We start from the raw sequence: 57671 nt of genomic DNA on the forward strand, positions 1-57671 counted from the left end.
GAAAGTAAGACACCTCAGAGACGATGAGGTAGATAGGCCGGGAGTGGAAGAGCCGTGAGGCTTGGAGCGGACCGGTACTAATCAGTCGAGGACTTGACCAAAGCGAGGCAATCCGGTTTTGTCTTGGATGAGAGTATTCAGTTTTGAGCGTGCAAGCTCAAAGAAGATAGTGCGGTGGCAGTGGCAAGAAGGATACACCTGTTCCCATGCCGAACACAGAAGTTAAGCTTCTTCGCGCCGAAAGTAGTTGGTGGGAAACTGCCTGCGAGGATAGGGCGCTGCCGCGCGAAGCAAGAGTCAGACGGAAGTCTGGCTCTTTTTTTGCTCTTTCTATTTGGAAAAGATATATAATATAAATGAGGCAGAAGCAGCGTGTTGCTCTGCTGATTGTTAATCGTGCAATGACCTTTCTATAGCGTTCCCCCTGGACGCGGACAGCAGCAGGCTGACGAATTGTCAGTCTGCTGCTTTTTCTTTGCCCCTGTGTGTTTTCTTCTTTCTTTTATCTCTTTTATATTTTATATTTTCGCTCATTTCAGCCGAAGAAAAGCCCCGGTGCAGGGGGCACCAGGGCAGCAAAGCTATTGGAAATAACTGATTGAGAAATAAGTTGGAAAAATAGAGATAAGTATGGAAATGAGATTGGAATTTACATGAAAGAAATTTAGCTTATAATAGATACAAAACTAAAATTAAATAAGTAATCAAACAGCTGAATAAGATGATTACGAAGGATCAGATGGCTACCGACAATTCTGGCAGGGAAATTTCCGCGCCGTCGATGACGGTCCGCAGGCGCCGGCAGCCATCGCTGATTTGTTCGATCGTTGACCCGGTGAAGTTGACCCGCATCCCGTTCTTGATATCGCGGTTGGGGTAGAAGTTTTCAGATGGCACGTAGATCAAGTGCTGGTCTGGCACTGATTGCTCCCAAAGCATGGAAGTCGTGTCGATTTCCGGGTTGAGCTCGATCCAGAAGAAGAAGCCGCCTTCAGGGTGGCTGAGCTTGGTGCCGGCTGGCAGATTCCGCTTCAGGTCTCTGTACATGGCGTCAAGCTTGGCTCGGTAGAGGTCTTTCAGCTTTTCGATGTGTTGGTCCAAGTCATTGTTGGCAATATAGGAATCAACCGTTGCGGAAGGAATGTAAGGCACTTCCAGGTCTTCAGCCAGCTTGAGGCTGGTCAGCTGCTCCTTGATCTCAGGACTGGCTACCAGCCAGCCCAAGCGGAAGGCCGGGGTCAGGATCTTGGAGAAGCTGGACAGGAAGATTACCCGTCCTTCAGTATCCAAGCTCTTGATTGATGGCAGGCTTTGGCCGTGGTAGCGCAGATCCCGGTATGGGGTGTCCTCCAGAATGACGAAGTCGTACTTGTTGGCCAGTTCGACCAAGCGCTCCCGCTTCTTAAGCGACATGGTAATCCCGGTTGGATTGTGGAAGTCAGGCACCGTGTAGAACAGCTTGATTTCCGGGTGCTCCTTTAAGATTGCCTCGAATTGGTCAAGGTTGGCCCCGTCGCTTTCCATGCCGACTTGGTAGTAGCGCGGCTCATAGGCGTCAAAGGCTGCCAGGGCGCCGATGTATGATGGAGCTTCAACGGCCATGGCATCGCCTTTGCCGATGAATAATTTGGCTACGAGCTCGATCCCTTGCTGGCCGCCAGCGGTAAGCATGACGTCGTCAGCAGTCACATGGTCAATTCCCATCTTGTCATGGGCTCTGGCTGCCAGGTATTCGCGCAGGCGCTCGGGCCCTTTAATGTCATGATACTGGAAGGAATGATTCATTTGCCGGCAGATCGCGTCTTGGTAGGCAGCGGTCAGTTCCTTGGCTGGAAAGAGCTGCTCATCCGGGCAGCCGCCCCCAAAGGAAATAGTGTCCGTGAAATTATTGTCCGGAAAAAGTCCGACCAAACGCGACTGGCTTTTGGTATCAATCCGGCTGGCAAATAAGTTTTCTAACATGATTGTTGATTCTCCTAAATTTTATCGTTTTCGTCTTTGCTTTTCGCTGATTAGTTTGCTTGCAAATAGCTTTTTTCTTTTTCTTTTTGTGCTTGGCTATATTATAATTGCTTTGTTAGCAAGAATAAAATTCAACTTATTTCACTTTGAATGAAATCTGTTCAAGTTAGGAGAGTTAGATGCTGCCATTTCCATATTTGGTTTTCAGAACCGTCATTGAACAAGGGACTTTTTATAAGGCGTCAGTCGTCTTAAACGTGACCCCTTCGGCAATCAGCCACTCAGTCAACCAGCTGGAGACTGAGCTGGGCTTTCCGGTCTTTATCCGTTCCCGGACTGGGGTTAAGCTGACGCCTGATGGCAAGAAGATCCTGCCGCTGATTCAGGAAATCATCAACGACCAAAACCGCTTGGAGCAGGTGGCCCAGCAGATCAAGGGCCTGGACACGGGGCTGATCCGGATTGGCGCCTTCTCATCGGCCTGCATCAACTGGCTGCCGCCTTTGATTCAAAACTTTGAAAAGCAGTTTCCCAAGGTGAAGATTGCCGTCCGCCAGGCTGGCTTCAACGAGATCACCCAGGCAGTCAAGAGCGGCCAGCTGGACTTGGGTTTCACCATGATGCCTGAAAACGAGCAGGGGGTTGTCAGCGAGAAGCTGCTGGAAGACGAAATCTACTGCATCGCGCCCAAGAACTTCAAGACTGAGACCGGCATTTCCGTTGGTCACCGGGATCTGGAAAACTACAACTTTATCCTGCAGCAGGGCGACTACGACTTGGATACGAAGGCGGCGTTAGACCACTATTCCATTCAGCCAACGGCCATTCAGTTCTCCATCGACGACCAGTCGATCGTGGCGATGGTAGAAGCAGGCTTGGGCTTGGGAATTCTGCCAGCCCTGGCCTTGCAGAAAATGCAGGGGGAAGTGCAGATTCTGCCATTCAATACCCCCTTCTTTAGAAAGATCGCGCTCGTAACCTCCAGCCAGCAGCGCCTGGCACCGTCGACCAAGCAAATGATCAAGAACGTCCGCGAGTTCGTCAAAGAGAAGTATCCTAGCGGCGTTTTGACGATTGATGCCGCGCGAAGATAGCAGGCGGAAATATCTCTTCAACAGAAAAAGCAGATCGTGAGATCTGCTTTTTTCGGTATATAGATTTATTTTCCGCTTGCCCCGTAGTTGGAAAGGACGCGGGCACTTGGGTCGTTGACGCCCTTGAGGGAGTCCCATGACCGGTTTGGCATCCAGAAGTCTTTGATCCAGTCGGCTTTTCCCGGGAAATATTCCTCGAAAATGTCGCGGTAGAGCAGGGATTCCTTGGTAAACGGGGTGCAGTATGGGTACTTGTCCTTAGCACTGGCCAGGTCCGCGTCAGTGTACTTGCCGTCAGCATATTCCTTCAAGTCGTCGACCATTGAGTGGCCCACGGCGTCTGAGAAGGCGGCCTTTTCCCGCATCAGGATGTCCTCTGGCAGCCAGTCGCCCTCAGCAAAGGCCTTGCGCAAGAGGTACTTGCCCTTGTGGTAGTGGTTCATCTTGAGGTCAGGATCGATGCTCATCACGTATTCGGCAAAGTCCCGGTCAGCGAAAGGTACGCGGCCTTCCAGTGAGTTGGCGGAAATGCAGCGGTCGGCCCGGAGCACGTCGTACATGTAGAGTTCCCGCAGGCGCTTGGCCGCCTCTTTTTGAAATTCTTCGGCGCTTGGGGCGAAGTCGGTGTACTTGTAGCCAAAGAGCTCATCGGAGCATTCACCAGTCATGATGACTTTCAAGTCGGTCGCTTCGTGAATCCGCTTGCAGAGGATGTACATCCCGATTGAGGCCCGGATCGTGGTAATATCCCAGGTTTCCAAGGTGTAGATGACTTCTCTGAGGGATTTGAGCACGTCATCGCGGGTCATGATGAATTCGGTATGGTCGCTGCCGAGGTAGTCGGCCACTTCTCTGGCATATTTTAAGTCAATCGGGTTCTTGTCCATCCCGATGGCAAAAGTTCTGATTTTCGCGTCTTCTGGCAAGAGACGGTCAGCGATGGAGCAGACCAGGGAAGAGTCAAGCCCGCCGGACAAAAGGTAGCCGACTGGGGCGTCAGAAGCCAGGCGCTTGTCCACGGCCTTGATCAAGAGGTCGCGGATGGTTCTGGTGGATTGGTCAAAGTCATCGGTTGCCATCTTGGAGACCAGATCTGGGGCGTGGTACTCGACAAACTTGCCCTTGGCACCGTCGTAGTAGTGGCCTGGCAGGAAGGGGTGGATCTCATCGCAGAGGTCAAGCAGCGTCTTGCCAGTGGAGGCGAAGGCCAGCTTGCCTTCTTTCTTGGTAAAGCCGTAGAACATTGGCCGGATGCCGATGATGTCGCGGGCCGCGTAGACCTTGCCGCTCTTGTGGTCGTAGAGGACAAAAGCGAATTCCCCGTCCAGCATCTTGACCATAGTGTCAATCCCGTACTTGCGGTAAAGCGGGATCAGGACTTCACAGTCGCTGCCGCTGGTGAACTGGTAGTCGGTTTCCAGGTTTTGCTTGAGTTCAGGGTAGTTGTAGATTTCACCGTTGCAGACCAAGGTGCAGTCGAGACATTCAAACGGTTGCATCCCTGAGTCGGACAAGTCCATGATAGCCAGGCGGTTAAAGCCAAAGGTGATCCCTTTTTCGTCAAAGACCCGGGTCATGTCTGGGCCACGGTCTTCGTTTTTGGCTAAAGCTTCGTCAAAGGTCTTGAGTGAAAATTCTTTTGAATCGACTGCTAAAAATCCGCACATGGTAGTTTCCTCCGTTTGGTAGATGTGATGAGTTGAACAGCTGCATTAAATAAAAAATGAAGAAGCGGGAAAATAGAAAAGCCTTTCGCCGCCCGGTATCCTGAGATACAAGGGACGAAAGGCTTTGGTTCCGCGGTACCACCCTAATTGCTCCCTGCACGCGGGGAGCCTGCTTATCAAGTACTAACATACTCGACTGGTGGTAACGGACCAGCAGACGGCTGAGCCTACTTTGCGGAAGGCATTTGGGTCAGCAGCTCTTGGAAAAAGTGTTTTTCAGCAAAAGCAGGGTCTACCGGCTTTTCACTGCCGCCGGCTCACTGCAAGAATGCTTCAGCTTACTCGTCTTCTTCATCGCTTTTTAATTAATTACTCATATTTTAACCTGAAGGCTGAAAATTGCAAGCTTTTTTTAGAAAAATCTCTGGCTTTCCGCTGAAAACGCAATGAAAAGGTCTTGCATTAGCTTGTAACAGGCTCTTAAGTCCTGTTATAATAGATCAAGCATGATAAAAATGGCGCATAGCGTGCAAAATTGCTGGCTGCCTGCTTGTTTGGCCGGCATGGGTGCAGAGCCGCTGAGTCTTTTTATTGAATGAACACTACTAAGTACAAAGAAGGTATTATATGAACGGTAAACAATTAGTCGCTGAAGCCTTGCAGGCAGTACTGCCTGACTGGTCAATGGACGAAGTTGAAGCAAAGATCGAACGTCCAAAGGACGAAAAGCTGGGGGACTACGCCTTTCCAGCCTTCACTCTGGCCAAGACTCTGCGCAAGGCGCCGAATTTGATCGCTGCTGACCTGGCAGACCAGATCGACAAGAGCAACTTTGAAAAGGTGCAAGCCGTTGGCCCTTATGTCAACTTCTTCTTGAACAAGGGCAAGGCCGGGGCGGCAATCCTGCAGGAAATCCTGGCTGATCCGGAAAACTATGGGGCCCGCGACTTGGGGCATGGCCGCCAAGTCACGATCGACTACTCCTCTCCGAACATTGCCAAGCCAATGGGGATGGGGCACCTGCGTTCAACCGTGATTGGTGAAGCGATTGCCAGAATCTTGGAAAAGGAAGGCTTCAAGCCGGTCAGAATCGACTACTTGGGTGACTGGGGCACCCAATTCGGAAAGATGATGGCTGCCTACAAGATGTGGGGCAATGATGCCGACATCAAGCAGGACCCAATCAACACCTTGTTGTCATACTACGTCCGCATCAACCGTGAGGCGGAAGAACACCCGGAATACGACGATGCTGGCCGCGAATGGTTTGCCAAGCTGGAAAACGGGGATGCGGAAGCAACCCGCTTGTGGAAGTGGTTCAGAGAAGTTTCCTTGGAACGGTTTAAGAAGGTCTACGACATGCTGGACGTGCACTTTGACTCCTACAACGGGGAAGCCTTCAGTGCCAAGCTGATGGATGAGCCAATCCAAATCCTGCGCGACAAGAAGTTGCTGGTCAAGAGCCAGGGGGCTGAAATCGTTGACCTGGACAAGTACGACCTGCCACCGCTGCTGATCATCAAGAGCAATGGCACTACGACCTACATCACCCGGGACCTGGCAACCGCCATGTACCGGAAGCAGACTTACGACTTCTTCAAGTCAGTCTACGTGGTCGGCCAAGAACAGGAAGTCCACTTCAACCAATTGAAGGCCTGCCTGAAGGAAATGGGCTTTGACTGGTACGATGACATCGTTCACGTCAGCTTCGGGTTGATGAGCTTGAACGGGCGAAAGATGTCAACCAGAAAGGGCAACGTGGTCAACCTGGAAGACGTCTTGAACGAATCAGTCAAGCTGGCCCGCCAGCAGATCGCTGAAAAGAATGCCGGCCTGGCCAATGCTGATGAAGTAGCCAAGGAAGTCGGCATCGGCGCGGTCATCTTCCACGACTTGAAGAACTACCGCCGCAACCCAATCGACTTCAGTCTTGAAGAAGTCGTCAAGTTTGAAGGTGAGACCGGCCCTTACGTGCAATATGCTAGAGCCCGCGGCGAAAGCCTCCTGCGCAAGGGCGGGATCCGCGACTTCTCCAAGACGGATTTGTCCAAGATCGGCAGCGAGGAATGGGACCTGGTTTCCTTCATGGGCCGTTTTGGCGATGTCATCCAAAGAGCGATGGAGCAATACGATCCATCATTGATCGCCAAGTTTGCTTTGGAATTGGCTAAGCGCTTCAACAAGTACTACGCTCATACCAGAATTCTGGTCGACGACGAGGCTAAGGAAGCAAGACTGGCTGTCGTACAGGCTATGAGCAATGTCTTGAAGGCTGCCTTGCAGATGCTGGACGTCAAGGCGCCAGACGAAATGTAATGGCCGCCTGGCCCAGATGAAAAATTCCGAAGCTGGCTAGGTCTGTGCTTCGGAATTTTTTTACCTTAGTTCGTGTAAATATTATTAAATTGCTATCTTTTTCCTTTGCTTTCTTAAGAACGGATTAAGTGCTCATCGGATCTTTAAATAACAACTTTTACTTAGTTAAAAAGTGCGCTAGAATTAGAGAGACGTGTGTTTGTGCCATAATTAAATTACAAGAGAAAGGCAGAAGTTTTCTCTGGTGATGGCTGCGTGCAGCAAGTGAAAATAGAGAAAAGATAAATGAGTTTGGTAATAATCTTCAATAATGTATGAGCGAGGTTATATAAGATGAACTACAAAGAGCGCCGTCAGCTAATCTATGAACTGATCCAAAAGAACAAGGTCGAGACCCAGGAGCAGCTGCTTGGCTTGCTGAAGGATCAAGGCATTTCTGCTACCCAGGCGACGATTTCCCGGGACATCCACGCCCTGCACATTACCAAGGTGCCAGGCCAGGATGGCCGGAGCTATTATGCCAAGGCTCCAGCAGCCGTGGTTGACAAGGAGTTCCAGCTCCGCCAGGCCGTGGCTGAACGGGTGGCGACGGTTTCCTGCGTCCAGTTTATGGTTGTGATCAAGACCAGCATGAAACTGACTTACGCGCCTGTTTTGGCGGGAATGATCGATGACCTTGAAGATGAAAGCATCGTTGGTACCCTGGCTGGGACCGATACTTTGCTTGCTGTCTGCAAGGACGAGGCCAGCGCCCAGAAATTTGCCCAGTCGCTGCAGGCGGTATTGACTGGTCGCGTCTAGAACGCGATGGAATAACGGGATTGATTTGATGAGCAAGATTTCTGTGTACATGACTGGCGGAATTGCCGCTTATAAGGCCGTCATGGCCGTCAGAGGACTGCAGAAGGCCGGCCACCAGGTTCGGGTGGCGATGACCAGGAACGCGGAAGAGTTCGTAGGCGCCAGCACCCTGGCTGCCTTGACCAAGACTCCGGTCCTGGATGATCTGTTCGCGGACAGCAGGCGCGACCAGATAGCCCACATTGAGCTTGCTGACTGGAGCGATCTGGCCCTGGTATTGCCGGCTGACGCCAACGTCCTGGCTAAGATGGCCAATGGCCTGGCGGATGATGCCGTGTCAACCACGCTTTTGGCCTGCCACTGCCCAAAATTAGTGGTACCGGCAATGAACGAGCACATGTGGAAGAATCCGGCTACCCAGCGCAATCTGGCCTTGCTGAAGGGCGACGGGGTCAAGGTCTTGGAGCCAGCCAGCGGCTTTTTGGCTGAGGGCTATTCCGGCAAGGGCCGGATGCCAGAGCCAGACCAGATCGTGGCCTGGGTGCAGAGCTTTCTGACCCAAGGCCCGCTCTCTGGCAAAAAGATCGTGGTCACCGCCGGCGGTAATTTAGAGGCGATTGATCCCGTCCGCTTTATTGGCAACCATTCAAGCGGGAAGATGGGCTGCTGCTTCGCGCGAGCAGCGGCGCAGATGGGGGCGGAAGTTACCCTGATTTACGGGAATGTATCCGTCGCGCTGCCGCAAAATGATCGCATCCGCCTGGTCAAGGCCTTGTCTGCCAAAGAGATGCTCCAAGCGGTGCAGGCGGCTTTTGCCCAAAGCGATGCCTTGATCATGGCGGCCGCCGTCAGCGACTGGACTCCAAAGACTGCAGCTGACCATAAGCTGAAGAAGCAGGCCGGCGTGGATGAGTTCCACCTGACTCTGGTCAAGAATCCGGATATCTTGCAGACGGTCGCTGCCGGCAAGCGGGAAACGCAAGTGGTCATCGGCTTTGCCGCTGAAACCAATGACCTCCTGGCCAACGCCCAGCGGAAGCTAGACAGCAAGGGGGCGGACTTGATCATTGCCAACGACGTCTCAAGCAATGCTTTCGGCGCTGATAGCGACCAGGTCACGCTTTTGACCAAGGGCCAAGCGCCAGAGTCTTGGCCAAGAATGTCCAAGCAGGAAGTCGCTGAGCGGGTTTTGACCCGCCTGGCGGAGAAAATCTAAAGAGCATGAAGCAAGAGTCTTTCATCGTCTTGATGAAAGACTCTTTTGTTTTTTTCTGAAATCGGCTGCCCTAACTTAACCGCTTTCATATATAATATGAGTTGAACAACCAGTAAATTATAGAAAGAGGACACATCATGGAAGAATTCGATTTTTCATTCGTTAAGGGCAGCGACCTGCTCAAGGATTTCAGCGGGGATATCGACAAGGTGATTGACTTTTACAAGCAGGGTGAATACAACGAAATGATCTTCAACGCCCGGCGGGTGATTGAAGGCTTGGCGGCCAAGCTGGTCGAGCTTAACGGCCTGCAGAATGACAGAAATTCCGGCTATGGGCTGTCGGAAAAGCTGGCTGCCCTTAGAAGCGATGCCAAGTACCCGGCGCGGATCATGCGCTTATTTGACCGCTTGCGAACTTATGGGACCATTGCCGTGCACGCAACGGCCAAGATCGATGCCTGGAGCGCGCAAGTGGCTTTGATGAACTTCCACGACCTGCTGGCTTACATGGTCAGCTTCCATGAGCAAAAGCGCGTTAAATACGCGGATATTCTCCTGAATGGTTTCGTCAGAAAGTAATTTGGCTTAAAATAGAACGGTAATGCTCGGCAAGAGCTGAAAATAAATAAGAAAAGGGTGGCGAAGAAGCTTAATGGAAAAAATTGACGCGCACCTGCATCTGGTCCGCGATTTGGCCAGCTACAAGGGAATTGGCCGCAGCAACGCCTTAGGCAACGGGGAGGTCATCTGGGATGATGGCTTCAAGACCCGCTTGTTCCCAGCCGGCTGGGGGGCGGACTCCTTCAGGATGGACCAAGCCCTGCAAGTGCTGGCGCAAAACGACGTATCCAAGGCCGTTCTGCTCCAGGGAAGCCTGTACGGCTTTCAGAACTATTATTCCTGGCAGGCGGCCAAGAAGCATCCAGACCGCTTTATTGCTGCCTTTTCCGTTGATCCGTTTGCTGACGGGGCGATGAAGATCGTGGACCGGCACGTCCGGGACCTGGGCTTTCGGATCATGAAGCTGGAAATCAGCCAGGGCGGGGGCCTGATGGGCTATCATGAGGAATTCCGCCTGGATGCTGATCCGCGCTGGGAGGAAATCTTTGAATACATCGCCAGATATCCTGGCTTCGTCGTGGCGATCGACTACGGGGACGCGGGGCAAAAGAGCCACCAGCCCGAAGCCATCGCCCACTTGGCCCAAAGATACCCGCAGCTGGACTTCGTCGTCTGCCACCTGTCCTTCCCCAAGCCCGGCAAATTGGCTGAGCTGGCCAGCGAGCTGCGCCTTTTGAGCCGCTTTGACAATATTGCCTGTGATCTGGCGGCTTTGCAGGATATCGCCCAAGAGACCAATTATCCTTACCCCTTCTGCCAGGAAGCCGTCAGCCTGGGCAAGGACATCCTGGGCAGCCAGCGCCTGCTCTGGGGGAGCGATGCCCCTTGGTCAGCCACTTTCAACCGCTATGACCAACTGGCCAGCTGGCTGCAAGACGCGGAAATTTTTTCTGAAAGAGACCTGCACGCGGTCATGTATGCCAACGCGGAGCGGATCTACTTCAAGCCAGACAACGTAAAAGCCATGCGCGAGAGCGCGGACCCGCTGGTTGATTGATGCTAAGGAGACAAAAACAATTATGGCAATTCCAATGATTTTAGTGGCCGGGATCGCGGAAGAGCGCCTGGACGAGTTGAAAAAGTACTGCCAGGTCACGGTCGGGCCCAAGCATGCTGGGGCGGACTGGTATCAGGACCACATCCAGGGCTATGATGGGCTGCTGGCAGCCAATATCAAGGTTGACAAGGCGTTGATCGATGCCGGCAAGCAGCTGAAAATCATCACCAGCTGCGGGGTCGGCTTTGACCATATCGACGTGGACTACGCGGCTTCCCAAGGGATCGTCGTTTCCAACTGTCCGGTATCCGTCATGCAGCCAACGGCTGAGATGGCCTTTACCATGCTGCTGGGCTTGACGCGCAAGATCCATATTTATGACAGCGCCATGCGCTTTGGCAAGTTTCTGGACACCAGCCAGGTTCAAAACCAAGGGCAAAGCCCGATGGGCAAGACCTTGGGGATCTTCGGCATGGGGCGGATTGGTCAGACTTTGGCCGGCTATGCCAGGGCCTTTGGCATGAGCGTGCTCTACCACAACCGCCACCGCCTGTCTGTTGACAAGGAGCGGGAGATCGGGGCCAGCTACGTTTCTTTTGAAGATCTCCTGCGCAAGTCCGACTACTTGAGCCTGAATGCTCCAGCCACGCCAGAGACCTACCACGTGATCGACCAGGCGGCTCTGGCTTTGATGCAGCCGACCGCTTTCTTGATCAATACGGCCAGAGGCAGCTTGGTCGATGAGGCCGCCCTGCTTGCCGCCCTTAAGGAGGGGCAAATTGCCGGGGCTGGCCTTGACGTGTTTGAGAATGAGCCCTACTGCAATCCGGAATTCCGCAAGCTGGACAACGTCATTTTGACCCCGCACGCTGGCTCTGCTACCAAGGAAGCGCGCCGGAACGTCCTGAAGGAGGCGACCAACAACCTGGTCTCCTTCCTGGTGGAAGGAGTGCCGGTCAACCGGGTCAACTGATTACCTGGTCAGAGGCAAAAAAGTGATGATTGTCACTTATTTTGTTAATCTTTTTAAGAAAAAACATGCATTTTTGAGCTAATTGCTATAAAATACTAGGTAGATAATAATTAAATTTCGGTACAGGAAGACGCGGGCTGCAGTTCCGCGCCTTTTTTTGCTACTATAGAGAAGGTTATTGCTCATTTTACTTTTAAGGAGGGGTTGGCTTGCTGGATCCGCTTGCGGTGCTAAAGAAATATTTTGGCTATGACAGCTTTCGTCCGGGCCAAAGGGAAACGATTGAGATGGTGCTGAGAGGGGAAAACGTCCTGGCCGTCATGCCGACGGGGGGCGGGAAGTCCATCTGCTACCAAGTGCCTGCCTTGATGATTCCCGGCACTACGGTCGTTGTCTCGCCGTTGATCTCCCTGATGAAGGACCAGGTCGACAGCCTGCGCGAATACGGGATTCCGGCCGCGGCCTTGAACAGCACGACTCCGCAGGAAGAGGTCAACCCGATTCTGCGGGCCTGCTATGAGGGCAAGATCAAGCTCTTGTACGTGACCCCGGAAAGAATGGAGCTGGACTACTTCCGCTACCAGCTGAACTTTCTGCAAATCAACCTGGTGGCGATCGACGAGGCCCACTGCATCTCCCAGTGGGGGCATGACTTCCGTCCCGCCTACCGCAAGCTCAAGGACGGCATCAGTGCCCTGCATACCCGTCCCAACGTTCTGGCCCTGACGGCCACGGCGACTGAGGCGGTCAGACGGGACATCAGCCAGCAGCTGGACATTCCGCCGCGCAACTGCGTCATCACTTCTTTTGAGCGCAAGAACCTTTCCTTCAAGGTCGTCAACGCGCCAAAAAACACCCGGGCCTATATCGTCAGCTACCTCAAGCGCCACCAGGGCGAAGCCGGGATCATTTATGCCAATACCCGCAAGAAGGTGGAGGGGCTGACGGAATTTCTGCAAAAGCTGGGCTTTGAAGTGGCCGCTTACCACGCGGGGATGTCCAATGAGGAGCGGGCAAAGGTGCAGGATGACTTCCAGTATGACCGCGTCCCCTTGATCGTGGCCACCAATGCTTTTGGCATGGGAATCGACAAGTCCAACGTCCGCTTTGTCCTGCACGCCAATTCGGCCAAGAACCTGGAAGCCTACTACCAGGAAGCCGGCCGGGGCGGCCGGGACGGGCTGGAGAGCGAGGCCGTCATGATCTACCATCCCGCCGACCTGCGGCAGTTCCGCTGGTTTATCGACAATTCCGAGGGCAGCGACAGCTACCGGGAGGTGCAGTACCAGAAGCTGCAGACGATCGCTGACTATGCCAGCACCGACGACTGCCTGCAGCAGTTCATCGTCCGCTACTTTGGCCAGGACTGCCCGCCTTGCGGCAAGTGCAGCAACTGCTTGTCAACGGGCGACCGGGTCGACGTGACTGAAGCCGCCAAGCAGATCATTGGCATGGTTTATGACCTGGATGGCCGCTTTGGCAAAAAAGTAATTGCCCAGGCCGTGACGGGATCAAGCGTGAAAAAGATGGCTGAGATTGGGGCCGACTCCTGCGTCCACTATGGTCTGCTCAAGGGGATGAAGCAGACGGAAGTGGCCAGCTTGATTGACTTCATGGTTTCCAAGGGCTACTTGGAGCTGGCTGGGGACAAGTATCCGGTCCTGCACGTGACCAACCGCGGCTGGGACGTCTTAGACGGAAAAGCCTTGGTCAAGCGCAAGCAGGAGCCGCGGCCTGAGGCCGCTTCCGCTTTTGCGGCAAGCTCTGGCAAAGATCAGGAACTCTTTGAAAGGCTGCGCCGAAAGCGGCGCGCCCTGGCCCAGAAGAAGAACGTGCCCCCGTTCGTTATTTTTTCCGACCTGTCCCTGCGCGACATGGCTGCTAAGAAGCCGCAAACGGATGCGGACTTTCTGGACTGCAGCGGGGTCGGTAGCGCTAAGCTGCGCAACTACGGAAAGACCATGATGCGGGTCATCCGGGACTACCTGCGGGAATGAAAAAACAGCTTTTTTCAACAAAGCGTAACCTTTCCAGAAAAAAGCTGTCTATTAAGGTGAAGAGCAAAAAACTGTCAGATGAAGGCTCATCTGACAGTTTTTGTTTTACAGCAGCTTGGCATTCTCGCACAGGGCGTCGAAGTGCTTCCAGAACTTGTCGTAGTCGGCGGAAGTGACCAAGGTCATTGGCCGGCCAGCTTCGGTCTCAAAGAAGCGGGCGGCCCGGTCGCCGTCGGTGTAGACGTCGCTCTTAGTCTCGCGGGTCGTGACGATTTCCGGGAACAGGGCGCTCATGGCGGTCAGGACGTCCCACAGGTAGTAGGTGGTGTCGACTTCAAAGGAGTTGACCAAAGCGTAGACGTAGCCCAGGAAGTCAAATGCCGGGTACTTGCGGTTTGAGGCGAAGTGCTGGCGCATTTCGTCAGTCAAAGGCAGTTCTTCAGTTGATTCCAGGCCAACCTGCTGGATCTTGATCTTGGAGTCCCAAACCGTCTTGCAGGCTTCTGGATCCCACCAGGCATTCCATTCCTGGGTGCCATCAGCGCATGGCATGTAGACGTTGCCGTGGCCGTTCAGAGAGCCCCCCATCCAGTAGAGCTCTTCGATCTTGTCCTGGATGCTTGGGTCAACTTCCAAGGCTCTGGCCAGGTCGGTCAAAGGACCGGTGAAGACCAGGGTAACCGGGCCGTCAGCGGCCTTGATCTTGTCGATCATGTCCAAGTGGGCCGGCTTCTTGGCTTCTGGGGTAGTCACGGTGCCCTTCTCGTTCAAGATTGGGAAGTGGTCAACCGTGAAGGAAGAAACGCGCCAGGCTTCTGGAAACTGGTGGACGGCGCGGGAGTCTGAGCGGGCAACTTCCAGCTTGTCACCGCGTTGGTTGAAGCGGTCGATGATCTTGCGGGAAGCGGAAACGCCAGGCTCAACGTAGCCGTCGGCGTCGGTAACCCCGACCCCGATCAGCTTGATGTCCGGCGCGAGCAGCATCAAGAGCAGGGCGGTAAAGTCGTCCATGTTGCTGTCGTGGTTCAAGTAAAAGTTCTTCATAAAATCTGGCCTTTCATATAATTGAGTTACAAGCTTATTATAAAGGAAAACGCAAAATAACACACCGATTCTGGCTAAAAAATAATGATCTTGTCCAGTATCCGAACAAGATCATTAAAAAACAGATAAATGTTGGCTACTTTTCCTGCAGCTGACTGTGCCAGTAGCCGTAGGCAAAGTAGATGAGCAGGCCGATGACGAACCAGATTCCGGCCACGGTCCACATTTCCTTGGACAGATGGCAGAGCATGAAGATGGAAGCCGTGCCTGACAGAATTGGGACGACTGGATAGCCTGGCACCTTGTAGCCGTCGTTCTTTAAGTCGCTTCTTCTTCTGAGCAGCAGGACGCCAAAGGAAACGAAGGTAAAGGCCAAAAGGGTCCCGAAGTTGACCAGGTTGGCCAGCTGGTTGACGGAGAAAATCCCGCCGGAAACGGCGATGATGGTTCCGACCGTCCAAAGCGCCCGCTGAGGGCTGTTGTGCTTGTCGTCCAGCTTGGCAAAGAAATGGGGCAAAAGGCCATCCCGCGCCATGGCGTAGACCAGGCGGGAGCTGGAGTAGATCATGGTGATCATCATCGTTGCCATCCCCAGCAGAATGCCGATTGACAAGAGCTCGGCCAGCCAGTCCTGGTGGACCAGCTGCAGGGCAAAGGCCACCGGATTGGCCACGTCCAGCTTGGTGTACTTGACCATCCCGGTCAAGACTAAAGCAACCAGCATGTACAAGATGGACACGATGCTCAAGGTGCCGATGATCCCTTTGGGCATGTTTTCCTGGGGGTTCTTGACTTCAGCCGCTGACGCGGAAACCGCGTCAAAGCCTAGGTAGGCAAAGAAGACCGTCGTGGCCCCCTTGATGACCCCGCTCACCTTGTAAGGGAGGAAGGGATGGTAGTTGGCTGGCTTGATAAAGAAACAGCCGACCACGATGAAAAGAATGACGATCGCTACCTTGACCAGGACGGCCACGTTGTTGATCTTGACCGAGGTCCGCATCCCTCTTGAGAGCAGGAAGCAGACGATCAAGACGGCCGAGATGGCCACGATGTCAAAGTAGACGCCGTGACCCAGGTCCATTGGCCCAGAGATGCTGGCTGGCAAATGCAGGCCAAAGGGCTTGATAAAGGATTGGAAGTAGCTGGAGAAGCCGGCAGCGCCAGCCGCCACGGCCAGCATGTATTCCAGGATCAGAGCCCAGCCTAGAATCCAGCCGACGATTTCCCCATAGACGATGTTCCCATAGGAGTAGGCTGAACCGGCTACGGGAATGGCTGACGCAAATTCGGCGTAGCACATGGCCGAAAGGATGCAGACCACGGCCGCGAGCAGGAAAGAGAGGGCAATCCCCGGACCGGCCTCAGTAGCCGCGGCCGTCCCTGGCAGGATGAAGATCCCAGTCCCGATGACGGCCCCAATTCCCAGGGCAATCAGGTCTCTGGCCGTCAGTGAGCGCTCAAAGTGCTGGTCTTCGGCCAGCAGGTTTTGGGCGTGCTCTTTTCTAAACAGATGCATAGACAATGTTTCCACCTTTTCTTAAATAATGATAAAAGATTATAATATTTTATCATTATAACCTTGAAAGCCCTTCCCTGTCAGCAGGAAATCTTGCTTTTCCATAAAAAAGCCTCTTATAAGAGCGGAAATATGTAAAGTCGTCCAGTTTCATGGTAAAATTGCCTGCGGTGATCATTAAACATTATTAGGAAGGGGAATTTTCCGTGGCTAGCCAATTGATCGAAAACAAGCTCAAGCTCCTGCCAGAAAAGCCGGGCTGCTATTTGATGAAGGACGTCAACGGCGCCGTCATCTACGTGGGCAAGTCCAAGAACCTGAAGAACCGGGTCCGCTCTTATTTTAAGAGCACCCAGGTCGGGCGGCGGGCAGAGCTGGTCAAGAACATTGCCGACTATGATATCATCGTCGTCGGCTCAGATAAGGAAGCCTTTTTGCTGGAAATTACCCTGATCAAGAAGTACCAGCCCTACTATAACGTTGCCCTGAAAAACGGGACGGGCTATCCATATATCGAAATCACCAATGAACGGGACCCCCAGACCAAGCTGACCTCCATCGTGCGCAAGGACAAGGGCTATTATTTTGGCCCTTATCCCAACGTCTACGCCGCCCAGGCGACTTTGAAGTTCATCCAGAAGGTCTTTCCCCTGCGCCACTGCACGGGCTATACGGGCCGGCCATGCCTTTACTACCACATGGGCCAGTGCCTGGGGGCCTGCTGGCGCCAAGTGCCCCAAGCTGAGTACGCGGCCCAGATCAAGAAAATCAAGAAATTTTTGAACGGGGATATCCAAGAGGTCAAGAAGAGCCTGACCGAAAAAATGGCCCAGGCCAGCGCCAACTTGGAATTTGAGCGGGCGGCTGAGATCCGCGACCAGATCAAGTATATCGAGGAAACGGTGGAAAAGCAGAAGATCATCTCCAACGACTCCACCCAGCGCGACATTTTCAACTACTATGCCGACCGCTCCTGGATCTCCATCCAGGTCTTCTTCTTGCGCCAGGCCAAGCTGCTCAGGCGTGAATCCCACATGTTTCCTTTGACTGACGAGACGGACCCGGAAGACGAGTTTATGTCCTTTATTGCCCAGTTTTACGGGCAAAAGAACCGGGTCAAGCCCAAAGAGGTGCTAGTGCCCCAGGGCTTGGACAACGCCAGCCTGTCCGCCGCCATCGGCCTTGCCGTCAGAAGCCCGCAAAGAGGGCAGAAGGCGGACTTAATGAAGATGGCCAAAGACAATGCCAAGCTGAAGCTGGACGACAAGTTCCGCTTGCTGGAATTGGGCAACCGCAAGACCAAGGGAGCCCAGGAGGAAATCTTCCAGGCCTTGGGCTTGAAGTACGGTCCCTTCATTGAAAGCTTTGACCACTCCCACATTCAAGGGGCTGACCCCGTGTCCGCCCTGGTCGTCTTTAAGGACGGTGAGCCATATAAGACCGGCTACCGCAAGTACAAGCTAAAGGGTGAGGTCGAGCACCAGAACGCGGCCGATGAAGTGGGCAACACCCGCGAGGTCGTCCGCCGCCGCTACTCGCGCCTGCTTAAAGAGCACAAGCGCCTGCCGGACCTGATCCTGATGGACGGGGGGCAAATCCAGGTTGAAGCCTGCGAGGACGTTCTCAGAAACGAGCTCAATCTGGACATCCCGGTTGCCGGGATGGTCAAGGACGACAAGCACCGGACCAACCACCTGCTTTACGGGGATCCGTTCAACGGCCAGCCTTTCAAGCTGATCCCGATGGATCCAAAATCCGAGGGCTTCTACCTGATGACCAGAATCCAGGATGAGGTTCACCGCTTCGCGATCACCTTCCACCGGCAGACCCACGCCAAGAACTCCCTGGTCAGCCGGCTGGATTCAATCAAGGGCATTGGGCCCAAGACCCGGACCAAGCTCCTGCGGGAGTTTGGCTCCTTGAAGAAGATCAAGGAAGCCTCAATTGAGGACTTGCGCCAGGCGGGCTTGACCCTGCCGCAAGCGCAGGCGGTCAAAATTTCCCTGTAATTGCCCTTTAGCTAAGGGAAAAAATAGCTTATCATTGTTAATTAGCGATATTACGACACAGAGAAAGAATAGGTAACAAAATTATGCCAACACCATCAACTTTTGTTGATCAAACCAAAATCGAAGTGCAAGCCGGCAAGGGCGGCGATGGCATGGTGGCCTTCCGCCATGAAAAGTTCATGCCTAACGGCGGCCCAGCCGGCGGCGACGGGGGCCGGGGCGGCTCCATCATTTTTGTCGCTGACAGCGGCCTGCGGACCCTGATGGACTTCCGCTACCGGAGAAAGTTCAAGGCCCAGCCGGGCGAAGACGGGCGGATCAAGGCCCAATACGGCAAGGCAGCCAAGGACCTGCGTTTGAAAGTGCCGGTCGGGACCACGGTTTATGACTTTTTCACGGGCGAATTGATCGGCGACTTGGTCAAGCCGGGCCAGGAACTGGTCGTGGCCAAGGGCGGCCGGGGCGGCCGGGGCAACATCCACTTTGCCACCAGCGTCAATACCGCGCCGGAAATTGCTGAAAACGGCGAGCCGGGCGAATTCCGGACCCTGCGCCTGGAATTGAAGGTCCTGGCTGACGTCGGCCTGGTTGGCTTCCCATCAGTCGGCAAGTCAACCTTGCTGTCAGTCGTCACCAAGGCCAAGCCAAAGATCGCGGCCTACCAGTTCACGACCTTGAAGCCAAACCTGGGCATGGTCATCCTGCCAGACGGCCGGGACTTCTCCATGGCCGACCTGCCAGGCCTGATCAAGGGGGCCAGCCAGGGGGTTGGGCTGGGGATTCAGTTCCTGCGCCACGTTGAACGGACCAAGGTCATCCTGCACATGGTCTCCATGGATCCAAACAATGGCCGGGATGCCTTTGAAGACTATGAGACCATCTTGAGCGAATTGGCCCACTACTCAGAAGCCGACCTGTCCAAGAAGCGCGAGCTGATCGTGGCCAGCCAAATGGACATTCCAGGTGCTGACGAGAAGCTGGCCCAGTTCAAGCAGGATTTAGCCGAGCACGGAATCAAGAGCCGGGTCTATGAGCTGTCCTCAGTCACCCACCAAGGGCTGGACCAGCTTATGTCCGCTACGGCCAGCCTGGTTGCCGAAGTGGCCGAGCAGCAGGCTGAGGAAGAGGCCAAGCAGGCAGCAGAAGAGCCAGTCAAGACCAAGACCTACAAGTACCGCAAGCCTGAGAAGCTGTCCTTCAGCATCGAAAGACTGGGCGAGCACGAATTTGAAATCCACGGCGAAGAATTGGAGCGGCTGGTTGCCATGACCAATCTGGACCACCAAGACGGAGTAATGCGGCTGGCCCGGAAGCTGAAGAAGCTGGGCGTTGACGACGAGCTGCGGGCCAAGGGGGCCGTTGACGGCGATGACGTCTACATTGGGGACTTCAGCTTTGAATTCGTCAGCTGATTGTCAGGACAGAGAAGAAAAGATTATCTAAAATAGAGAAAGAAACAGCTAAAGGCGATAGAAATGAAAAAAAGGTATATTACTGGCTACGCTGGCCTGCGTGCCTTAGCCGTAATTGGGGTCATCCTGTACCACTTGGACCCCAACCGCTTTGGCGGCGGCTACCTGGGCGTGCCCGTTTTCCTGATCTTGACGGGCTATCTGGTGACTGACCAGATCATGGCCGCGGTCAGGAGGCAGGGTTATTTTGACGTCAAGGCCTTCTACCAGCGGCGCTTCAAGCGGATCTATCCACCGTTTTTCGCCGTGTTGTGGGGAACGGCGGCCTATATTGTCCTCTTTCAGAGAAATCTGCTCAGCAAGCTCTGGCAGATCATTCTGACCAACCTGCTGGGCGTCTATAACTGGTGGCAGATCTTCAACGGGCAAAGCTACTTTCAGCGCTTTGCCAACAATGAGTCTCCGTTCACGCACTTGTGGACGATCTCCATTGACTGGCAGTTTTACCTGCTTTGGCCTTTGCTGATGGCGGTCTTGTGCAGCCTCTTCAAAAAGCGGCGGACCATCTTCTGGATTCTGCTCGGCCTGTCGGTTGTCTCTGGCCTGGAAATGGCTCTGCTCTTTAAGCCGGGCGTTGATACCAGCCGGATCTACTACGGGACGGATACCCGCTTCTTCTCCTTGGGCCTGGGGGCCGCCTTGGCCCTCCTCTGGCCCTTTGAGGAGCTGGATGGCCGCTTTGACCAAGCTGATGCCCGCATCTTGAACTGGACGGGGTTTGCGGCTTTGGGCGGAATGCTGGTCTTGATGTTCAGCCCGCTCATGAACGCCCAGACGGCCTTTCCTTACTATGGGGGGATGTTCCTCTTCAGCATTTTGACGGCGATTTTCGCGGCGGTAATCGCGGCGCCAGTCGGCATCTGGAACGGCCTGCTGACCAACCCGGTCTTCAATTGGATCGGGTCCAGAAGCTATGAGATCTACCTCTACCAGTTCCCGGTCATGATCTTTTTTGAAGACAAGATGACCAACCTGGCGGACCATGTCCTGGCCTACCGGCTGACGGAATTGGCCTTGATCATGCTGGTGAGCGAAGCAGCCTTCCGGCTGGTTGAGCGGCCGGCCAAGGATTTTGCCTGGGCCAGCGTGCCTGGGCACTTGAAGGCCATGGTGGACAAGTCCAACAAGAATTACCGCTCCCGCGGCCTGACGGCTTGCTTCACCCTTTGCTTCGTCTTAGGGACAGCCGGCATTCTGGCTTCGCCTTTCGTTAAGGCGGACAATACCAAGGATACCCAGCTCTTTAAGACCATCAACAGCAATTCCAAGAAGCAGGCGGAAATGAACCGCAAGGCAATCGCGGACTTGAAGAAACAGCAGGCCCAAAAAGCGGCTGCCAGCCAGAAGCAAGCCAGTGCCAAGTCTGCTAAAAGCAAGTCCAAGCCAAAGAAGTTTGCCAAGCCGGTCAACCGCGAGTTTGAAAAGTACGGGATTTCTCAAAATGACCTGCAGATCGCGCAAAAGCTTGGCGTCACGGCGGTTGGCGACTCCGTAATGGCTTCTTCAAGCGACCTTTTGCATAAATTGATGCCCAACGCCATCATTGACGCGGCTGTCTCCAGACAGGCCGACACGGCGATTTCGCTTTTGCAGGAATATGCCCAAAAGGGCGAGCTCCAGCAAAAGGTCTTGATTGGCCTGGGGACCAACGGTCCTTTCACTGACGGAGAGGTCAAGCAGATCATGCAGATCATTGGCCCTAAGCGCCAGCTGTTCTGGATCAGCGTGCACGTGCCAACCCGCTCTTGGCAAAATCAGGTCAACGACCAGCTCCAGCAGGAGGCCAAGAAATACAAGAACTTCCAGGTCATCGACTGGTACGGGTATTCAGCCAGTCATCCTGACTGGTTCTACGGGGACAAGACCCACCCCAACGATTTGGGGCAAAACTACTACAGTGCCTATGTCGTCAAGCACATCTGCGAAAACGGCTAGGCTGAATTAAAAAAGCAAGCAGCTATCTGACATTTTTGTCGGATAGTTTTTATTAAAAGAAGAATAGGGATTAAATGGAACTTGAATTTTTGGGAACATGCTCAGGCCAGCCCTCAAAGCTGCGCAACGTGTCCAGCCTGGCCTTGAAGCTGCTGGACGAACTGAATGAGATTTGGCTCTTTGACTGCGGGGAAGCGACCCAGCACCAAATCCTGCGGACCAATATCCGCTTGCGCAAAGTGACAAAGATTTTTATTTCGCACAACCACGGCGACCACATCTTTGGGCTGCCGGGTCTCTTGTCGACGCGCTCTTTTCAAGGAGACGTCGGTCCGTTGACCATCTATGGGCCAGCGGGAATTGAGCAGTTCGTGCGGACGGCTTTGCGGATTTCCAAAAGCAAGATCTCCTACCCAATCAAGTTCGTCACTCTTGAAAAAGGCGGCAAGCTCTTCAGCGAGAATGGGTTTGAGGTCTATACCGAAAAGCTGGACCACCGCATCGACAGCTGGGGCTTCAGGGTAGTTGAGCCCAGCCGGCCAGGCGAGCTTTTAATGGACAAATTGGCCGAATTTCACGTGCCAAATGGGCCATTGCTTGGTAAACTAAAGAGGGGCGAACAAGTGGCCCTGGCAGATGGAACGGTCTTAAACGGCAAGGACTTCCTGGGACCGGCCAAGCAGGGACGGGTAGTCACGATTATCTATGATACCCGTTCAACGCCATCTATCCGCCAGCTGGCCGACCAGGCTGACGTCTTGGTTCACGAGGCGACTTTCGATGCCAGTGAGAGCAAGCTGGCCCGTGAATACTACCACTCAACCTGTGTTCAAGCGGCTGAGACAGCGCGTGCCTGCCAGGTAGGGCAGCTTTACCTGACGCACGTCTCAGCCCGCTATGTGGGACCACTGGCCAGCCAAATGGTCAGTCAAGCGCGCAAGATCTTCCCAAAGACGACGCTCGCCAAAGATTTAGACTGTTTTGTAATTCCAATGAAAGGTTAGCGAGTAAAAATGAGTGATTCTTTACGCAACAAAGTTGTCGTGGTGACTGGGGCCAGCTCCGGCATTGGCCGGTCCATTGCCCTGGAAAGCGCCGGGAGAGGGGCAACCCTGATCCTCCTGGCCCGCCGCCAGGAGAAGCTGGACGAGATCGCGGCTGAAGCCAGAGAGCTTTCAGGCTCAGAAGCTTTTGCCTTTGCGACTGACCTGGGGGACGCGGACCAAATCGAGGCCAGCTTCCAGAAGATCGTCAAGTCGGTCAGCCACATTGACTACCTGGTCAACGCGGCTGGCTTTGGGAAATTTGCCAGCTTCATGGACAGCGACATGGCTGACGCGGCCAACATGTTCCAAGTCGACGTCTTAGGCTTGATGTACTTGACGCGCTTGGTTGGCCGGGTGATGATGGACCAGCAAAGCGGCCAGATCGTCAACTTCGGCTCAATCGCCGGCAAGGTGCCGACGGTCAAGTCCGCGGCCTATAGCGCCGCCAAAGCAGCCGTCATCCAGTTCTCCAACGTCTTGCGCCTGGAGCTCAAGCCATTTGGAGTCAAGGTGATGACGGTCAACCCAGGCCCGGTCTACACCAACTTCTTCAACGTGGCCGACCAATCAGGGGAATACCTGAAGAACGTGCAAGAATTCGTTTTGGACCCAGATGACGTGGCCTGGCAGGTGGTTCACTACTTCGGCAGCAACAAGCGCGAGCTCAACCTGCCGCTGAGCCTGGCGGCAGCCGCCAAGCTTTATGGCTTGTTCCCGACGATTGGGGACTATCTTTCCCTGCAATTTGCGTCCCGCAAATAAATCACCCATGTTTTCCTTGATTTATTTGTTTGACAATAGTATTATTTAATTACTTGAGTATTTCAGGTCAAGGACCTGGTACCGTGATTCTACAATAAAGGAGATCAGTTATAAATGGCAGTTCCTGCAAGACATACTTCTAAGCAAAAGAAACGTTCACGTCGCGCTCACTTGAAGCTCAGCGTCCCAGCAATGCACTACGATGCAACTACTGGCGAATACCGCTTGAGCCACCGCGTATCCCCAAAGGGCTACTACAAGGGTCGTCAAGTGTTGAACGAAAACAACGCTAGCGATAACGACTAATCAAAAGACACCTGTATTTCTGGTGTCTTTTTTTATGCAAAAAATTAGAGCAAGGATCGAGGAATAGGGAAAATGAAATTAGTGTTTTTGCACTCTAGCGACACGCACGGCTATCTTTTGCCAACGGACTACCAAAACGATGGCGAATATGACGCGCCATTCGGCTTAAGCCGCGTGGCCAGTGCCATCAAGTCTGAGAAGGCCAAGTGGGGGGAAGACCACGTCATCGTAACTGATGCCGGCGACTGCCTGCAGGGGTCGCCGCTGGCTGCCTATGCTCACGGCTCCAAGAACCTGGACAACCTGGCCCGCTTCACGGCGGCCTACAACGCGGTCGGCTATGACGTCCGCTGCCTGGGCAACCACGACTTCAACTTTGGCCAGGACTACCAGGCCTACTACGTGGACAACAACAAGGCTCCCTTCGTCAACTGCAACATCCTTGACCAAGCGACCCAGGTGCCAAGCCTGGGCCGGGACTACGTGATTCTTGAACGGGACGGCGTCAAGGTCGGCGTCTTGGGAATTACGACCCAGTACATCCCCCACTGGGAAGCAGCTGACCGGATCAAGGGCCTGGATTTCAAGTCGGCTTTTGACCAGATCAAGCACTTTGCCAAGATCATCAAGCCCCAGGTTGACCTCTTGGCCGTCCTTTACCACGGCGGCTTTGAAAGCGACTTGGAGACGGGCAAGGCAACTGAGCCGCACAACGGGGAAAACGAAGGCTACCGGATCCTGACTGAGATTCCGGAAGTGGACGTCATGCTGACAGGCCACCAGCACCGGCGCTTGAACGTGATCAAGGACGGCAAGCCATGCGTGCAGCCGGGCTACCGGGGCGAAGCCATTGCCGAGGTTGTCTTCGACCTGGACAAGACCGCTGATGGGGTCAAGATCAACAAAGTGGACAGCAAGCTGATCGATACCAAGGACTATGAATCAGATCCAGAGATCGTCAAGATCGTCAAGCCGCTGGACCAGGCCACCCAAGCTTGGCTGGACCAGCCAATCGCCCAGCTGGACGAGCCGGCGCCAATTGCGGATGCCAACAAGGGGAGAATCGAAGGAGCGCCCTTCATCAACCTCCTCCAGCAGATGCAGCTCTACTTTACTGATGCTGACGTCTCAGCCACGGCCGTCATGAACGACCGGGCCAAGGGCTTTGGCAAGACGGTGACGATGCGGGATATCCTGCTCAACTACCCATATGCCAACCAATTGGTCCGGGTTAAGCTGACCGGCAAGCAGCTGCGCCATATCGTGGAGCATACCGCGACCTTCCTGCGCAAGGATGCAGACGGGTCAATCCACTTTATTGACCGCTACATCAAGCCAAAGCCGGAACTGTATCATTTTGACGTCTTCTACCCGCTGGAATACGAGGCCGACCTCTCCAAGCCAGAAGGCCAGCGCCTGACCAAGCTGCTCTTGCATGGCCAGCCGCTGGATGACGACAAGGTCTACCACCTGGCCGTCAACAACTACCGGGCCAACGGCGGCGGCTTTTACCCAGAATACAGCATGGACAAGATCGAATTCACCTTGGACAAGGACTACGTGCAGATGTTCAGCGAATACCTGACCCATGGTCCAATTCACGTGGATACCAAGAAGTACTACCGCTTTTATTAATATTAAAAGGCCAGAACCGTAAGTTAAGACATTAACTTTGGACAAGGCCTTAGGACGCTCATCTAATTTAGATGAGCGTTTTTTGCTTTAGGCAATCGAATGTGGTAAAAACGCCGCAAGGCAAGACCTTACTTAATGACATTGCCCGCGCTCAGGGCGCTGGCTTTTTGGTCTGCTTGCCAGCTTTGGTATACTTAAGTGGAAGCATTATTTTAACAAAAAATCAGGACTGAAAGGAGCAAGCAATGACGAAGATCAGACCAGGAGAGAGCGTCAAGGTCCACGGGCGGGTGGTCAAGAGCCACCTGGCTAATTTCGTCATGGGCGAGGAGCTGGCCCGGCTGCAGGCTTTGGAAAAGCAGCAGGGTTTGCCGGTCCATGCCCGCCCCTATGCCTTTTTGACGATCAGCCAGGCTTTCGTGCTGGCCAAGGGGGCAGAGCAGACGGCCGGCGAGGCCGCGGTCAGGGCCCTTTTTCGTCCTGATCCCCAGGACTTGCAGGCTGGGAACTTCTTTACGGGCGAGGCCAATGCCGGCATCTTGCCCTGGGTCGCCAAAAATGAGGGCGGACGCTTGAAGCAGCTTTTTGGCCAAGGAGAAATCAAGGCCGGAAGCGAGGTCACCTTGAACCTGACGACGACGGAAAAAGGCTTCAACTTGACCGGGGTGGTGCTGGAGCAGGCTGACCAGCCCGCCCAAGCTGCCTTTCAGCCTAAGCCGGTCGACGTCAAGATGCTGGTCAATGACACGGAGATCCCGCTGCACGACTACCAGGTCTACGCGATGAACTTCATCATTGAGCACCCGTATTGCGGGATCTTTTTGGACATCGGCTTAGGGAAGACCTTGACCACGCTGGCGGCCTTGCAGGAGCTGCGGCAAAAGGGGATGTCCGGCCACATCCTGGTCATCGCGCCCAAAGCAATCGCCCGCTCGACCTGGCAGGATGAGCTTGCCAAGTGGCAACTGCCTTTTAAGACCCAGTCCTTCGTGGTTGATGAGCAAGGCCGCAACCTGACTCCGAAAAAGCGCGGCGAGCTCTACCAAGACGCGGTCAAAAAGGCCATGAAGAAGGATTGGCAGATGTACTTCATCAACCGGGAAATGGTCGTCAACCTGGTTGAGAACTGTCCTTGGGTCTTCAAGACCGTCGTCATCGATGAGTCCCAGTCCTTTAAGTCGCCCACCGCCAAAAGATTTAAGGCGCTGCGGCGGGTGCGGCCCAAGATTGACCGGATCATTGAGCTGACGGGCACCCCGGCGCCAAACTCGCTTGAAGACCTGTGGTCGCAGATCTACCTGCTGGACCAGGGCCAGCGGCTGGAAAAATCGATCACGGCCTACCGGGAAAAGTATTTTAAGCCGGGGATGATCGTGAACAATCACCCGGTGCAGTGGAAGATCATGCCGGGCAGCGAGCAGGAGATCTACCGGAAGATCGACGACATCGTCATCTCTATGAAAAACTCGACCATCAAGCTGCCGCCGCTGACCCAGGTGGAAGACACGGTCGAAATGCCGCCGCGGGCCCGGAAGGTCTACCAGGCGCTGAAAGAAGACCAGCTGGTCCAATTGACGGGCGGGCAGGAAATCACGGCTGAGAACGCCGCCGTGCTGGCTGGCCGCCTGCTGCAATTGGCGACCGGGGCCATTTATGAAGAGGATGGGGTCAATTACGACACGATTTTTGACGAAAAACTGGCGCGCTGCTTCTATATCACGAGCAACACGCCTTCGCCATGCCTGGTGGCCTATCATTTCAAGTCGGATGCCAAGCGCCTGCTGGCTTATTATGCCAAAAATGACCAGGAGGCGGTCGTGTTTGATGGCAGTCCGGCCATGGTCAGAAAATGGAATGCCGGCAAGCTTCCAGTCATGCTGGTCCAGCCGGCCAGCGCGGGGGCGGGATTGAACCTGCAGGAGGGCGGCCATACATTGGTCTGGTTTACCCTGCCTTGGAGTTTGGAGCAGTACCAGCAGATGAACGGCCGCCTTTACCGGCAGGGACAAAAAAAGCCCGTCATCATCCACCATTTGCTGACTAAGGGCACGATTGACCGGCACGTCCTTGACAGTCTCCGTCATAAGGACATGTCGCAAAAAGCGCTCTTGGCCGCGGTCAAGCGGACGATTTAGGCTTTTGAACTGGATTGTTTGCTTCAGCTCTTTTTGAAGAAGAAGCTGGTCAGCCAGGCGGGATCCTTCTTTAAGCGCCAGTAAGCGTAAAGGCTGAAGAGGGCGCTGCCGGCAGCGTCGGCAAAGAGGTCGCCCATGGTGTCCATCAAGGCTGCCCGTCCGGGCAAGTCCCGGCCCTTGGCGGCGTAGCGCTGCAGGTCCAGGGCAAAGAAGCTGTCGACGCTGAATTCATAGAATTCCCATAAGACCCCGCAGAAGACGGCAAAGGCGATCCCATAGAGGCAGAGAAAGGCGGGCGAGAGGCGGCCGGGCTGCTTCTGCAAAAGGCCCAGGACGGCAAAGCCCAAGCCCAGCAAGAGGGCGCCGCTGATCAGGTGGAGGAACTTGTCCCAGTAGGGGATGTAGTAGAAGCGGTAGGCGTCTCCCAGGTAGATGGCACAGTAGATGAAGGCCATAAAGAAGAAATAGAGGAAGGTCGGCAGCTGGAAGCGGAAGATCCGGCTTAAGAAGGCCGGGACGAGCACCAGCAAGAGACCGGCGGCCACTTCCGCGGCGACCAGGCTGTACTTGCCCTGGTGACCGATCAAGATCTTCCAGGCCGTGCTGCATAAGGAGATGGCCATTGAGGCCACCACGAAGTAAAAAGTGATTCTGACAAAAGTTCGGTCTTTTTGCATTGTTTACTCCAAAGATTGATCTTTTTCGTGATGTTTGCTCTGATTTTAGCATTTTTCGCGAGAGCAGGCGGGAAAAATGCAAAATTGGCCGCATTTATCTGACTTTTTGCGGATTTGTATTAGAATAAAGACACGGAAACAATTTTATCTTTGAATGGAGGCCTATGTATGGATTTAAATGAAATTTCCAAGCAAGCGGAAAAAGCCACCCGGGAAATCGTCGAAGCTTCCCGGATCAAGGCGGGCCAAATGTTTGTCGTTGGCTGCTCATCCAGCGAGGTATTGGGGGAGACGATTGGGACCAATACCAGCACGGACGTGGCAGAAGCCTTGTATAACGGCATCAGCAAGGTGCTTGACGCCAAGGGCATCTACCTGGCGGCGCAGTGCTGCGAGCACTTGAACCGGGCTTTGGTCGTCAAGCGGGCAGCCATGGAAAAATATGACCTGGAGCAGGTCAACGCCATTCCCCAGCCCAACCACGCTGGCGGGGCTTTCGCGACCGTAGCCTACCAGAAGATGGCTGACGCGGTCTTGGTTGAGGACATTCATGCCCGCGCTGAAGCCGGAATCGACATTGGCGGGACTTTGATCGGGATGCACATTCACCCGGTCGTCGTGCCGCTGCGGATCTCCATGGACAAGATTGGCGAGGCAAACATCATCTGTGCCCGCCGCCGGCCAAAGTACGTTGGCGGCAAGCGGGCCATTTACGACGAGCGCTTGATGTAGCGCTTTGATAGTGAGGCAGGACTAATTGCATGAAAAAATGGTACGAGAAATACCGCAAGCAGGGCAGGTACCTGCTGCTGGGCATCCTGGCCCTGGTCACCCTGGCCGCGCCTTGGAGCAAAAAAGCGGAACTGGGCGATCTGTTGGTCATTCCCTGGCTGCTCATCCTGTTTGAAGAGGCCAACTACTACCTGGCCAAGAAGTACCGGCCGCTGGCGGCAATCCTGCTAGCCTGCCTGCTGGACTTTTTAGCCGCCGCCTTGTATCTGGCCTACAATTTCTGGATCAGCGGCATCTGCTGAATGAGACCACAGCAAAAGAGCTCCAGCATCTAGCTGGAGCTCTTTTTGCGCGTATATTGGTGTATGTTTGATTGTGAACGTAGATGATCGATAGATCTTGATTTTTTGATACGCCTGTTTATTTTAACCCAATTCCTGGTTTCTCTTCAAGGCGCTGTTGATGGCATCGATCGTGGCGTAGCGGAAGCCGTCTCTTTCAAGGGCAACCACGCCGGCGATGGTTGAGCCGCCTGGTGAGGTAACGGCGTCGCGGAGCTGGGCTGGGTGCTGGCCGGTGGCCAAGACCATCTTGGCGCTGCCAAGAACGGTTTGCGCGGCCATTTCGATGGCATCCTGGCGGCTGAGGCCGTTTTGCACGCCGGCATCGCCCATGGCTTCGATGAACTGGTAGACGAAGGCTGGTCCGCAGCCGGCCACGGCTGTAGCTGCGTCCATCAGGCTTTCAGGAATTTCCACGACTTGGCCTGACTTGGCCAGCAGCCGCTTGAACAGGTCACGGCCCTCAGCGCTCTTGGCCGTGAAGCTGGTCATCCCTTCGCCAATGGCGACCGGGGTGTTGGGCATCATGCGGACCAGGTCATGGCCTGGCAAAAGCTGGGCCAGGTCACTTAAAGCCACGCCAGTGGCCATGGAGATCCAGAGGGCATGATTGTCGACAGCGCTACCCAAGTCGCTGATGACCGCGCCAACTTGATAAGGCTTGACGCCCAAAAAGACCACGTCGCTCTTGGCGGCGACTTCCTGGTTGCTGGCCAGCTCGCCGCCAATTTCTTCCTGCAGCTTGCCGGCCTTGACCGGGTTGTGGCTTGACAAAAGCAGGTCCACGCCGTCAACCTTGGCTACGGCCTTGGCGATCGCGCCGCCCATGTTGCCTAATCCAATAAAACCAACTTTCATGAAAAAAGACTCCTTTTCTTTTGTTCTGCTTGACTAGTCTCTGGTCTGCCCGTTGCCCTTGATGACGTACTTGTAAGTCGTCAGCTCCTTGAGCCCCATTGGCCCGCGGGCATGCATCTTTTGGGTGGAAATGCCGAATTCGCAGCCCATCCCAAACTGCCCGCCGTCAGTAAAGCGGGTTGAGGCGTTCACGTAGACCGCGGCTGAATCGATCATCGTGGTGAAGAGGTCAGCGGCGGCCGGGTCTTCAGTGATGATGGCTTCTGAGTGGTGGGTTGAGTGCCGGTTGATGTGGGCAATGGCTTCCTTGACGTCCTTGACCACCCCGATGGCCATGACGTAGTCCAGGAATTCCGTGTCAAAGTCGTCCGGGCCGGCGGCCTTGGCGTCTGGCAGGTACTTTTTGGCGGCTTGGTCAGCCCGCATTTCGACCCGTCCCTTAAAGAGCCGGTCCAATTTTGGCAAAAATTCGCCGGCAATGGCCGCGTCGACCAGGCAGACTTCAGCCGCGTTGCAGACTGATGGCCGCTGGGTCTTGGCGTTGTCGATGATCTTCAGGGCCTTTTCCTGGTCGGCGTCCTTGTTGACGTAGATGTGGCAGATCCCGGTCCCGGTCTCAATTACCGGCACGGTCGCGTTTTGCACGATGGCTTGGATCAAGCCTCTGCCCCCGCGGGGAAGGAGGAGATCCAGCTTGCCGCGGGCCGTCATCATTTCCTGGCTTGACTGGTGGCTGGTGTCCTGGGCCAGCTGGATGCAGTCAGGAGAAATCCGGCTTTGGGCTAAGCCGGCCTTTAAGGCTTCGACGATGGCTTCAGCGGAGTTGAAGGCGTCCTTGCCGCTTCTGAGCATGACGGCGTTGCCTGACTTCAAGGCCAGGGCGGCAGCGTCAGAAGTAACGTTTGGCCGGCTTTCATAGATGATGCCGATGACGCCAAAAGGAACGGACTTCTTGACGATGTCCAGGCCATTTGGCGTTTCGTGCTCGTCAAGCACCAGGCCGACTGGGTCTGGCAGGCTGATCAAGGCCCGGATGCCGTCAGCCATGCCCTTGATCCGGTCTTTTGACAGGCGCAGGCGGTCCAGCATGACGTCGGAAATCTTGCCCTGGGCTTTGGCCAAGTCTTGCTCATTGGCGGCCAAAATGCAGTCGCTGGCGTCTTCAAGGGCGTCAGCCATCTTGGCCAGGGCATCGTTTTTGTCCGCGGTCAGCGCGGTGTTGATCTCCAGCTTGTGGTCAACCAGGAGATCCAGCTGCTTTTGCGTGATTGATTCTTCCATATTGCGTTTCCTCGTATTTATGTCTTTATAAAGTAGTCACCCAGTCATCGCGGTGGATGAAGATCCCTTCAGGGTGGTTCTGGTCAAGAATTTCCAGCAGGACGGGCTTGGAGAAGCGGGCCTTGCCCTTGCCGATCAGCTTCTTGGACTGCTGGCTGTAGACTTCGACGATGTCGTCCTTCTTGAAGCTGCCTTGAATCTGCTTGATCCCGGAGATCAGCAGGGAAGAGCCTTCCTTGGCCATGGCGTGTACGGCGCCCTGGTCGATGAAAATGCGGGCGGCAGTTGGGGCGTAGAAGGCCAGCCACTGCTTCTTTTGGTTGAAGGCCTTGTCGTTGGCCGTAAAAAGGGTCCCCTGGTTGTCCTGGCTGACCGCTTCAATCAGGGCCTGCGAGTCGGCAGACGAACAGATGAAGACTGGCACGCCGGACTTGGTGGCCATGTCAGCGGCCTTGATCTTGGTGGCCATGCCGCCAGTTCCGTTGGCTGAGCCCGCCCCGCCAGCGATCTGGAAGGTCTTGGGGGTGATGTTCTCGATCACGGGGATCGGCTTGGCGTCCGGGTCCTTGCGCGGGTTGGCAGTGTAAAGGCCGGGCACGTCGGTCAAAAGGACCAGGAGGTCGGCCTTTAAAAGGGCGGCCACTTGGGCGGAGAGGGTGTCGTTATCGCCAACCTTCAATTCATCAACGGCAATGGTGTCGTTTTCATTGATGATTGGGATTACCTGGTGGTTCAAGAGCACGTTCAGGGCATTGGAGGCATTTTGGTAGCGGCGGCTGTCCGCGAAGTCGGACTGAGTCAGCAGGACTTGGGCGGAGACGATGCCCTTGGCCAAAAGATTGCGGGTGTACTCTTCAATCAACAGCCCCTGGCCAACTGCCGCGGCGGCCTGCTTGTCAGCCGTCTTCTTGGGTCGCTTGTCAAAGCCCAGACGTCTGAAGCCGGCCGCGATTGAGCCGGAAGTAACAAGGACCAGCTTGTAGCCCGCTTGGTGGAGCTGGGCCAGCTGCAAGGTGATCTTCTTCAGCTTGCCGGCGTCGAGGTCGCCCTCAGGCGTGGTCAATGAAGAAGTCCCTACTTTAAATACGATGAGATTGTCTTTCATTGTTGTTCCATTAACTTCCTTAAAATAACAAATTACTGAAGATATCATACCATTTTTTGCCTGTAATAATGGCTAAAAAGGCTGATTTGCCAATAAATCTTCCGGCAGCAAAAAAAGACCAGCCACTTTCGTGACTGGCCTTGCAAAAATATTGCGGTTATTTGCTGTATTCAGAGTCGTCCTTGACTGACTTGGCCGTGATCGTTGGAATAATCAAAGCAAAAAGCAGGCCAAAGATGGCACCGATGAGCAGCAAATGAGCCGGCTGGTATGTGTGTTGAACCAGGGGACCACCGATGAAACCGATGATGAAGGTAAAGACCATCCCCCAGACCATGCAGACAATGCTGCGTCCAATGTAACGTCCCATATGCTTTTCCTTCTTTCGCTAAGAATTTTAGCAGAACTCCGGTCCCTTTTCAACGGTTGCTCGGGGGACACTTTGCTATAATTGGAGCAAGAAGGAGGGTGAAAAAATGAAAATTGCCGCACTTGAGACCATGTCGGCCAATACGATTTTGTCCAGTCCCGTCAAGCCCAGGAATCTGGTCCAGGCCGCCAAGAAGCGGGGCTATGAAGCCGTGGCCTTGACCGACGTCGATTTCAGCTTTGGCCTGCCTGAATTCTACCAGGCGGCCAAGGAAGCCGGCATCAAGCCAATCCTGGGCTTGAGTGTCCGGCTAAGCGGTCTGGTGGATGACCAGCGCCGCTATGACCTGGTCTTTTTGGCCAAGAACCAGGCCGGCTATGAAGCCTTGATGCGCCTGTCCAGCGCGGCCTGCATCCAGACCGATGACTTGCAGAGCGACCGGGTGCTGACCCCAGGGCAGGTCAAGAAATATTTTCATGACCTGGTGGTCATCGTGCCCGCCAGCCCCGCCAGCGAGCTGCGGATGATGTTCGACCAGGGGATGAGCGTCGAGGAAGGCTGCCGCTACGTTGAAGCGCTGGCCGGTCTGCTTGACGAAAGCTGCGACCTCTACCTTGGCGTCTATGCCAGCTTGCTCTTGCAGGACTATGACGACTATGTCAAGCAGCTGGCCGCGGCCTTGGCGGACAAGAACGGGGACAAGGGCCCCAACTTCCAGCCAGGCCTGGTCGCCGTTGAAGACGTCCGCTACCTTGATCCAGAAGACCAGTTTTTGGTCAAGGTCATGGACGCGATCAAGCACAAGCGGGTCATGTCCAGCCAGGAAATCACAGAAAAAATTGCCGAAAAAGGCTCGCACGCCTTGGCGCCGGCCCAGGACTTGGCCGACCGCTGCCAGAAATACGGCTTGGAAGCAGCACTGGAGAACAGCTGGGTCATTGCCAGCAAGTGCCAGGCGGAAATTCCCTTCCAAAAACCCCAATTGCCGGTATTTGCCCAAAACGTCTGCCCGACTTCCGGGGAATATCTGGCCCAGCTGGCCAATGCCGGCTTAAAGCGGATAGCTGCCAGTTTGCCGCCGGCCCGGCAGGCGGAATACCAAAAGCGCCTGGACTATGAATTGCAAGTGATCCACCAGATGGGCTTTGACGACTACTTCCTGATCGTGGCCGATATCGTGGCCAATTGCCGGAAACAGGGGGTCTTGCTGGGACCAGGCAGAGGGTCGGCCGCCGGGTCCCTAGTGGCTTACGCCTTGGACATCACCAGGGTTGATCCCCTCAAGTATGGCTTGCTCTTTGAGCGCTTCTTGAATCCAGCCCGGTCAACGATGCCCGACATCGACTTGGACTTTACCAGCGAGGGGCAGAAAGTCGCGATCGACTACGTCTACCGCAAGTATGGGCAAGTCGCGCGGCCGGGCCAGGGGTCGGACCGGGTGGCCCGGATTCTGGCTTTGACGGCCCTGAAGGCCAAAAGCGCCCTGGACCGGGTGGGCGAGGTCTTTGGCCTGAAGCCCCCAGCGATCGCCAAACTCAAGCAGGCCATGGGCCAGCAGACCCGCTTAAAGCAGGCCTATGACCAGGAATTGGCCTTCAGGAGCCTGCTGAGCGCCAGCCCCTTGAACCGCCTGGTCTACCAGACGGCCTTAAAGCTGGAGGACTTGCCGGCCGACACCGGGACCCACGCGCCCGGCGTCGTCATCAGCCAGGACTCCCTGGCGGCCAGAACGGGCTTGATGAAGGGCAAGGAAAACCCCTTATGGACCGTGCAGCAGACCAAGGAGTACGTGGAAAAATACGGCCTGCTCAAGATCGACTTCCTGGTCTTGACCAACCTGGAGTTCTTCGGCAAGGTGGTCAACAGAATTAAGGCAGAAGGGGTCAAGCTGGTTCCGGAACAGATTCCTCTGGATGATCCGGCCACCTACCGGCTTTTTCAAAGGGGCCAGACCAGCCTGATCTTCCAGTTCGGATCAGGAGAGATGCAGAAATTCCTGCGCCAGCTGCATCCGGAAACCTTCGCTGACCTTTGTGCCATGACCGCCCTCTACCGGCCAGGACCCAAGGACAGCATCCCCGACTACATCGCCAGAAAGCATGGCAAGCAGGCCGTGGTCTATCCCGACCCAAGTCTCGCGCCCATCCTGCAGGAGACTTATGGCTACTTCGTCTACCAGGAGCAGATCATCCAAGCCGCCCAGGCATATGCGGGCTTCAGCCTGGCCCAGGCTGACATCTTCCGCCGGGCCATCTCCAAGAAAAACGCGCGGCTGCTCCAGGATGAGCGCCAGCGGTTCATCGAAGGGGCCAAGCAAATGGGCAAGAGCGCGGAGCAGGCCGGGCAGGTCTTTGACCAGATCGCCCCGTTTGCCGACTACGGCTTCAACAAGTCTCACGCCGTGGCCTACTCGCTCTTTTCTTACTGGGAAGCTTATCTGGAAGTCCACTTTCCGCGTGAGTTCTTCGTGGAGATGCTGGACCAGTCCCGGGGCAAGGACCGGGAACAGGCCATCAATGACGCCCGCCAGCTGGGCGTGGCGGTTTTCGGGCCAGACATCAACCAAAGCAAAAGCACTTTTTCCCTGGTCAAGGGCCGGATCTGCGTGGGCTTCAAGTCGATCCTGGGCCTCAGCCGGGAATTGATCGCGGCAATCACGGGGATGCCCAAGCCGATCACCAGCTTTGACGACTTTTTGGGCAAGCTGGAGCCGGATCTGCGAAAAGAGCAGGCCCTGCGCTCCTTGATTGAGGCCGGGGCCTTTGACAGCCTGGGCGAAGACCGCAATGAACTATTGGCCACTTTGAGCGACCGGCTTGACAATGCCAAGCTGTCCCTGGACAGCCCTATGCTCCAGCAGATCCTGTCCATCAAGCCTTATACCGGAGAAAAAGCCCGCCCGGACCAAAAAATCGCCATGGAGCTCAAAGCCATGGGCTTTACCGTGACGGTGCCGCTGCTGCTGCAGGCCAAGCTTAATCTGGGTCCGCGCTTTAAGGCCGGCAATTTTGCCCAATTGCCGGTGGGCGGCCGGGGAAACGTCATTGCCGAATACAAGGAAAGCCGCGATTGGGTAGCCAAGCGGGGCCGCAATGCCGGAGCTCCCGGGACCAATGCCGCCTTTTTTGACGGACAGAGCCAGGAATGGGTGACCTTGTTCCCGGAAGCCTACCAGCGCTACCGGCAGCTCTTAAAGCCTGGCGGCATCTACCTGCTGGACCTGGTCAAGAAAGTGGACAACTACAAGCAGCGCGAGTACAGCCTGGAGCTGCGCGCCTTGAAAGCCTTAAGCGGCAAGGAGATTGCCGCGGCCAAAAAGACCCGCGAAGAAGGGGAAGCCGTGACCGACATCCAGCAGCGGCGCGTTGAGAAGTACTTTGACCAGCACTACCAGGACATGAAGCGCCTGGCCGACTTCAGCTTAAAGGAAGAAGCCAACGCGATCGCCCAGCTGCGCTCCTTCAGGATCAAGCCCGACAAGCACGGGGAAGAGATGGCAACGACCATCTTTGCTGATTCGACCGGCTCCTACAAGGTCATGATCTTTGCCGAGCAGCTGGCCCGCCTGCACCCGGATTTGGTTCAAGGCGGCTACTACGTCCTGCGCCTGGAGGCGATCAAGGGCTATCCCGATCCCAGTCAGCTGGAATTCAAGCTCTACCAGCTCAAGCAGTTCCACCTGCGCTCGTGATCCTTTTGGCAAATTGCCTGGATGAAAGTCGTTTCATGGCTTTTTAAGTCGCCAGACCTGCAATTTTTTCGAAAATTTCAAGGGAATTTTGACTAGTCAAAAAGGCCCAGGCGGTGGCTTGGGCTTTGTAAGCCCTAACAGGTGAAAAATAGAAAAAATTCTACTTTCAAGCCAGATTTTACAAGACTTTAGCGGATAAAAATGTTATTATCTAGGTGATGTGAGATATTACACAATTTAGATCATGATGAGGTGAATTCATGAAACGGATTGGTATTTTAACTAGTGGCGGCGACGCCCCTGGTATGAATGCAGCCGTCAGAGCCGTAGCTAGAACCGCCATGGACAACGGTTTGGAAGTCTTCGGCATCAGATACGGCTTTGCAGGGTTGGTCGCGGGCGACATCTTCCCATTGGACAGTGAAGACGTAGCGCACAAGATCAACACGCCAGGTACCTTCCTCTACACTGCACGTTACCCAGAATTTGCAAATGAAGAAGGTCAGCTGGCTGGTATTGCACAATTGAAGAAGCACGGGATTGACGCGGTTGTCGTCATCGGCGGTGACGGTTCTTACCACGGTGCCTTGGCACTGACCCGCCGCGGCTTCAACTCAATCGGCCTGCCAGGCACGATTGACAACGACATCCCTTACACTGAAGCAACCATCGGCTATGACACGGCCTGCATGACTGCAATGGACGCGATCGACAAGATCCGCGACACTGCTTCAAGTCACCACCGGGTCTTCATCGTCAACGTAATGGGCCGCAACTGCGGCGACATTGCGATGCGGGTCGGCGTTGCCTGTGGTGCTGACGCGATTGTCATTCCTGAAAAGCCATACGACGTCAAGGAAATCGCGGACCGTTTGAAGACCGCGCAAGAAAGAGGCAAGGACCACGGCTTGGTTGTTGTCGCTGAAGGCGTCATGACTGCTGAAGAATTTATGGCCGAACTGAAGAAGTATGGTGACTTCGATGCTCGTGCCAATGTTTTGGGCCACATGCAGCGTGGTGGCACGCCAACGGTTTCTGACCGCGTGCTTGCTACCAAGCTGGGCAACGCAGCCGTTCACTTGCTTCTTGAAGGCAAGGGTGGCCTCGCTGTGGGCATGGAACACGGTGAAGTAACTGCGCATAACATCCTTGATCTGTTTGAGAATACTCACAAGGGTGACTACAGCTTGCTGAAGCTTAACTCAGAAGTTTCTAAGTAGGCTTCTGAATTCAAGCTTTGGCAAGAAAGTTGTTTTTTTAATTTTTTTAGGGAGATTTTTTCAGATGAAAAAGACTAAGATTGTTAGTACTTTAGGGCCAGCTTCAAACGATGAAGAAACTATTACTAAGTTGGTCGAAGCCGGTGCGAACGTTTTCCGTTTCAACTTCTCACACGGTGACCACGAAGAACACCTTAGCAGAATGAAGATGGTTCGCGATATCGAAAAGAAGACTGGCAAGCTTCTGGGTATCGCTCTGGACACCAAGGGTGCTGAAATCAGAACTACTGACCAAGAAGGCGGCAAGTTCACGATCAACACTGGTGACGAAATCCGTATTTCTATGGACGCCACTAAGGCCGGCAACAAGGACATGATCCACGTTACCTACCCAGGTCTGTACGATGACACCCACGTTGGTGGTACTGTTCTGATCGACGACGGTGCTGTTGGCTTGACTATCAAGGCCAAGGACGAAGAAAAGCGCGAATTGGTTTGTGAAGCTCAAAACACTGGCGTGATCGGCTCAAAGAAGGGTGTTAACGCTCCTGGCGTTGAAATCCGCCTCCCAGGGATCACTGAAAAGGACACTGACGACATCAACTTTGGTTTGGAACACGGCATCAACTTCATCTTCGCCTCATTCGTACGTAAGGCTCAAGACGTTCTTGACATTCGTGCCCTTTGCGAAGCTCACAACGCTTACTACGTAAAGATCTTCCCAAAGATTGAATCACAAGAAGGTATCGACAACATCGACGAAATCTTGCAAGTTTCAGACGGTTTGATGGTTGCTCGTGGTGACATGGGTGTTGAAATCCCATTCATTAACGTACCATTCGTTCAAAAGACCTTGATCAAGAAGTGCAACTCATTGGGCAAGCCAGTTATCACTGCTACGCAAATGCTTGACTCAATGCAAGAACAACCTCGTCCAACCCGTGCCGAAGTAACTGACGTTGCCAACGCCGTTCTTGACGGTACTGACGCAACCATGCTGTCAGGTGAATCAGCTAACGGCTTGTACCCAGTACAATCAGTTCAAGCTATGCACGACATCGACGTACGTACTGAAGAAGAACTGCACAAGCGCAACACTCTTGCTCTGCAACGCTTCGAAGAATACAAGGGCTCAAACGTAACTGAAGCCATCGGTGAATCAGTTGTCCGGACTGCTCAAGAATTGGGCGTTAAGACGATCATCACTGCTACTAGCTCCGGCTACACTGCTCGTATGATTTCTAAGTACCGTCCAGACGCAACTATCGTTGCCATGACCTTCGACGAAAAGATCCAACACTCATTGGGTATCGTTTGGGGCGTTGAACCAGTTCTGGTTGACAAGCCAAAGAACACTGACGAAATGTTCGAAGAAGCTGCCCGCGTAGCCAAGGAAAAGGGCTTCGCTAAGGACGGCGACCTCGTAATCATCGTTGCCGGCGTTCCAGTTGGCCAATCAGGCACTACCAACCTGATGAAGCTGCAAATCATCGGCGACCAAGTTGCTCATGGCTTGGGCGTAGGCAACGGCTCAGTTATCGGCAAGGCCGTTGTAGCCAACTCAGCTGACGAAGCCAACACTAAGGTTCACGAAGGTGACATCCTGGTTGCTAAGTCAACTGACAAGGACTACATGCCAGCTATCAAGAAGGCTTCAGGCATGGTCGTTGAAGCTTCAGGCTTGACCAGCCACGCAGCTGTTGTTGGCGTATCACTGGGCATTCCAGTTGTCGTTGGTACTACTGACGCAACCAGCAAGATTGCTGACGGCTCAACTGTAACTGTTGACGCACGTCGTGGCGCGATCTACCAAGGTGAAGTTTCTAACCTGTAATTCAGCGTTACAAAGTAGAAGAATCAACCTAATCAAGAAGAGTTCAGCTTTTGGCTGGACTCTTTTTTGCGCGCGGGAAAGATAATTCTTTCAATTCAGCAGATAATCACGTATACTTAGTATTTAGAATTATGTAAAGTTGGAGGTAGACAGATGCTGGGCGAAATCCGCACGGGAAAAATTACCAATGCCAATGACCAGGCATACTATGTACAAATTGACGGTTTGACTTTTGAGCTGAAGAAGCAGGAATTGACGCAGGAAGAAACGCCAAAGATCGGCGACGAGATTACGGGCTTTATCTATGACAACCAGAAGCACGAACGGGAAATGACGCAGTTTCTGCCTTTTGCCCAGGCCGACCAATACGGCTGGGGGAAGGTGACCAGAAGCCAGAGAGGGCTGGGGGTCTTCGTTGACGTTGGCCTGCCGGACAAGGACATCGTCGTTTCCCTTGACGACTTGCCGCTTGATCCAGCCCGCTGGCCGCAGATTGGCGACCAGCTCTTGGTGCGCTTGGAGACTGATGAAAAGGACCGGATCTGGGCCAAGCCGGCTGACGAGAACGTCTTTGATCAAATCGCGGTCCATTTCCCAGCCAACCTGGAGAACAGCAACCTGCTGGCCCGGGTCTATACCAGCAAGACCATTGGCTGCTTCGTGCTGACCAATGACTACTACCTGGGCTTCATCCACGAATCGCAGATGACCCGGCCATTGCGTCTGGGCGAGGAAGTCAAGGCCAGGGTGATCGGCGTCAGCCAGTATGGCCGCTTGAACATGTCGGTTCTGCCGCGGGCTTTTGAAGAAATCGATGATGACGCGGAAATGATTCTGATGTCCCTGCGCCGCAAGGCCGACAAGACCCTGAACTTCTCTGACAAGTCTGACGCCCAAGCCATCAAGGACTACTTCGGCATCTCCAAGTCCGCCTTCAAGCGGGCTTTGGGGCATTTGATCAAGCGGGGCCTGATCAAGCAGGACAAGACGGCCGGAACGATCACCCTGATCAAGGATCCGGAAAATGACTAAGCTGACCGACCAGGTCGCGGATTACCTGCGCTACAGCCAGGTTGAGCGCGGGCTCAGTCAGAACACGATTGCTGCCTACCAGCAGGATTTGCTGGAGTTTGCCGACTTCGTGCAAAAGGAAGGCTTTGCCTCCTGGCCGCAAGCCGCCGTCGATATTGATGCCTTTTTGGCTAAAGAGCGGGATGCCGGCAAGGCCAACAACTCCATCAGCCGGATGGTCTCCACCCTGCGGCGCTTTTACCAGTGGCTGGTTCGCCAGCACATTGAGCAGATCGACCCGATGAGCCAGGTGGACGCGCCAAAGCGGGAAAAGAAGATGCCCATGGCTCTTAGCCAGGAAGAAGTCAGCAAGCTCTTGGACCAGCCGGACGTTTCCAAGCCCTTGGGCATCAGGGACCGGGCCCTTTTGGAAGTCTTGTACGCGACGGGGATGCGGGTCAGCGAGGCCATCAGCCTGCAAGACGGCGACCTGCACGCGGATCTGGGCATCGTCCATGTCCTGGGCAAAGGAAACAAGGAACGGCTGATCCCGATCAGCGACTTGGCCATGGATTGGCTGGACAAGTATGCCAAAGTCCGCGACCAGCAGCTGCTAAAGGCGGGCAAATTCAGCCAATACGTCTTTTTGAACCAGCGGGGCGGGCAGCTGACCCGCCAGGCCGTCTGGCTGATGATCAAGAAGTACTGCCGCCAAGCTGGCATTGAGAAGGACGTCACTCCCCACACCCTGCGCCATACCTTTGCGACCCACTTGCTGGAAAACGGGGCTGACCTGCGGGTCGTCCAGGAAATCCTCGGCCATACCGACATTTCCACGACCCAGATCTATACCAACCTGACCCAGAAGCATATTTTTGACGTATACCAGAAGACCCACCCCCGGATCTAGTTTTTAGCGTGGTGATATTTTTTGCTGATACCTTACAAAAAAGATTATGAAAAGACCGCCATGGGCCTCTTGTCCTATCTGCCGGATTTCAAGAACCTGCAAAACCTGCAGGATGAGATGCGCCTTTACAGCGTGGACGATTCCCACAAGCTCTACCTCTACCGCAACAGCGACCGCAATATCGTGGGCGTGGCCGGGGTCCAGCTGGGACGGGAGTGCCAGGTCCTGCGCTACCTGTCTTTGGCCCCGGGCTTCCGCGATGATGAGCACCAGTCGGCGATTATGCATGAGCTGGTCCAAGAAGACCCTAAGCGCAAGCTGATGACGGTTCCGGAATATACCTATTTATTGAAATATCTTTCTGACGATGAATGACAACAGCATGACGATTGAGCTGCCGAATTTTGAAGGCCCCCTGGACCTGCTTTTGCACTTGATTCGGTCGCAAGCTTTAGACATTTATGACATTCCGATCGCCCAGATTACCCAGCAGTACCTGGACTATTTGGACCGAATGCAGGAGCTCAACCTCCAGCTGGCCGGAGAATACTTCGTGATGGCGGCCACCCTTTTGCGGATCAAGTCCCAGTACCTGCTGCCCAAGAACGACTTCGTGGAAGAAGATGAAGAATATGAAGACCCCCGGGAGGAGCTGGTGGAGCAGCTGGTCCAGTACTCGGTCTTCAAGAAGATTTCGGCCTACTTCCGGGTTCGGAACGACGAAGTGCCGGCGGTCGCGTCCAAAGAGCCCAGCGCGGCTTCTCAGGACAAGGTGCAGCCGCTGCCCTTGGGCCAGATCACGGCGACGGAGCTGGCCAACACTTTTGCTTTGGCCATGCGCCGCTTCAAGCTGCGCAAGCCTGACCAGGTCAAGGTGACTTTAACCGGACGACCGATTCAAGAACTGACGGCCTTTTTGGATGGGCAGCTAGCAAAGCGCAAGCAATTGAGCTTCTTTGAATTGATTGCAAAAGTCCAGGGGCTGCCAGACTTGGTGGGGCTCTTTTTGGCGGTATTGCAGGAGATCAAGGATCAAAGGCTGCGCGTCAAGCAGGCGCGTGCCTTTGGCGATTTGGAACTGGAAAGAATTGACGCAGATGACAAGTAAAACAGCCCAGCTGCAGGCCCTCTTGTTCGTCGCTGGCGACGAGGGGATCAAGCGCGAGCACCTGGCGGAACTGCTGCAGGTGTCGCCGGCGGCCCTGCGGGAATTAGCCGGCAAGCTGCAAGAGCAGCTGGCCAAGGACCCGGACAGCGGCCTGCAGCTGATTGAAATCAATGATGAACTCAAAATGACCACCAGCCCGGCCTGCAGCCAGGTGGTGGAAGCCTACTTCAACAAGGACCTGACCAAGACTCTCAGCCAGTCAGCCCTGGAAATTCTGGCCATCATTGCCTATAAGCAGCCGATTACCAGAATCGAAATTGACGACATTCGGGGAGTCAACTCCTCCGGCGCCCTCCAGACCCTGGTCTGGCGCGGACTGGTCAAGGCCGACGGAGTCAAGGAGGCGCCTGGGCACCCCAAGCTCTACGTGACCACGGACTACTTCCTTCAGTACTTTGGCTACAAGTCCCTGGGCGAGCTGCCGGTGATTGAGAATTTTGAAGATGACGGCTTTGATGAAGACGGTCAAGTGGACTTGTTCGCGGAGAACGGGTCAATTGACGACAAGCTAAGACAAAAGGAGATTGAAGAATGACAGAAGAACGTTTGCAAAAGGTGATCGCGGAAGCCGGCCTGGCTTCGCGGCGTGAAGCCGAAAGAATGATTCTGGCCGGGCGGGTCAGAGTCGACGGCAAGGTCGTCAAGCAGCTGGGAACCAAGGTCTCATCATTTGAGCAGGTCGTCGTCGACGGCCAGCCAGTTGAGCGCCAGGCCAAGCACACCTACCTGTTCTACAAGCCCCGCGGCGTCGTTTCCACGGTCAAGGATGAAAAGGGGCGCAAGACGGTAGCCGACTACTTCCAGGACTTGCCATACCGCCTGTATCCAGTGGGGCGCCTTGACTATGATACTTCCGGCTTGCTGCTGATGACCAACGACGGGGAATTGGCCAACCTGCTGATGCACCCGAAGAATGAGGTCAACAAGGTCTACGTGGCTAAAATCAAGGGCCAGCTGACGCCAAGCGAGATCAAGGCCCTGGAAAGCGGGGTCCGGATCAACAAGGGCAAGTTCAAGACCAAGCCGGCCAGAGTCAAGATCTTGAAGACCGACAAGAAGAAGGACGCGCAGATCGTTCAGGTGACGATCCATGAAGGCCACTACCACCAGGTCAAGGAAATGTTTCTAGCGGTTCACCACTTGGTTGACAAGCTGTCTCGGGAAAAGTACTCCTTCTTGACCTTGGACGGATTGATTTCAGGCCAATATCGTGAACTGACCCATAAAGAGATTGACAAGCTCAAGCAAGTGGATTAGAATTTAAAATGTAAACGCTAATATATCAGTTGTCTTCGGGGCAGGGTGGAATTCCCGACCGGCGGTGTGAGTCCGCGACCCACGTAAGTGGTTGAATGCAATTAAGCTACCGATAGTTACAGTCTAGATGGAAGAAGACAGACGTGAATCAAGCAATTTATAAACATGCTTATTAATTCAGGTCTGTTGCTCTTCGAGGCAACGGACCTTTTTATATCTCTAGGAGGATTTGTAAGCATGGAAATTGCCAACAATCGCAGATCAGCAAAATCAGTTTCGAATTGGATTGCCTACGCCATGATCGGGGCAATCGCCTTTATCGTCATGAAATTTGAATTCCCGATCATGCCAGGCGTCGCTTTCTTGAAGATGGACTTTTCAGACGTCATCGTGGTCATCAGCGCCTTTGTCTTTGGACCAGCTGGCGGGGCGGCCGTAGCCTTTATCAAGGGTTTTGTCTCCTTGCTCTTCAGCGGCTTTGCCCTGCCGTCTCTGGTGGGCCAGCTGGCGGCCTTCCTGGCCTCAATGGCCTTCGCTTTGCCGTTTTACTACATTGCCGGCTCAGTCAAGGATGAAGACCGCAAGTCCGCTAAGGGCTACCTGCTCCCGGTATTGGGCCTGGCAGTCGGCACCTTGTGCTTGACGGCGGTAATGTCTTTGAGCAACTGGTTCCTTTTGACGCCGGTCTACGCCTACACTTCAGTGCCGCAGGCGGCAAGCATGCACATGAACTACGCCCAGCTGCTGCAGTTCACTGAAAAGACCTACTTGGGCCAGATGCTGCACATTCCGTCAATGAGCAGCTACATCTTCGGGATCATCGCGCCATTCAACCTGATCAAGGGCGCGATCAACTCAGTCGTCGTCTACGTGCTGTTTGCCTCAGTCCTGAAGACGATCAAGCCGTTCGTGCGCAAGCACTTCAACGTTTCAAGCAAGTACTGATGCCGCTTCCTTTCTTAAACGTACGTATTGCTTATCTTTAATCTCTTTAAAGCAGCAGTGCTTTTTGCCAAAGCTCTTCCTCCGGGAAGAGCTTTATTTTGTGCCAGAAATCGGGCAAATATGTTAGAATTGAGAAGTTAAAGGAGGAAGAGTTGGACATGGAGCATAAACCGCAAAAGCAGCGCCTGTCCCGCGTGGAGCTTCGCCGCCAAGCCGACGAGGAGCGCCGGGACCGCAACGCTCCTTGGCAGTCCTTGATCTTGGTTCTGGTCTTGATCGCCTTGGCCATCGTTCCAGTTGCCGCGCCGGGGACGACCCAGCAGGAAATGCGGCAGGAGGGCCAGCAAAGCGCAGTCAGGAAAGCTGCCAAGAAGAAGGTCAAGAAGCAGGCGGTCAAGAAGTCTTCCTCTGGCAAGACTTACGTGGTTCAGTCCGGCGACAGCTGGGCTTCGATTGCCGCCAAGCACGACATGACGGCGGATGAGCTGGCCCAGTTGAACGATTCGACCACGACTGCCGTTCTGTCCGTTGGGCAGAAGCTCAAAGTCAAATAAAAGAATTCACAAGAAAGGAATGGAGCGAGCAATCGCTCCTTTTGATTGAAATATGCAAGTAGCGATTGATGGACCTGCATCAGCAGGGAAGAGTACCGTAGCCAAGATTGTAGCCAACAAGCTGTCATTTGTTTACATTGACACTGGGGCCATGTACCGGGCCTGCACCTTGATTGCCCGTGACCATGACTTGGAATACGGCAACGAAAAGGGCATTTTGGCCGCGATTGACGAAGACGGGATCAAGCTGGAGCCTGGCGAAAAGGGGCAGAAGGTGATCGTAGCGGGCAAGGACGTCTCTCTGGAAATCCGGACCCCGGAGATTACCGCCCACGTTTCAGAAGTATCCGCCCTGCCAGGGGTCCGGGCCAAGATGGTCGACCTGCAAAGACAATTGGCCGGCTCAACCAACGTGATCATGGATGGCCGCGACATCGGCACCACGGTCTTGCCCAAGGCTGACGTGAAGATCTTCCTGGTTGCCAGCGCCCGTTCCCGGGCTGAGCGGCGGATGCTGGACTGGCAGGAGAAGGGCATTGAAGCCAAGCAGAGCCTGGAAGAAATTGAAGCGGATATCAGCAAGCGGGACTACTTGGACTCCCACCGCGAGATCTCACCGCTGAAGAAGGCAGACGACGCCATCGAGATCGATTCGACCCATATGACCATCGACCAAGTAGTCGACGCAATCCTGACTGAGATTAAGAAAAAGCAAAAATAGAGCTAATCCGGGAAAAAGTCAAAAAAGTCTGCTAAAATAGTAGCAAATTCAGCTATTTTTCGGTAGAATAGAGAACGAATAAACAGGGAGGCATTTTATATTTATGTCAGAAAACAATCAATTTTTAGATGCTCTTGCACAAATGCAAGAAGTTAAAGTTGGCGATATCGTTGACGTTAACGTTTTGTCTGTAGAAGACAACCAAATCAACGTCGGCGTACAAAACGCCGGTGTTGAAGGCGTGATCACCCGCCGCGATTTCACCAACGACCGCAGCGTTAACCTGCGCGACGCCGTTAAGCCAGGGGACACCTTCAAGGCTTACGTTGTTCGCCGTGCCGGTGGCGACAAGGAAAATGGTGAATTCTTCTTCTCAGTAACCCGCGTTAAGGAACGTGAAGCTTACGACAAGCTGCAAAAGGACTTTGAAGAAGGCAAGACCATTGAAGGCAAGGTTACCTCAGCTGTTCGTGGCGGCTTGCTGGTTGACGTTGGCACCCGTGGCTTCTTGCCAGCCAGCTTGATCTCAAACCGTTTCGTTTCAGACCTCAAGCCATACATTGGCAAGACCATCAAGGTTAAGATTACTGAAATCGACCCAGCTAAGAACCGTCTGATCCTTTCACACAAGGAACTTATCGAAGAAGAACGTGAAGAAGCATTCGAAAACGTTGCTTCCCAACTCGTTGTTGGCGACATCGTAGAAGGCCGCGTATCACGTTTGACCAACTTCGGCTCCTTTGTTGACATCGGCGGCGTAGACGGCTTGGTACACATTTCAGAAATTTCTTACAAGCACGTTGACAAGCCAAGCGACGTATTGAAGGTTGGCCAAGATGTTAAGGTTAAGGTTATTGGCATTGACAATGACCGTCACCGTATCTCCCTGTCAATCAAGCAAACTGAACCATCACCATTCGAACAAGCTACTGCTAACTTGAACGAAGGTGACATCATCGAAGGTGAAGTTAAGTCATTGACTAACTTTGGTGCATTTGTTGAAGTCGCTGACGGCATCCAAGGCTTGGTACACGTTTCAGAAATTTCCAACAAGCACGTTGACAAGCCAAGCGACGTCTTGACTGTTGGTGAAAAGGTTAAGGTTAAGGTTCTTAACATTGACCCAAGTGAAAGAAGAATCTCCCTGTCAATTAAGCAAGCTGATCCAGAGAATGCTTCTTCATCAAACGACAGACCTCGTTCACGTCGTTCATCAAACAACGACTCAGTTGCTCGCAAGTACATGAACAACGACGACAACGGCTTCTCACTTGGTGACATGATCGGTGACCAACTTAAGAAGCGTTAATGCTTAAAACAAAATAAAGAAGGCCGACCCGCGTCGGTCTTTTTTATTTCCTAGAGTATAATTAATAGAGACAGATTTTTTAGAAAGTAAAAGAGGTGAGTAGATGCCATTACCTGTAGTGGCCATTATTGGCCAGCCAAACGTTGGCAAGTCAACCCTGTTCAACCGCATCATCAACGAACGGGTGGCGATCGTCGAAGACAAGCCGGGCGTGACCCGCGACCGGAACTATGCCCGGGCCAGCTGGATGGGCCACCAATTTAGCATTATCGATACCGGGGGGATTACCTGGGAGAATTCCACGATTGACGAAGAAATCCGCGCCCAAGCCGAGATCGCCATCGAGGAAGCCGACGTCATCGTCATGATCGCGGACGCGTCAAAGGGCGTCACTGACTTGGACGAGCGCATCGCCCGTCTGCTCTACCGGAGCAAGAAGCCGGTTCTGCTGGGGGTCAACAAGGCTGACAACCCTGAGCAGCGAGCCGACATCTATGACTTCTATTCCTTGGGCCTGGGCGAGCCAATTCCCGTCTCTGGGGCTCACGGGACCGGTCTGGGTGACCTGCTGGACAAGGTGGTCGAGAACTTCCCGCCAGAGGCTGAAAACGCCGCTGACGACGTCATCTCCTTCTCAGTGATCGGCCGGCCAAACGTTGGCAAGTCCTCCATCGTCAACCGCCTGTTGGGTGAGGACCGGGTGATCGTGGCCAATGAAGAAGGCACCACCCGGGACGCGATCGACACGCCATTTGAAAAGGACGGGACCAAGTTCAGAGTCGTTGACACGGCCGGCATCCGCCGCCGGGGCAAGGTCTACGAAAAGACTGAGAAGTACTCGGTCATGCGTGCAATGAGCGCTCTGGAGCGCTCTGACGTCGCCATTCTGGTTCTGGACGCAAGTACCGGGATCCGGGAACAGGACAAGCACGTGGCCGGTTACGCCCATGAGGCGGGCATTGGGGTCATCATTGCCGTCAACAAGTGGGATGTGCCTAAGAAGACTTCCTCTTCCGGCAAGGACTTTGAGGCCGTCATCCGCGATGAGTTTGCCTACCTGGACTACGCCCCGATCGTCTTTGTTTCCGCCAAGACCGGCAAGGGAATCGATGATTTGCCAAAACTGGTTGAAAAGGTCTACGAGAACCAAAGCCAGCGGATCCAGTCCAGCGTCTTGAACGACCTGCTTCTGGAAGCCAGCCGCCTGGTTCCGGCGCCAATGGTCAAGGGCAAGCGCCTGCGGGTCTACTACATGACCCAGGTCAAGTCCAATCCGCCGACTTTCGTGGTCTTCTGCAATGATCCCGAGCTCATGCACTTCTCCTACCAGCGCTTTTTGATCAACCAGCTGCGGGAGAACTTTGACTTTACGGGAACCCCAATCAAGATCTTGCCGCGCAAGCGCAAGTAGCTGGATCACACGTGGTGTTTTTCTTGCTCTTTTTGCAAGAATGACGCATGAAAAGGCTTGTTCTCAAGGCATTCTTGTGATAATTTAGAGAACAGGGAATTAATTGAATGCAATCAGCGCTCAGTGTCCCTCATTCTATTTAGAATGATGTGATTAGGCCACCGTGCCTGATTTATAGGAGGTGAATTCCACATGGCAAATAAGGCAGAATTAGTATCAGAAGTAGCTGCTAAGACTAAGCTGACTAAGAAGGACGTTTCAGAAGCCGTTGACGCAATCTTTGAATCAATCCAAGAAGACTTGGCTAAGGGTGAAAAGGTACAATTGATCGGCTTCGGTACTTTCGAAGTTCGTGAACGTGCAGCTCGCAAGGGTCGCAACCCTCAAACCGGTGCTGAAATCGAAATTCCAGCAAGCAAGGTTCCTGCATTTAAGCCAGGTAAGGCTCTTAAGGACGCTGTTAAGTAATTGACGCGCTTTAAAATGAAGAACGCTAGGAGATGTTCCTAGCGTTTTTTGTTTGCCCTGGCTGACTAAGATTATTATTAAAGAACAATTAACTTTTGCTTGGATAGTTAAGGGCTAAGCAGATAATTAATCGATCTAAACCTTGATATGGCAAGCTTTTAACTTGATTAAAAATGATAAAAAATGGCAACTTTGCTGCCAATGAACATGTCGTTTCTGCTATAATCAAGAATGATTACAAACAAAATCGTGATGAAGGGGGCACTGAGAAATGCCTGAATTTCAATTTCAACCAAGCGAGCGCCAGCTGTATGAAAGTATGCCGATTCCGCTGGGAATCTACCAGGTAGTCGCTGGCAAGACCAGAACGCTCGTGGTATCTGACCAGCTCTGCCAGCTGATGGGCATGAGCCGGAAGGAACTGGTCAAATCTTTTAATGACAACATGTTTGCTTACGTTCACCCAGCTGACATTGGCAAGCTCAGCTACTACAGCGAGCAGCTGCACCTGCAGGGCAACCAGTTCAACTATAATGTTTTTTACCATCTGCGCAACGCAACGACTGGCAAGTACCAGCCCGTGCACACGATTGGCCGCGTCAAGACCATGCCTGACGGCAGCCACGTGGCCTTCTTGTTCTATGAAAACCTTGACCGCAATGACCAGGAAATGATAGAAAGCCGCAAGGCCTACATCAAGAAGAGCCAGGACGTGATCAATACCGATGAGCTGACCGGACTGCCAAACGGGCACTTTATCGCCAAATTCGCCATGGAGAAGGTGGCTGAGCTGCGGGAAAGCGGCGGGCAGCCTGAGGCGGTCCTGGTCAATATTTCCAACATGAAAGGCTATAACGACCAGTTTGGCCAGGTTGACGGCAGCCGCCTCCTGTCTGCCGTGGCCAACCTCTTGGTGGCGGCTTTTCCAGGCCAGCTCGTTGCCCGCTGGAAGGGCGACCGTTTCCTCGTGTTCACCCTGAAGCAGGGCTTGGAGCAGAAATTAGAAGGGCTGCACGGCAAGTTCCGTGACCTGGTTGACGGGGATGCGGCCGATATTGCCTTTGGCCTGTATGAGATTCAAGCGGGAGATACGATCTCCCGGATCGTTGACCGGGTCAGCTTTGCCATGAGCCAGATTGGCAATGACCGCCGCTTTTACGTCAAGAAATACGATCAAGGGGTGGAAGAGCGCTATATGTCCGAAAACTACTTCCTGGACCACTTGCAGGAGGCAATGGACAAGCATTGGATCCAGGTCTTTTTCCAGCCAATCTACGACAATCTGACCGGTCAGGTTAGCGATTATGAGGCTTTAGCCCGCTGGATTGATCCTGAAAGAGGCCTGGTTGGCCCAGGGCAGTTTATTCCGGTGATTGAGAAGCGGCACCTGACCCACTTTCTGGACCGCTACATGTTGATTGAGGTTTTAAAGAAGCTGCGCGCCTGGAAAGAAAATGGGGTAGCCCTGCATCCAGTCTCCGTCAACTTGTCCCATGAAGACTTTGAATGGCCGCAGATGGTCGAGGACATTCAAAGCCTGACTAAAAAGTACGGGGTTGACCCCAGCCTGGTTAGCATCGAAATTACCGAGCGGGACTTGTCAGGGAATATGACCCTGCTCCAGGAAAAGATGGCCCAGCTGCATGAAGCGGGCTTTGACTTTTGGATGGACGACTTTGGCTCTGGCTACTCCAGCTTGAACAGCCTGTATGAATACCAGTTTGACCTGCTCAAGCTGGACATGAAGTTCGTCCAGCACTTGGATCAAAACAATGGGGTCAACCGCAAGGTAATGACCTGTCTGGTGGAGATGGCCATGAAGATGGGCTTGCGGACCTTGAGTGAAGGGGTAGAGACCAAAGAGGAATATGACTTCGTCAAGGAGATCGGGGTCGATAAGACCCAGGGCTTTTTGTTGGCCAAGCCGCAGCCGCTGGATGACTATGGGCGGCCGGTTCCTTTGGCTGAATTACAGAAAAAGGTTCAAGTTCAAGTAATTGAATAGCAAAAATAAAATTAGCAAATTACAATTGCAATCTTTCGAAATTACGGAGCGCGACCTGCACGCCTTGGGCTTTAAGTTCTGGATGGATGACTTTGGCTCTGGCTACTCCAGCCTGAACGGCCTGTATGAATACGACTTTGACTTGATCAAGATCGACATGAAGTTCGTCCAGCACTTGGACGACAACAATGGGGCCAATCGCAAGCTTATGCGGAGTCTGGTCACGGTTGCCAAGGAAATGGACATCCTTTCTTTGACTGAAGGGGTGGAGACGGAAGAGCAGTATGCTTTCGTCAAGCAGATCGGCTGCGACAAGCCCCAGGGCTTCCTGCTGGCCAAGCCCCGGCCTATGGACGATTTTGGCCGGATTCTTTAGAAAAACAAGCATTCAAGTGAAATAAGTTAAAAAGACTAAGCATCAGTGGCGATGCTTGGTCTTTTTTTACATATTCTTGAAAAATAGCTAAATAAAGCAGCCAGTCGGTTAGCTAGCGAACAATAGAATAAACTGAATATGTGAATAGATTTGCCTATTGTTTGCTATAATAGGTTATGTCTGCATAACTAATCAGTAATGTGATGTGAATTTGTGTAGATAATTTTAGTTATTTCAGGAGCTTGAATGCAATGGAAGCATTTCAATTTACGCCCGGGCAGCGGGCAATCTATGAATCGCTGCCATCTCCGATGGGCATCTACCAGCTGGTTGACGGCAAAGTCAGGACCTTGCTGGTTTCAGATGCCCTCTGTCAGATGCACGGGATGCCGCGCCAAGACCTGCTGGAGACCATGAACTCCAGCCTTTACGGTTTCGTGCACCCTGATGACGTCAGCAAGCTGGCCTATTTTGCCCACCAGGAGCTGAAAATGGGCAACCGCTTCAAGTACGACCTCATTTTCCGGGTCAAGGAGCCGCACACGCCAGGCTATTTCGTCACCCATGCCAATGGCCGTTTTATGACCCAGCCGGATGGGACCCGTTTGTTTTTCGTCTTTTATCAGCGCTTGGACCAGGAAATTCTGCACGCAGAGCAGAATCTGTCCTCATACCTGATCCACTACCGCGATGAGTACAACCGCGACAAGCTGACCGGCCTGCCCAGCCGCAACTACGTCTTCAACTTTGCCATGGAAAAGGTGGCCAGCCTGTTGGCCGACAAGCTGGTGCCAGCGGCGGTTTTGGTCAACGTGTCCAACATGAAGAGCTACAACCGGCAGTTTGGCAAGCAGGCCGGCGACCAGCTTCTGCTTTGGCTGGCCAGTTTCTTGCAGGAGCTTTTTTCCGGGGAATTGGTGACCAGATATCAGGGTGACCGCTTCATGATTTTTGCCGACAGCCGGGGGATTGAGCAATGCCTGACCAAGGCCCATAAAGAATTCGCTCGCAAGACGCGGGGCAGCGCGGCTGACCTTAATTTCGGAATCTATCAGGTGCAAAAGGGCGATACGATCACTGACATTGCCGACAAGGCCAACTTTGCCCTCCGACATATCGGCGATGACCGCCGCATTTTCATGTGGCACTATGATGGCAGCGAGGAAGAGAAAGATGATTCGGCCAACTATTATCTGGCCAACTTTCAGCGGGCCATGGATGAGCACTGGATCAAGGTCTACCTGCAACCGATCTATGACAACCAGACAGGGGAGATCTGCGATTATGAGGCTCTTTCGCGCTGGCAGGACCCCGAACGGGGGCTGATCGGCCCGGGGCAGTTTATTCCGGTCATTGAGAAGCATCATTTGACCTTTATGCTGGACCAGTACATGATGACTGAAGTCTTGCGCAAGCTGGCCCAGTGGAAGCAGAATGGCGTTGAGCTGCACCCGGTCTCAGTCAACTTGTCCCATGAAGACTTTGACTGGCCGGAGATCGTGGAGATGATCACGAACCTGACCGATAAATACGGAATTGACCACTCGCTGATCTCAATTGAGATTACGGAGCGCGACCTGGCCGGGGACATGACCCGCCTGCAGGAAAAAATGCGTGAGCTCCATCGGCGCGGCTTTAAATTCTGGATGGATGACTTCGGGTCCGGGTATTCGTCCTTGAACGCCATGTATGAATACCGCTTTGACCTAATCAAGCTGGACATGAAGTTCGTCCAGCACCTGGATGAGAACCACGGGATCAACCGCAAGCTGATGAAGAGCCTGGTCCAGGTGGCCAAGGAAATGGGGATGCAGACCTTGAGCGAGGGAGTTGAGACTGAGGAAGAGCATGACTTCGTCAAGCAGATTGGCTGCAGCAAGACCCAGGGCTTTCTGCTGGCTCAGCCGCGGCCAATGGATGACTACGAAAAGCTGCTATAGCGGTTAGGCAAGAGGAATATGCTGTGAGACGCCCGTCTGGCTTAGATGGGCGTTTTTGGTGTGGGATCAGCTTTGGAAACAGCTGCAGTTGGCTAGCCATTTAAGTATTTATTTTTGCCCGCTTCAGATAAACTTATCTAAATTATTGTCAATAATAACAAACTATCTATGTGCTTTTGGCAAATCGCGTGTAAAAATAATGAATTGCCTATGTTAAAGCATGGATTTGATAATTAAAAATGCTGGGATTTCTTGCTATAATAGTACCAGCGTAAAGTCTTTCAGCGTTGGCCGGATGTTTGCGCTGAATGATCATGCAGTGCAGCATAGAAATCAGGTAATTGCGGATGGGAAGATATCATTTTTCGCCCCAGCAGCGCAAGGACTATGAGACCTTGCCGATTCCTCTGGGCGTTTACCAAATAGTTGACGGGAAAGTCGTAACTTTATTGGTTTCTGATGCCATGTGTCAAATGCACGGGATGCCACGGCCAGAACTGATCAAGTCATTGGATGAGTCAATGTTTGGCTTCGTGCATCCCGACGACATTGGCCGCCTGGCGTATTTTGGCCAGCAGGAGGCCAAGCTGGGCAATAAGTTCAACTACGACCTGGTCTACCGGGTCAAGGAGCCCCACACCAAGGACTACTATTTCATGCACGTCTTCGGCAGACGGGTCATTGAGCCTGATGGGTCCAAGCTGCTGTTCATTTTTTACTATAAAATGGACCGAAGCATTATGGACGTCAAGAAGATCGAAATGGACTATGTGGCGCACTATAAGGACGAGTACAACCGCGATGCATTGACCGGCCTGCCCAACCGCCACTTCGTCATGAACTTCGGCATAGAAAAGGTGGGCAAGCTCCGCTTCTCCGGCCAGCTGCCAGCTGCCGTTCTGGCCAACATTTCCAACATGAAGGGCTACAACAGCCAATTTGGCAAAAAGGCTGGTGACCAGCTGCTGGTTGGGGTGGCTCAGCTATTGACCAAGGCTTTTCCTGACCAAGTCGTGGCCCGCTACCAAGGTGACCGCTTCATGGCGATCGTTGACAGCGACCAGCTGGAAGACAAGCTGGTCCAGGTTCACGACCAGTTCAAGAGCCTGGTTGGTGGCAACGCGGCCGATATTTCCTTTGGAATCTACAAGATCCAGGCCGGAGACTCGATGAACGACATCGCGGACCATACCGACTATGCTTTAAACCAGATTGGCAATGACCGCCGCCGCTTCTTGTGGCACTATGACGACGCGGCTGAAAAGCGGGACATGTCGGGCAACTACTACCTGGACAACCTGCAGAAGGCGATTGACCAGCACTGGATCAAGGTCTTCTTCCAGCCGATTTTTGACAACAAGAGCCAGCAGATCAGCGACTATGAGGCCCTGGCCCGCTGGCAGGACCCAGAGCGGGGCTTGATCGGCCCAGGTCAGTTCATCCCCGTCATCGAAAAGCGCCACCTGACCTTCATGCTGGACTCCTATATGCTGGAAGAGGTGGCCAAGAAGCTGCACGCCTGGAAGCAAAACGGCGTTGCCCTGCACCCGGTCTCAGTCAATTTGTCACATGAAGACTTTGACCGGCCGGAAATCGTCAGCGAGCTGACGCGGATCGTTGACAAGTATGAGGTCGACCACTCCTTGATCATCATTGAAATTACGGAGCGGGACCTGTCTGGGGACACGACTAAGCTGCAAAAGAAGATGGATGAGCTGCACGCCTTGGGCTTCAAATTCTGGATGGACGACTTTGGCTCAGGCTACTCCAGTCTGAACAGCCTGTATGAGTACCGCTTTGACCTGATCAAGATCGACATGAAGTTCGTCCAGCACCTGGACGACAACAATGGGGTCAACCGCAAGCTGATGAAGAGCCTGGTCAAGGTAGCCAAGGAAATGGGCCTGCTGACGCTGACTGAAGGGGTCGAAACGACTGACCAGTACGACTTCGTCAGAGAGATCGGCTGCGACAAGACCCAGGGCTTCCTGTTGGTCAAGCCGACCCCGCTGGACGACTACGGGCAAGCAATTGGCAATAAATAAGCACAATCAAAAAATTAGGCATTGGCAAGACAATGCTTAATTTTTTGATTTTTTAAGGAATAAGGTAGAATAGAAGGCAGACAGAAAGTGAGGACGATTGATGACTTATTCTGAACAGCTGCTGGATGCCATTCAGGCGCACAAGTTTAGCGAGACGCGGACCCTGCTCAAGCAGGCGCTGGACCAGGACGATCCGGAAATTTTGGCTTCCCTGGCGGAGAACCTTTCCGACCTGGGCTTTACCGACCTGGCCAAGGAAGTCTACCGCAAGCTGATTGCCCAGTTCCCGGACGAGGACCTTTTTAAGGTCTACCTGGCGGAGATCCTGCTCAATGACGGGCAAGAAGACGACGGCTTGAGCCTGCTCTATGGGGTGGCGCCGGAATCGGATGCTTATCTGGAGAGCCTCCTGGTCCAGGCCGACTATTACCAAAGCGAAGGGCTCCTGGAAACGGCCCGGGCCAAGATGAACCAGGCCCGTGAATTGGCACCAGAAGAAGATGCCATCGAATTCGGCCTGGCTGAACTGGACTACATGATGGAACAAAGCGAAGCAGCGCTGCCGCTCTACCAGGATCTGGCCCAGCGGCAGAAGATGTTTGGCGAAGTCAACCTGAACCAGCGGATTTTCCAGACTTTGGCCAAGCTGGGCCGCTATGAAGAGGCCGCGGCCTTTATCAATGATCACAAGGAAGACCTGCTGGACATCGATGCCAAGTACCAGGCCGGGGTGATCATGGTGCAAGCCAAGCGGGCCAAGCAGGCGGTCGAATACCTGGATGCCGTCATCAAGCAAAGCCCAGACTACGTCAACGCCTATCCCTTCCTGGCCCAGGCCTACAAAATGGAAGGCAATTTTGAAGAAGAGCTGTACGCTGCCCAGACCGGCTTAGGCTACAACGAATTTGATGAAGAGCTCTACCAAATGGGGGCGGACGCGGCCATGAAGCTGGGCAAGCTGGATGATGCCGAAGACCTCCTGACCCGCGGGCTCAAGGTCAATCCGGACAACTCCAGCCTGCGCTTGCTGCTGGCCAATCTGGACAACTATGAAGGCAAGTACCAGGAAGCCCTGGACTTGTTTGACCAGCTGGACGATGCTGAGCTTGAGCCGCAGGCCCACTGGGCCATGGCCCAGGCTTGGCAGGGCTTGGACAAGTACGACCAGGCCCAAAGCGAATACCTGCTGGCCTATCCCGGCCTGCAGGACAATGCCGCCTTCTTGCGGCAGATGGCTCTTTTCTTTGACGCTGCCGGGCAAAAGGACCTGGTCAAGCAGGTCCTGGCCAAGTACCTGCCTTTGGCGCCAAACGATGAAGAGATGCAGGAACTCTACACCGACCTGCTGGACGATGGCGGCGAGTAGGCTGAAATAGCAGATAAGCAAGACAAAACTAAAGGAACGTTCTGGTTGCTGGGGGCAGTCAGAACGTTCCTTTCTTCTGAGTTTGATTGTTGATTTTCATTTACAGTTTGCCGCTCTAAATTGTCAGGCCGTGTTTATTCATGGATTTCCTTGACCAGGGCCAGGATGATCATGCCCAGGCAGAAGGCAAAGGTGATCCAGCCGCAGATGCTCAGGCCAGTCCAAACGCTGCCATGAGTCAGGTCGGCATAGAGGACTACGCCGGACAAAGCCACGAATAAAGCGGCCATGATGGCCAGGCTCCAGATCAAGCGCATGTCTGAGGCTGACAGGTTTTCCTTTTGCAGCATGGCTTTTTCCAAAAGGGCGGCCACTTGTTCAGGCTCACCCAAATGTTCCAGGGCTTCCTGGGGACTTTCACCCGCGGCGATCCGCTTTAAGAGGTCAGCTTTCAATTCTTTCAATAGCGCGGTCCGTTCGCTCAAGGACAGGCTGCCCAGGTCCCGGTCGACCTGGGCGAGGTAGTTGCTTAGCATGTCGGTCATGGTTGCATCCTCCTTTGTCATTCAT

48 protein-coding genes, 2 rRNA genes, 1 riboswitch and 1 other annotated feature are annotated in these 57671 nt (G+C 53.9%); of the genes, 40 read left to right on the forward strand and 10 right to left on the reverse strand.

Annotated features, from left to right (window positions below; all coding sequences use genetic code 11):
- Together OCH80_RS02955 and rrf are read left to right on the forward strand one after the other, a co-directional pair.
- Positions 1–101 (forward strand): 23S ribosomal RNA (locus OCH80_RS02955); the annotation flags it as partial.
- A gap of 69 nt (positions 102–170) precedes the next feature.
- A 5S ribosomal RNA gene (gene rrf / locus OCH80_RS02960) occupies positions 171–287 on the forward strand.
- 448 nt (positions 288–735) lie between these two features.
- Here the strand turns inward: rrf and OCH80_RS02965 are convergent.
- Positions 736–1962 (reverse strand): PLP-dependent aminotransferase family protein, encoded by a 1227-nt coding sequence (locus OCH80_RS02965; RefSeq protein WP_404537773.1) that lies wholly within the window; start codon positions 1960–1962, stop codon positions 736–738.
- Positions 1963–2141: 179 nt separating this feature from the next.
- On the opposite strand from OCH80_RS02965, the gene OCH80_RS02970 reads away from it, so the two are divergent.
- Positions 2142–3056, forward strand: coding sequence for a LysR substrate-binding domain-containing protein (locus OCH80_RS02970; RefSeq protein WP_206989096.1), 915 nt, complete (start codon positions 2142–2144; stop codon positions 3054–3056).
- A gap of 65 nt (positions 3057–3121) precedes the next feature.
- Here the strand turns inward: OCH80_RS02970 and asnB are convergent, their stop codons facing one another.
- The gene (asnB, locus tag OCH80_RS02975; RefSeq protein WP_404537775.1) at positions 3122–4723 is read right to left on the reverse strand and encodes an asparagine synthase B; all 1602 of its coding nucleotides are present in this window, start codon (positions 4721–4723) and stop codon (positions 3122–3124) included.
- A 107-nt stretch (positions 4724–4830) separates the two neighbouring features.
- Positions 4831–5087 (reverse strand) — a binding site (T-box leader).
- Positions 5088–5350: 263 nt separating this feature from the next.
- Between asnB and argS the strand changes: the two genes are divergently transcribed.
- From argS to recQ, 7 genes are all read left to right on the forward strand, one after another.
- Positions 5351–7039, forward strand: a complete 1689-nt coding sequence (gene argS / locus OCH80_RS02980) for an arginine--tRNA ligase (protein ID WP_404537777.1) — start codon at positions 5351–5353, stop codon at positions 7037–7039.
- A gap of 333 nt (positions 7040–7372) precedes the next feature.
- On the forward strand, positions 7373–7840 hold the full coding sequence (locus tag OCH80_RS02985) for an arginine repressor (protein WP_404537779.1): 468 nt from the start codon (positions 7373–7375) through the stop codon (positions 7838–7840).
- A 28-nt stretch (positions 7841–7868) separates the two neighbouring features.
- Entirely contained in the window at positions 7869–9056 is a 1188-nt protein-coding gene (coaBC, locus tag OCH80_RS02990; protein WP_404537781.1) for a bifunctional phosphopantothenoylcysteine decarboxylase/phosphopantothenate--cysteine ligase CoaBC, read from the forward strand.
- Positions 9057–9193: 137 nt separating this feature from the next.
- Complete coding sequence (locus tag OCH80_RS02995) at positions 9194–9637, forward strand: DUF4145 domain-containing protein (RefSeq protein ID WP_154549465.1); 444 nt, start codon at positions 9194–9196, stop codon at positions 9635–9637.
- Positions 9638–9710: 73 nt separating this feature from the next.
- Positions 9711–10676 carry an amidohydrolase family protein gene (locus OCH80_RS03000; RefSeq protein ID WP_404537783.1) on the forward strand — a complete coding sequence of 322 codons (966 nt, stop codon included), beginning with the start codon at positions 9711–9713 and terminating at the stop codon, positions 10674–10676.
- A 22-nt stretch (positions 10677–10698) separates the two neighbouring features.
- On the forward strand, positions 10699–11649 hold the full coding sequence (locus OCH80_RS03005; protein WP_404537785.1) for an NAD(P)-dependent oxidoreductase: 951 nt from the start codon (positions 10699–10701) through the stop codon (positions 11647–11649).
- A 209-nt stretch (positions 11650–11858) separates the two neighbouring features.
- The gene (recQ, locus tag OCH80_RS03010; RefSeq protein WP_404537787.1) at positions 11859–13646 is read left to right on the forward strand and encodes a DNA helicase RecQ; all 1788 of its coding nucleotides are present in this window, start codon (positions 11859–11861) and stop codon (positions 13644–13646) included.
- Between the two features lie 105 nt (positions 13647–13751).
- On the opposite strand, the gene OCH80_RS03015 is transcribed toward recQ, so the two are convergent.
- Both OCH80_RS03015 and OCH80_RS03020 read right to left on the reverse strand, forming a co-directional pair.
- On the reverse strand, positions 13752–14690 hold the full coding sequence (locus OCH80_RS03015; protein WP_302187405.1) for a nucleoside hydrolase: 939 nt from the start codon (positions 14688–14690) through the stop codon (positions 13752–13754).
- A gap of 136 nt (positions 14691–14826) precedes the next feature.
- Positions 14827–16206 (reverse strand): APC family permease, encoded by a 1380-nt coding sequence (locus OCH80_RS03020; RefSeq protein WP_404537789.1) that lies wholly within the window; start codon positions 16204–16206, stop codon positions 14827–14829.
- A gap of 206 nt (positions 16207–16412) precedes the next feature.
- On the opposite strand from OCH80_RS03020, the gene uvrC reads away from it, so the two are divergent.
- The 8 genes from uvrC to OCH80_RS03060 all read left to right on the forward strand — a co-directional run bounded on the left by uvrC (position 16413) and on the right by OCH80_RS03060 (position 27506).
- Entirely contained in the window at positions 16413–18215 is a 1803-nt protein-coding gene (uvrC, locus tag OCH80_RS03025; RefSeq protein ID WP_404537792.1) for an excinuclease ABC subunit UvrC, read from the forward strand.
- An 83-nt stretch (positions 18216–18298) separates the two neighbouring features.
- Positions 18299–19627 carry a GTPase ObgE gene (gene obgE, locus OCH80_RS03030; RefSeq protein ID WP_154549388.1) on the forward strand — a complete coding sequence of 443 codons (1329 nt, stop codon included), beginning with the start codon at positions 18299–18301 and terminating at the stop codon, positions 19625–19627.
- Positions 19628–19690: 63 nt separating this feature from the next.
- Entirely contained in the window at positions 19691–21622 is a 1932-nt protein-coding gene (locus OCH80_RS03035) for an acyltransferase family protein (protein WP_404537794.1), read from the forward strand.
- Positions 21623–21696: 74 nt separating this feature from the next.
- Positions 21697–22626 (forward strand): ribonuclease Z, encoded by a 930-nt coding sequence (gene rnz / locus OCH80_RS03040; RefSeq protein ID WP_404537796.1) that lies wholly within the window; start codon positions 21697–21699, stop codon positions 22624–22626.
- Positions 22627–22635: 9 nt separating this feature from the next.
- Positions 22636–23430, forward strand: coding sequence for an SDR family NAD(P)-dependent oxidoreductase (locus OCH80_RS03045; protein ID WP_404537798.1), 795 nt, complete (start codon positions 22636–22638; stop codon positions 23428–23430).
- A gap of 114 nt (positions 23431–23544) precedes the next feature.
- Positions 23545–23736: a 50S ribosomal protein L32 gene (gene rpmF, locus OCH80_RS03050; protein ID WP_154549392.1), complete on the forward strand. Its 192-nt coding sequence runs from the start codon at positions 23545–23547 to the stop codon at positions 23734–23736.
- 72 nt (positions 23737–23808) lie between these two features.
- On the forward strand, positions 23809–25371 hold the full coding sequence (locus tag OCH80_RS03055; RefSeq protein ID WP_404537800.1) for a bifunctional metallophosphatase/5'-nucleotidase: 1563 nt from the start codon (positions 23809–23811) through the stop codon (positions 25369–25371).
- Between the two features lie 245 nt (positions 25372–25616).
- Positions 25617–27506: an SNF2-related protein gene (locus tag OCH80_RS03060; protein ID WP_404537802.1), complete on the forward strand. Its 1890-nt coding sequence runs from the start codon at positions 25617–25619 to the stop codon at positions 27504–27506.
- A 23-nt stretch (positions 27507–27529) separates the two neighbouring features.
- Here the strand turns inward: OCH80_RS03060 and OCH80_RS03065 are convergent, their stop codons facing one another.
- Positions 27530–28183 carry a hypothetical protein gene (locus tag OCH80_RS03065; protein WP_404537804.1) on the reverse strand — a complete coding sequence of 218 codons (654 nt, stop codon included), beginning with the start codon at positions 28181–28183 and terminating at the stop codon, positions 27530–27532.
- A 168-nt stretch (positions 28184–28351) separates the two neighbouring features.
- On the opposite strand from OCH80_RS03065, the gene OCH80_RS03070 reads away from it, so the two are divergent.
- Positions 28352–28915 carry a TIGR01440 family protein gene (locus tag OCH80_RS03070; RefSeq protein WP_154549396.1) on the forward strand — a complete coding sequence of 188 codons (564 nt, stop codon included), beginning with the start codon at positions 28352–28354 and terminating at the stop codon, positions 28913–28915.
- 29 nt (positions 28916–28944) lie between these two features.
- A complete protein-coding gene (locus tag OCH80_RS03075) occupies positions 28945–29217 on the forward strand; it encodes a hypothetical protein (protein ID WP_404537806.1) in 273 nt (90 codons plus the stop codon).
- Positions 29218–29340: 123 nt separating this feature from the next.
- On the opposite strand, the gene proC is transcribed toward OCH80_RS03075, so the two are convergent.
- The 4 genes from proC to OCH80_RS03095 form a co-directional block, all read right to left on the reverse strand.
- Positions 29341–30114: a pyrroline-5-carboxylate reductase gene (gene proC, locus OCH80_RS03080; protein WP_404537808.1), complete on the reverse strand. Its 774-nt coding sequence runs from the start codon at positions 30112–30114 to the stop codon at positions 29341–29343.
- A 33-nt stretch (positions 30115–30147) separates the two neighbouring features.
- On the reverse strand, positions 30148–31395 hold the full coding sequence (locus tag OCH80_RS03085; protein WP_404537810.1) for a glutamate-5-semialdehyde dehydrogenase: 1248 nt from the start codon (positions 31393–31395) through the stop codon (positions 30148–30150).
- Positions 31396–31420: 25 nt separating this feature from the next.
- The gene (proB, locus tag OCH80_RS03090; protein WP_154548954.1) at positions 31421–32500 is read right to left on the reverse strand and encodes a glutamate 5-kinase; all 1080 of its coding nucleotides are present in this window, start codon (positions 32498–32500) and stop codon (positions 31421–31423) included.
- A 157-nt stretch (positions 32501–32657) separates the two neighbouring features.
- A complete protein-coding gene (locus tag OCH80_RS03095) occupies positions 32658–32858 on the reverse strand; it encodes a DUF2929 family protein (protein ID WP_404537909.1) in 201 nt (66 codons plus the stop codon).
- A 118-nt stretch (positions 32859–32976) separates the two neighbouring features.
- Between OCH80_RS03095 and dnaE the strand changes: the two genes are divergently transcribed.
- The 20 genes from dnaE to OCH80_RS03195 all read left to right on the forward strand — a co-directional run bounded on the left by dnaE (position 32977) and on the right by OCH80_RS03195 (position 57101).
- Complete coding sequence (gene dnaE, locus OCH80_RS03100; protein WP_404537812.1) at positions 32977–36561, forward strand: DNA polymerase III subunit alpha; 3585 nt, start codon at positions 32977–32979, stop codon at positions 36559–36561.
- Between the two features lie 260 nt (positions 36562–36821).
- Positions 36822–37781 carry a 6-phosphofructokinase gene (pfkA, locus tag OCH80_RS03105; RefSeq protein WP_404537814.1) on the forward strand — a complete coding sequence of 320 codons (960 nt, stop codon included), beginning with the start codon at positions 36822–36824 and terminating at the stop codon, positions 37779–37781.
- Positions 37782–37845: 64 nt separating this feature from the next.
- Positions 37846–39615 (forward strand): pyruvate kinase, encoded by a 1770-nt coding sequence (gene pyk, locus OCH80_RS03110; RefSeq protein ID WP_302187389.1) that lies wholly within the window; start codon positions 37846–37848, stop codon positions 39613–39615.
- 153 nt (positions 39616–39768) lie between these two features.
- Entirely contained in the window at positions 39769–40647 is an 879-nt protein-coding gene (locus OCH80_RS03115; RefSeq protein ID WP_154548958.1) for a S1 RNA-binding domain-containing protein, read from the forward strand.
- Entirely contained in the window at positions 40640–41536 is an 897-nt protein-coding gene (xerD, locus tag OCH80_RS03120) for a site-specific tyrosine recombinase XerD (RefSeq protein WP_404537817.1), read from the forward strand. The genes OCH80_RS03115 and xerD overlap by 8 nt, the downstream gene beginning before the upstream one ends.
- 21 nt (positions 41537–41557) lie before the next feature.
- Positions 41558–41911: a reductase gene (locus OCH80_RS03125; RefSeq protein ID WP_404537819.1), complete on the forward strand. Its 354-nt coding sequence runs from the start codon at positions 41558–41560 to the stop codon at positions 41909–41911.
- Positions 41904–42644 (forward strand): segregation and condensation protein A, encoded by a 741-nt coding sequence (locus OCH80_RS03130; protein WP_404537821.1) that lies wholly within the window; start codon positions 41904–41906, stop codon positions 42642–42644. Before OCH80_RS03125 ends, OCH80_RS03130 begins: the two co-directional genes overlap by 8 nt.
- A complete protein-coding gene (scpB, locus tag OCH80_RS03135) occupies positions 42634–43239 on the forward strand; it encodes an SMC-Scp complex subunit ScpB (RefSeq protein ID WP_154548962.1) in 606 nt (201 codons plus the stop codon). The genes OCH80_RS03130 and scpB overlap by 11 nt, the downstream gene beginning before the upstream one ends.
- Positions 43236–43961, forward strand: a complete 726-nt coding sequence (locus tag OCH80_RS03140; protein ID WP_404537823.1) for a pseudouridine synthase — start codon at positions 43236–43238, stop codon at positions 43959–43961. Before scpB ends, OCH80_RS03140 begins: the two co-directional genes overlap by 4 nt.
- A 27-nt stretch (positions 43962–43988) precedes the next feature.
- Positions 43989–44104: riboswitch (FMN riboswitch) on the forward strand.
- Positions 44105–44198: 94 nt separating this feature from the next.
- Positions 44199–44906, forward strand: a complete 708-nt coding sequence (locus OCH80_RS03145; RefSeq protein WP_154548964.1) for an ECF transporter S component — start codon at positions 44199–44201, stop codon at positions 44904–44906.
- A 158-nt stretch (positions 44907–45064) separates the two neighbouring features.
- On the forward strand, positions 45065–45460 hold the full coding sequence (locus tag OCH80_RS03150) for a LysM peptidoglycan-binding domain-containing protein (RefSeq protein ID WP_404537825.1): 396 nt from the start codon (positions 45065–45067) through the stop codon (positions 45458–45460).
- Between the two features lie 52 nt (positions 45461–45512).
- Positions 45513–46181: a (d)CMP kinase gene (cmk, locus tag OCH80_RS03155; RefSeq protein WP_154548966.1), complete on the forward strand. Its 669-nt coding sequence runs from the start codon at positions 45513–45515 to the stop codon at positions 46179–46181.
- 103 nt (positions 46182–46284) lie between these two features.
- Positions 46285–47490, forward strand: a complete 1206-nt coding sequence (rpsA, locus tag OCH80_RS03160; RefSeq protein WP_302187380.1) for a 30S ribosomal protein S1 — start codon at positions 46285–46287, stop codon at positions 47488–47490.
- Between the two features lie 103 nt (positions 47491–47593).
- A complete protein-coding gene (gene der / locus OCH80_RS03165; RefSeq protein ID WP_404537827.1) occupies positions 47594–48901 on the forward strand; it encodes a ribosome biogenesis GTPase Der in 1308 nt (435 codons plus the stop codon).
- A gap of 192 nt (positions 48902–49093) precedes the next feature.
- Entirely contained in the window at positions 49094–49369 is a 276-nt protein-coding gene (locus OCH80_RS03170; protein WP_154548969.1) for an HU family DNA-binding protein, read from the forward strand.
- A gap of 271 nt (positions 49370–49640) precedes the next feature.
- Complete coding sequence (locus OCH80_RS03175) at positions 49641–51374, forward strand: EAL domain-containing protein (RefSeq protein ID WP_404537829.1); 1734 nt, start codon at positions 49641–49643, stop codon at positions 51372–51374.
- Between the two features lie 25 nt (positions 51375–51399).
- Positions 51400–51750 (forward strand): EAL domain-containing protein, encoded by a 351-nt coding sequence (locus OCH80_RS03180; RefSeq protein ID WP_404537831.1) that lies wholly within the window; start codon positions 51400–51402, stop codon positions 51748–51750.
- A gap of 251 nt (positions 51751–52001) precedes the next feature.
- Positions 52002–53690, forward strand: a complete 1689-nt coding sequence (locus OCH80_RS03185; RefSeq protein WP_404537833.1) for an EAL domain-containing protein — start codon at positions 52002–52004, stop codon at positions 53688–53690.
- A 347-nt stretch (positions 53691–54037) separates the two neighbouring features.
- Positions 54038–55735 carry an EAL domain-containing protein gene (locus tag OCH80_RS03190; protein ID WP_404537835.1) on the forward strand — a complete coding sequence of 566 codons (1698 nt, stop codon included), beginning with the start codon at positions 54038–54040 and terminating at the stop codon, positions 55733–55735.
- 100 nt (positions 55736–55835) lie between these two features.
- Positions 55836–57101, forward strand: coding sequence for a tetratricopeptide repeat protein (locus tag OCH80_RS03195; protein WP_404537837.1), 1266 nt, complete (start codon positions 55836–55838; stop codon positions 57099–57101).
- Between the two features lie 134 nt (positions 57102–57235).
- Here the strand turns inward: OCH80_RS03195 and OCH80_RS03200 are convergent, their stop codons facing one another.
- Complete coding sequence (locus tag OCH80_RS03200; protein WP_404537839.1) at positions 57236–57667, reverse strand: HAAS signaling domain-containing protein; 432 nt, start codon at positions 57665–57667, stop codon at positions 57236–57238.
- Positions 57668–57671 lie beyond the last annotated feature (4 nt).

Source organism: Lactobacillus sp. 23-2 (genome assembly GCF_044902225.1).
Classification (GTDB): Bacteria; Bacillota; Bacilli; order Lactobacillales; family Lactobacillaceae; genus Lactobacillus; species Lactobacillus absianus.

What these genes read in the sequence shown, in the direction of transcription:
- pfkA (WP_404537814.1), top strand. Translation starts at nt 36,822, where the DNA reads ATGAAACGGATTGGTATTTTAACTAGTGGCGGCGACGCCCCTGGTATG.
- proC (WP_404537808.1), bottom strand. Translation starts at nt 30,114, where the DNA reads ATGAAAGTTGGTTTTATTGGATTAGGCAACATGGGCGGCGCGATCGCC.
- OCH80_RS03190 (WP_404537835.1), top strand. Translation starts at nt 54,038, where the DNA reads ATGGGAAGATATCATTTTTCGCCCCAGCAGCGCAAGGACTATGAGACC.
- OCH80_RS03005 (WP_404537785.1), top strand. Translation starts at nt 10,699, where the DNA reads ATGGCAATTCCAATGATTTTAGTGGCCGGGATCGCGGAAGAGCGCCTG.
- OCH80_RS03145 (WP_154548964.1), top strand. Translation starts at nt 44,199, where the DNA reads ATGGAAATTGCCAACAATCGCAGATCAGCAAAATCAGTTTCGAATTGG.
- OCH80_RS02995 (WP_154549465.1), top strand. Translation starts at nt 9,194, where the DNA reads ATGGAAGAATTCGATTTTTCATTCGTTAAGGGCAGCGACCTGCTCAAG.
- OCH80_RS03075 (WP_404537806.1), top strand. Translation starts at nt 28,945, where the DNA reads ATGAAAAAATGGTACGAGAAATACCGCAAGCAGGGCAGGTACCTGCTG.
- OCH80_RS03175 (WP_404537829.1), top strand. Translation starts at nt 49,641, where the DNA reads ATGCCTGAATTTCAATTTCAACCAAGCGAGCGCCAGCTGTATGAAAGT.
- OCH80_RS03000 (WP_404537783.1), top strand. Translation starts at nt 9,711, where the DNA reads ATGGAAAAAATTGACGCGCACCTGCATCTGGTCCGCGATTTGGCCAGC.
- OCH80_RS02985 (WP_404537779.1), top strand. Translation starts at nt 7,373, where the DNA reads ATGAACTACAAAGAGCGCCGTCAGCTAATCTATGAACTGATCCAAAAG.
- xerD (WP_404537817.1), top strand. Translation starts at nt 40,640, where the DNA reads ATGACTAAGCTGACCGACCAGGTCGCGGATTACCTGCGCTACAGCCAG.
- OCH80_RS03055 (WP_404537800.1), top strand. Translation starts at nt 23,809, where the DNA reads ATGAAATTAGTGTTTTTGCACTCTAGCGACACGCACGGCTATCTTTTG.
- OCH80_RS03140 (WP_404537823.1), top strand. Translation starts at nt 43,236, where the DNA reads ATGACAGAAGAACGTTTGCAAAAGGTGATCGCGGAAGCCGGCCTGGCT.
- OCH80_RS03195 (WP_404537837.1), top strand. Translation starts at nt 55,836, where the DNA reads ATGACTTATTCTGAACAGCTGCTGGATGCCATTCAGGCGCACAAGTTT.
- OCH80_RS03130 (WP_404537821.1), top strand. Translation starts at nt 41,904, where the DNA reads ATGAATGACAACAGCATGACGATTGAGCTGCCGAATTTTGAAGGCCCC.
- OCH80_RS03020 (WP_404537789.1), bottom strand. Translation starts at nt 16,206, where the DNA reads ATGCATCTGTTTAGAAAAGAGCACGCCCAAAACCTGCTGGCCGAAGAC.
- OCH80_RS03185 (WP_404537833.1), top strand. Translation starts at nt 52,002, where the DNA reads ATGGAAGCATTTCAATTTACGCCCGGGCAGCGGGCAATCTATGAATCG.
- OCH80_RS03035 (WP_404537794.1), top strand. Translation starts at nt 19,691, where the DNA reads ATGAAAAAAAGGTATATTACTGGCTACGCTGGCCTGCGTGCCTTAGCC.
- obgE (WP_154549388.1), top strand. Translation starts at nt 18,299, where the DNA reads ATGCCAACACCATCAACTTTTGTTGATCAAACCAAAATCGAAGTGCAA.
- OCH80_RS03015 (WP_302187405.1), bottom strand. Translation starts at nt 14,690, where the DNA reads ATGAAGAACTTTTACTTGAACCACGACAGCAACATGGACGACTTTACC.
- OCH80_RS03200 (WP_404537839.1), bottom strand. Translation starts at nt 57,667, where the DNA reads ATGACAAAGGAGGATGCAACCATGACCGACATGCTAAGCAACTACCTC.
- scpB (WP_154548962.1), top strand. Translation starts at nt 42,634, where the DNA reads ATGACAAGTAAAACAGCCCAGCTGCAGGCCCTCTTGTTCGTCGCTGGC.
- rpsA (WP_302187380.1), top strand. Translation starts at nt 46,285, where the DNA reads ATGTCAGAAAACAATCAATTTTTAGATGCTCTTGCACAAATGCAAGAA.
- OCH80_RS03085 (WP_404537810.1), bottom strand. Translation starts at nt 31,395, where the DNA reads ATGGAAGAATCAATCACGCAAAAGCAGCTGGATCTCCTGGTTGACCAC.
- rpmF (WP_154549392.1), top strand. Translation starts at nt 23,545, where the DNA reads ATGGCAGTTCCTGCAAGACATACTTCTAAGCAAAAGAAACGTTCACGT.
- OCH80_RS03150 (WP_404537825.1), top strand. Translation starts at nt 45,065, where the DNA reads ATGGAGCATAAACCGCAAAAGCAGCGCCTGTCCCGCGTGGAGCTTCGC.
- proB (WP_154548954.1), bottom strand. Translation starts at nt 32,500, where the DNA reads ATGAAAGACAATCTCATCGTATTTAAAGTAGGGACTTCTTCATTGACC.
- OCH80_RS03060 (WP_404537802.1), top strand. Translation starts at nt 25,617, where the DNA reads ATGACGAAGATCAGACCAGGAGAGAGCGTCAAGGTCCACGGGCGGGTG.
- OCH80_RS03065 (WP_404537804.1), bottom strand. Translation starts at nt 28,183, where the DNA reads ATGCAAAAAGACCGAACTTTTGTCAGAATCACTTTTTACTTCGTGGTG.
- OCH80_RS02970 (WP_206989096.1), top strand. Translation starts at nt 2,142, where the DNA reads ATGCTGCCATTTCCATATTTGGTTTTCAGAACCGTCATTGAACAAGGG.
- OCH80_RS03070 (WP_154549396.1), top strand. Translation starts at nt 28,352, where the DNA reads ATGGATTTAAATGAAATTTCCAAGCAAGCGGAAAAAGCCACCCGGGAA.
- cmk (WP_154548966.1), top strand. Translation starts at nt 45,513, where the DNA reads ATGCAAGTAGCGATTGATGGACCTGCATCAGCAGGGAAGAGTACCGTA.
- coaBC (WP_404537781.1), top strand. Translation starts at nt 7,869, where the DNA reads ATGAGCAAGATTTCTGTGTACATGACTGGCGGAATTGCCGCTTATAAG.
- asnB (WP_404537775.1), bottom strand. Translation starts at nt 4,723, where the DNA reads ATGTGCGGATTTTTAGCAGTCGATTCAAAAGAATTTTCACTCAAGACC.
- OCH80_RS03170 (WP_154548969.1), top strand. Translation starts at nt 49,094, where the DNA reads ATGGCAAATAAGGCAGAATTAGTATCAGAAGTAGCTGCTAAGACTAAG.
- OCH80_RS03045 (WP_404537798.1), top strand. Translation starts at nt 22,636, where the DNA reads ATGAGTGATTCTTTACGCAACAAAGTTGTCGTGGTGACTGGGGCCAGC.
- der (WP_404537827.1), top strand. Translation starts at nt 47,594, where the DNA reads ATGCCATTACCTGTAGTGGCCATTATTGGCCAGCCAAACGTTGGCAAG.
- argS (WP_404537777.1), top strand. Translation starts at nt 5,351, where the DNA reads ATGAACGGTAAACAATTAGTCGCTGAAGCCTTGCAGGCAGTACTGCCT.
- dnaE (WP_404537812.1), top strand. Translation starts at nt 32,977, where the DNA reads ATGAAAATTGCCGCACTTGAGACCATGTCGGCCAATACGATTTTGTCC.
- rnz (WP_404537796.1), top strand. Translation starts at nt 21,697, where the DNA reads ATGGAACTTGAATTTTTGGGAACATGCTCAGGCCAGCCCTCAAAGCTG.
- OCH80_RS02965 (WP_404537773.1), bottom strand. Translation starts at nt 1,962, where the DNA reads ATGTTAGAAAACTTATTTGCCAGCCGGATTGATACCAAAAGCCAGTCG.
- OCH80_RS03115 (WP_154548958.1), top strand. Translation starts at nt 39,769, where the DNA reads ATGCTGGGCGAAATCCGCACGGGAAAAATTACCAATGCCAATGACCAG.
- pyk (WP_302187389.1), top strand. Translation starts at nt 37,846, where the DNA reads ATGAAAAAGACTAAGATTGTTAGTACTTTAGGGCCAGCTTCAAACGAT.